Here is a 57671-nt window from a genome sequence, read left to right on the forward strand (position 1 = left end):
TGGTGGATGTAGCTCAGTGGTAGAGCCCCGGATTGTGGCTCCGGTGGTCGTGGGTTCGATCCCCATCATCCACCCCATTCCTTGATTCTTCAGTTCGACCTACCTCTGGCTCGACCTTCACGAGTTTGGCCTTCCTGGCCTGGTCTTCAGGCAGCATCTATCAGAATCGATATTCAGCGCACGGTTTGCAGCACGCGGTCGCCCAGGCGTCGGCGTTTTTGGCGTGGATGCGTCGCCGACCCTTGCAATCTCTCGCGTCGCCCCCATTTCTCTGGCCATGGCGCTTGCCAGTGCCGGGCGGGATTCATAAAATCCCCCCTTTGAAATTCCATTCACGCAACACAATGCCCCCAGTCGGTAGAGGACATTTCATGCAAGTTTCCGTCGATACGACCTCCCAGATCGAACGCCGCATCACGGTTCAAGTACCGGCCGCCGAGATCGATGAGGCCGTCAACGCCCGTCTCAAGGATGCCGCCAAGAACGTTCGTATGGACGGTTTTCGTCGGGGCAGGGTGCCGATGTCGGTGATTCGTCAGCGCTACGGCAGTGACGTGCGCAACGAGGTGGTGGGCGAGGTGATGCGTGAGCGCTACGTGCGCGCCATCTCCGAGAACGAGCTCAACCCGGCCGGCTTCCCGCAGATCGAGCCTACCGTCAACGAGGCGGGCAAGGACCTGGAGTTCGTGGCGACCTTGGAGGTCTACCCGGAGGTCGAGTTGGCCCCCATCGAGGGTACCGAGGTCGAGCGTCCCGTGGTCGAGGTGACCGAGGCCGATGTCGACGAGATGATCGACACCCTGCGCAAGCAGAACGCTGCCTGGGAAGCGGTCGAGCGTGCCGCCGAGGATGGCGACCAGCTGACCATCGACTTCCAGGGCTTCCTGGGCGATGAGCCCTTCGAGGGCGGCAGCGCCGAGGGTCACGACCTGGTGATCGGTTCCGGCAGCTTCATCCCCGGTTTCGAGGAGCAGCTCATCGGTGCCCAGGCCGGCGAAGAGAAGGAGATCAAGGTCACCTTCCCCGAGGACTACCAGGCCGAGAACCTGGCCGGCCAGGAAGCGACCTTCAAGGTCAAGGTCCACGCGGTGAAGGGTCAGGCCCTGCCCGAGATCGATGCCGAGTTCGTCACGAAGTTCGGCGTCGAGGACGGCGATCTCGACAAGTTCCGGTCCGAGGTCAAGAAGAACATGACCCGCGAGGCCAGCCAGGCTGTCGACAACCGCGTCAAGCAGCAGGTGCTCGGCGCGCTGCAGAAGGCCAACGAGATTCCGGTGCCCCAGGCCCTGGTTCAGCAGGAGACCGACGGCCTCAAGCGTCAGGCCGCCCAGCAGTTCGGCCTGGGCGAGGACTTCGATGTCTCCCAGCTGCCCAACGAGCTGTTCGAGGAGCAGGCTCGGAGCCGCGTCGAGGTGGGCCTGCTGCTGGCCGAGGTGATCAAGTCCAACGAGCTCGAGGCCAGCGACGACGAGATCCGCGCCAAGGTCCAGGAGCTCGCCGAGCAGTACCAAGAGCCCGAGCAGGTGGTCGAGCACTATATGGGCAACGACCAGCTCAAGACCCAGGTCAAGTCCGCTATCCTTGAAGAGAAGGCCGTGGACGTGCTGCTGGCCCAGGCCACCGTCAAGGACGTCGAGATGTCCTATCAGGACGTGCTGGCCGCGGCTCAGCAGCAGGAAGAGGCCGACGAGGACGAGGACAGCGAGGAGACCGGCGAGCAAGAGCGCCAGGCCTGATCGAAGTCCCTGCGTCCCGGCCAGGGTCGGGGCGCCGTTTCACGTCGCTTCCATTCATCGTCGCTTCCAGTCATCGGATGCAAGGACAACACGCAGATGAGCAACGAGTTCGATATCCAGAATGCCGGCGGCCTGGTGCCCATGGTGGTCGAGCAGAGCGCACGCGGCGAGCGTGCCTACGACATCTATTCCCGCCTGCTCAAGGAGCGTGTGATCTTCCTGGTGGGTCCGGTGGAAGACTACATGGCCAACCTGGTGGTGGCGCAGCTGCTGTTCCTGGAGTCCGAGAACCCGGACAAGGACATCCACCTGTACATCAACTCGCCGGGTGGCTCGGTGACGGCCGGCATGTCGATCTACGACACCATGCAGTTCGTCAAGCCCGACGTCTCCACCGTGTGCATCGGTCAGGCGGCGAGCATGGGCGCGCTGCTGCTGGCCGGCGGTACGGCGGGCAAGCGTTTCTGCCTGCCCAACTCGCGGATGATGATCCACCAGCCGCTGGGCGGCTACCAGGGCCAGGCCTCGGACATCGAGATCCACACCCGTGAGATCCTCGGTATCCGCGACAAGCTCAACCGTATCCTGGCCCACCATACCGGCCAGGACATCGAGACCATCGCCCGGGATACCGACCGCGATAACTTCATGGACGGCAGCCAGGCCGCGGAGTATGGCCTGATCGACGCCGTGCTGGATAAGCGGCCCACATCCTGATAGCGTGATTTGCATTACACGCTGATTGTTCCCGGCGGCGAAGGCCGCCGTTGTGAGCTCGGTGGTGCCGGCACTGGCGGGCGCCACCAACATGAAAAGAGGTAAGCGAATGGCCGACGGCAAAGGCAAGGACGACGGTGGCAAGCTGCTCTACTGCTCGTTCTGCGGCAAGAACCAGAACGAGGTGCGCAAGCTCATTGCCGGCCCGTCCGTCTATATCTGTGATGAGTGTGTCGACCTCTGCAATGACATCATTCGCGAGGAGGTGCTCGATGCCGATGCCGAGAGCGACGATGAGCGTCTGCCGACGCCTCGCGAGATCCGTCACACCCTCGATGATTATGTGATCGGCCAGGACCGCGCCAAGATGGTGCTGTCCGTTGCCGTCTATAACCACTACAAGCGCCTGAGCTCCGACGTGAAGAAAGACGACGTCGAGCTTGGCAAGTCGAACATCCTGCTGATCGGCCCCACCGGCAGCGGCAAGACGCTGCTCGCCGAGACCATGGCGCGGCTGCTCAACGTGCCGTTCACCATCGCCGATGCCACCACGCTGACCGAAGCGGGCTATGTGGGCGAGGATGTCGAGAACATCATCCAGAAGCTGCTGCAGAAGTGCGACTACGATGTGGAGAAAGCCGAGCGCGGCATCGTCTACATCGACGAGATCGACAAGATCTCGCGCAAGTCGGACAACCCCTCCATCACCCGTGACGTCTCGGGGGAGGGCGTGCAGCAGGCGCTGCTGAAGCTGATCGAGGGCACCACCGCCTCGGTGCCGCCCCAGGGCGGGCGCAAGCATCCGCAGCAGGAGTTCCTGCAGGTTCACACCGGCAATATCCTGTTCATCGTCGGCGGCGCCTTCGCCGGCCTCGACAAGGTGATCCGCGACCGCGCCGAGAAGGGCGGTATCGGCTTCAATGCCGAGGTCAAGAGCAAGGATGACAGCAAGCCGGTGGGCGATATCCTGGCCACCGTGGAACCCGAGGACCTGGTCAAGTTCGGCCTGATTCCGGAGTTCGTCGGTCGTCTGCCGGTCATCGCGACGCTGACCGAGCTGACCGAGGATGCGCTGATCGAGATCCTCACCGAGCCCAAGAACTCGCTGATCAAGCAGTACGCCAAGCTGTTCGAGATGGAGAACGTGGCGCTGGAGTTCCGCGATGACGCCCTGCGGGCGGTGGCCGGCAAGGCCATGGCTCGCAAGACCGGCGCCCGCGGGCTGCGCTCCATCCTCGAATCGGTGCTGCTCGACACCATGTACGAGATCCCCTCGCTCGAGGGTGTCAGCAAGGTGGTGATCGACGCCTCGGTGATCAGCGGCGATAGCGAGCCGCTATTGATCTACTCGCAGCAGCAGGACGCCGCCAGCGACGGTACCGACGGCTGAACGATCGGGGCTTACCCCCCACGGGAGCACCCTGTCTCCATCGCCGGCCCGGCCGGCTGGAGTCGCGGATGCTCCCGTTTTTTTATGCGCCGGCTCCTGCCTTGCAAAGTCACCCGGTCGCCCCCATTCCATGGGGCATCCCTTCGATTTCCTTGAGGTACGTCTGCGATGCAGCAGAACGCTGAACAGACCCTGAGTCTGCCCCTTTTGCCGCTGCGGGATGTGGTCGTCTACCCGCAGATGGTCATTCCCCTGTTCGTGGGTCGCGAGAAGTCGATCCAGGCGCTGGACGCCGCCATGAGCGCCGACAAGCGCGTGCTGCTGGTCGCCCAGCGCGAGGCCAGCAAGGATGACCCCGACACCGATGATCTCTTCGCCATCGGCACCGTGGCCGAGATCATGCAGCTGCTCAAGCTGCCCGACGGCACCGTCAAGGTGCTGATCGAGGGCGTGTCGCGCGCCGATGTCGGCGAGCTTCAGGCCGGCGAGGACTACACCCGCGCCGAGGCGCTGCTGCGTGAGAGCGTGCCGCTCACCGAGCGCGAGCAGGAGGCGCTGGTGCGCGTGCTGCTCAACCAATTCGAGCAGTACGTCAAGATGTCCAAGAAGGTGCCCAACGAGGTGCTCAACTCGCTCTCCGGCATCGAGGACCCCAGCCGTCTGGTGGATACCATCTGCGCGCACCTGTCGCTGAAGATCGACGACAAGCAGCAGCTGCTGGAGATGGATAGGGTCCGCGACCGCATCGAGCACCTGATGGCGCTGATCGAGTCCGAGATCGACCTGCTGCAGGTGGAGAAGTCCCAGCGCGAGTACTATCTCAACGAGCAGATGAAGGCCATCCAGAAGGAGATGGGCGAGCTCGAGAACGTGCCCAACGAGGCCGAGAAGTACGAGCAGGCCATCGAGGAATCCGGCATGCCCAAGGAGGCCCGTGACAAGGCCGTCCAGGAGCTGGGCAAGCTGAAGATGATGTCGCCCAACTCCGCCGAGGCGACGGTGGTGCGCTCCTACCTGGACTGGCTGGTGTCGGTGCCGTGGAAGAAGCGTACCCGGGTCAAGCATGACCTGGTTCACGCCCAGAAGGTGCTCGACGAGGACCACTATGGCCTGGACGAGGTCAAGGCGCGCATCCTTGAGTACCTGGCGGTGCACAAGCGGGTCAAGAAACTCAAGGGCCCGGTGCTCTGCCTGGTGGGCCCGCCCGGCGTGGGCAAGACCTCGCTGGGCAAGTCCATCGCCCGCGCTACCAACCGCAAGTACGTGCGCCTGGCGCTGGGCGGGGTGCGTGACGAATCCGAGATCCGCGGCCACCGGCGCACCTATATCGGCTCGCTGCCGGGCAAGATCGTGCAGCGCATGTCCCGCGCCGGGGTCAGGAACCCGCTGTTCCTGCTCGACGAGGTCGACAAGATCGGCATGGATCATCGCGGCGATCCGGCATCGGCGCTGCTCGAGGTGCTCGATCCCGAGCAGAACGACACCTTCAGCGACCACTACCTGGAGCTGGACTACGACCTCTCCGAGACGCTGTTCATCTGTACCGCCAACTCCATGAACATCCCCGGGCCGCTGCTCGACCGCATGGAGGTGATCCGCCTGCCCGGCTACACCGAGGACGAGAAGCTGGCCATCGCCAAGCGCTACCTGGTGCCCAAGCAGCTCAAGGCCAATGGCTTCAAGGAGGAGGAGCTGGCGTTCTCCGACGAGGCGCTGCTCGAGTTGATCCGCTACTATAGCCGCGAGGCCGGGGTGCGTGAGCTGGAGCGCCAGATCGCCAAGGTGTGTCGCAAGGTGCTGCGCGTGCGCCTCGAGAAGGAGAGCCAGGAGGGTGCCCAGGCACCCATGCTGCTGGCCGCCGCGGATATCGAGGAGTATGCTGGGGTCCGCCGTTACAGCTACGGGCTGGCCGATCAGGAGGATCAGGTCGGCCGCGTGACCGGGTTGGCCTGGACCTCGGTGGGTGGCGAGCTGCTCAATATCGAGTCGGTGGTGACCCCGGGCAAGGGGCGCATCAACAAGACCGGCTCGCTGGGCGACGTGATGAAGGAGTCGGTTAGCGCCGCCCACACCGTGGTTCGCGCGCGGGCGCTCTCCCTGGGCATCGATCCCGAGCGCTTCGAGAAGGAAGACCTGCATATCCACGTGCCCGAGGGCGCGACGCCCAAGGACGGTCCCAGCGCCGGTGTCGCCATGGTCACCGCCATGGTCTCCGCCTACACCGGCCGGCCGGTTCGCTGCGATGTGGCCATGACCGGCGAGGTCAACCTGCGCGGCGAAGTGATGCCCATCGGTGGCCTGAAGGAGAAATTGCTGGCCGCCAGGCGCGGTGGTATAAAGACCGTGCTGGTACCCGAGGAAAACCGCCGGGACCTCAAGGAGGTGCCGGATAATATCAAGGAGGCTCTCGATATCAGGCCGGTACGCTGGATCGACGAGGTGCTTGAGGTGGCATTAGCTAAAAGGAATGAGGAATCCGAAGGGGAATCCCGTTCCGAAGAAGCCGCTTCATCACAGTCAATGATCAGCACGCATTGAGGTCAATTTCCCCACCATTATTCAGCTAAAAGCCCGATATGGTGGGGCTCTGCCCCGAATGTTGCTTGACAGCGCTTTCTCCGTATTGCTATAAATTACCCTATGCTGTGATCGTGCTTGTCGGTTGAAACACCGGTTCGATTGGAGCCAATTTCCGAAAAAGTCAAGGGGTGAAGTGTGAACAAGTCTGAGCTGATCGAAGCCATCGCCGCGTCTGCCGATATTCCCAAGGCATCCGCCGCGCGTGCCCTGGATGCCATGGTGGATTCCGTGACCGATAGCCTCAAGAAAGGCGACAGTGTCTCCCTCGTCGGTTTCGGTACCTTCCAGGTGAAGGAGCGTGCCGCTCGCACCGGTCGCAACCCCCAGACCGGTCAGCCGATCGAGATCAAGGCGGCCAAGGTGCCCGGTTTCAAGGCCGGCAAGGCGCTGAAGGATTCCGTCAACTGATCCTGCGTCAACCTGGAGATGCGCGCCGCCCGCGCCGCTGATGGTTGACCGCCGATGGTTGATTGATACAGGCGCATCGCCCCCGGCGGTGCGCCTGTCTTCGTTTTACTGACACCCGATTCCCTAGCCATCCATTTCGAGGCAACACTTCCGAGGCCAGCATGCTGCAGAGTATTCGAGACCGCTCCCGAAGCTGGGGAGCCAAGATCATCGTCGGGGCAGTGGTCGTGACCATGGCGCTGTTCGGCGTCGAGTCGCTGGTGGGCCTGTTCGGCAACAGCGGTGACGAGGTCGCCGAGGTCAACGGCGAACCGATCATGCGCCAGGAGCTCGAGCTGTCCGTCCAGCGGGCCATCCGCAGCGGCCAGGTCCCGCCGGAGCAGGAGCGCGCGCTGCGTGGCCAGATGCTCGACACGCTGATCACCGACAAGGTGCTGAGCCAGTATGCCGAGGAGGGCGGCCTGCACCTCTCCGAGGAGCAGCTCGACCAGATCATCGTCTCGCTGCCCGAGTTCCAGGATCAGGAGGGACGCTTCGACAGCGAGCTGTTCCGCAACCGCCTGGCCAGTGCCGGCTATACGCCGGTGGGCTTTCGCGACCAGCTGCGCCGCGACATGAAGCAGCAGCAGCTGCAGCAGGGGCTGGCATTCAGCGACTTTACCCTGGAGAGCGAAGAGCAGCGCCTGGCCGAACTGCAGCGCCAGACGCGCACCTTCCGCCACGCGGCCCTGGATGCCGGATCGCTGGAGGAGGAGATCGTCCCCTCCGAGGCGGCCATCGAGGCGTACTACGCCGATCACCGGGACGACTTCCGCCGGCCCGAGCAGGTGCGCCTGAACTACGTGGTGCTCGATCGCCAGGCGATGGCCGAACAGGCGGAGGTCGACGAGCAGGCGCTGCGCGACGCCTGGCGCGAGCAGACCGCCGATGCCGATCGCCGGCTCTCGCACATCATGCTGAGCTTCGGCGGCGAGCGCACCCGTGAGGAGGCGATGGCCGAGTTGGAGGAGGTCCAGGCTCGCCTCGCCGAGGGTGAGTCCTTCGCCGACCTGGCCGCCCGGGTGTCCGATGACACCGTCTCCGCCGAGCAGGGGGGTGACCTGGGTGTGGTCAGTCGCGGCTTCTTCGGCGAGGCCTTCGACGAGGCCGCCTTCTCGCTGGGTGAGGGGGAAGTTTCGGAGATCGTCGAGACCGACAACGGCCTGCACCTGCTGACCGTGACCGAGCTGGAGCGCCCGTCGTTCGAGTCCATGCGTGATGACCTGCGCCGTGAGCTGGCCCTGAGCCGGGTTTCCGGGGAGTTCAACGAGAAGGCCCAGCAGCTGATCGACGAGAGCTTCGCCGCCGATGACCTGCAGGGCGTCGCCGAGGATCTCGGGCTCGAGCTTCAGACCAGCGACTGGGTCTCCCGCGATGACGCCGAGGGCGTGCTCTCCGAGCCGGGCGTGATGACCCAGGCGTTCAGCGGCGACGTGCTCGAGGAGGGCTACAACAGCGAGGTGATCGAGCTGGATAACGATCGCCGCCTGGTGCTGCGCGTGGCCGAGCATCGCGAGGCGACCACGCTGCCGCTGGTCGATGTGCGTGACAAGGTGGCCGCCGAGGTCGCCCAAACGCTGCGTCGCGACGCGCTGCGTACCCGGGCCGATGAGCTCGTTGCCGCCCTGCGCGACGGTGAGTCGGTGGGCCTCGATTGGCAGCAGGCCGAGGAGGTCAGCCGTCAGCAGAGCCAGGGCCTGTCGCGCACGCTGGTGGACGCGGCCTTCCGGCTGCCGGCCCCCGAGGGTGATGCCCCGACCTATGGCGCGGTGGTCGATGGCGATCGCGCCGTGATCATCGCCCTTCAGTCGGTCGGCGAAGGCGAGGTGGACGAAGAGGTCGAGCAGTTCGTCTCCTCCATGGCCGAACGCCTGCGTGCCCAGGCCGCCATCCAGGGGCTCATCGAGCACCTGCGCAGCGAGGCGGAGATCAAGCGGTGAGGGATATCCCCGTCCACCTGATCACCGGCTTTCTGGGCAGCGGCAAGAGCACGCTCATCCACCACCTGATCGAGCAGAAGCCGCCCGGGGAGCGCTGGGCGGTGCTGATCAACGAGTTCGGCCAGGTGGGCATCGACCAGGCGATGTTCGAGTCCCGGGACGATCTGGTGGTCAAGGGGCTTCCCGGAGGCTGCCTCTGCTGCCAGCTGGCCTTCGTGATGCAGGCGACCCTGGTCAACCTGCTGCATCGCCACCGCCCCGACCGGCTGATCATCGAGCCTTCGGGGCTGGGGCATCCGGCGGGGCTGCTGGAGGTGTTGCGCGGCGAGGCCTTCGCCGAGGTCCTCGACGTGCGTAGCGTCGTGGCACTACTCGATCCTCGCCGCCTGGACGACCCTCGGGCCCGGGAACACGAGACCTTCCGCGACCAGCTCGCCATGGCCGATGGCGTGGCCTTGACCATGACCGACCTGGCCACGCCGGCCCAGCTGGCCGCGGCGAGGGAATGGCTGGAGCGGCTGTGGCCGCCCAAGGGCTGGATCCTCGAGGCACCCGGCGGCGAGCTGCCCCTGGCGAGGCTGACGGTGGGCGAGCGAGGGGTGACACCCCGGGCGGAGGCCGACAGCGCTGCCCATCGGCACCTCAGGCAGGCGGCGGACGACTCTCGCGGCATGAGGGGCGTGGTGCTGGAGGAGTTTGTCGAAGCGCTGCCCGAGCCGGGCAGGCCCCGGCGGGAGAGCGGTAGCGCCCTGGGCCACGGGACCCTGGGCTGGCGGTGGCATCCGCAGGACGTCTTCGATCTGGATCGCCTGGGGGAGCGACTGGGCGGGCTGCCGGGTCCCCTCAGGGTCAAGGGGGTCTTTCACACCGACGCCGGCTGGAAACTCTACAATCGTGCCGCGGGGGCGGTCAGCCTGACCGATAGCGCCTGGCGGCGTGACTCACGCCTCGAGATCATCGGTGAGGCGGGGAGCCTGCCCGATCCCGAGGCGCTGGAGGTGCTGTTGCAGGGCTGTCTTACTGGCTCAGCGGAATCTCCCTGAGCCGCAGCGCACCGCCGTCGACCACGATCTCCCACCCCTTGCCGGGCTGCCAATCACCGAGCACGATGCGCTGTGCGCGCTGGCCGTCGACCTCGAGCTCATGCACCGCCGGGCGGTGAGTGTGGCCGTGGATCAGCGTCGTGACGCCGTGCGCGGCCATCACCTTGACCACCTCCTCGGGCGTCACGTCCATGATGTCCTCGGCCTTGTTGGAGTTGGCCTCACCGGACTGGGCGCGCAGCTGGCTGGCCAGGGCGACGCGCTGGTCGATGGGCATCGCCAGCACCTGCTGCTGCCACAGCGGATGGCGGGCCTGGGCGCGGAAGGCCTGGTAGGCCTCGTCCCGCGTGCACAGGCTGTCGCCATGCATCAGCAGCACCGGCTGGCCGCCGAGCTCGACCACGCTGGGATCCTCCAGCAGGGTGGCGCCGGCCTCGCGGGCGAAGCGCTCACCCAGCAGGAAGTCGCGGTTGCCATGCATCAGGAAGATCGCGGTGCCGTCCTCGGCCAGGCGCTTGAGCGCACGCGCGATACGCGCCGCCAGGTCGGCATTGCCGGTGGGGTCGGCGCCGGCGAGGTCCAGCAGGTCGTCGCCGATCCAGGCCTCGAAGAAGTCGCCGAGGATATACAGGGCATCGCTGCCGCAGGCGCGCTCCTCCAGCCAACGCAGGAAGCCCTCGGTGATCTCGGGGGCGCCGGGGTGCAGGTGCAGGTCGGAAATCAGCAGGGTGCGCATCACTCGCCCTTGACGTAGGCCTTTTCGATGATCACATCCTGGGCCGGCACGTCGGCGTGCATGCCGCGGCGGGTGGTCTCGACGTTCTTGATCTTCTCGACCACGTCCATGCCGTCGACCACGCGCCCGAACACGCAGTAGCCCCAGCCCTGAATGGACTTGCCGCTGTGGTTGAGGAAGGTGTTGTCGGCGACGTTGATGAAGAACTGGGCGGTGGCGGAGTGCGGGTCCTGGGTGCGGGCCATGGCCAGGGTGCCGATCTCGTTGGCCAGGCCGTTGTCGGCTTCGTTCTCGATCGGGTCGCGGGTCGGCTTCTGGTTGAAGTTCTCGTCGAAGCCGCCGCCCTGGACCATGAAGCCCTCGATCACGCGGTGGAAGAGAGTGCCGTCGTAGAAGCCGTCGCGCACATACTGTTCGAAGTTGGCAGCGGTCTTGGGGGCCTTCTCGTGGTCGAGCTCGACGCTGATGTCGCCGTAGGTGGTCTGCAGAACGATCATGGGTAAGTTCCTGTGTGATAAAGGGGCTTCGCCTTGGCGTTGCCCATGGACGTGGCGCTATAATAACGGTTTTGCTTCCATGCGCGAAGCGAGCGTGGGGCTGACCAAGGCTATTTGCCGATGGTGGCATCGCTCGGGGCTGATCCGGGGGCAGGCCTTCGAGGAGGCGCTGTGAACCCCTCCCTGGGCGCTACCGACGCCATCCCTGGCGTAGGACCTCCTCTTCGCCCTGCCCCCGGCGCCCCTCACCGAGGCGGCACCGCTTGCGCCGTCAGGCCCGCACTTTCAACCAGAGGCTGTTTTTCTCGACATGTCCACCGAAACCACCAGCGCCCCGAATTTCATCCGCAACCAGATTCGCGAGGAGCTCGAGGCCGGGCGTACCGGCAAGATCGTGACCCGCTTCCCGCCGGAGCCCAACGGCTTCCTGCATATCGGGCACGCCAAGTCGATCTGTCTCAACTTCGGGCTGGCCGAGCAGTTCGGTGGCGACTGTCATCTGCGTTTCGATGACACCAATCCGGCCAAGGAAGAGCAGGCCTATATCGACGCCATCAAGGCGGATGTCCGCTGGCTGGGCTTCGAGTGGGCGGGGGCGGTGCGCTTCGCCTCCGACTACTTCGACCAGCTCTACGCCTGGGCCCAGCACCTGATCCGCGAGGGCAAGGCCTATGTCGATGATCTCTCGCCGGACGAGATTCGCGAATACCGCGGCACCCTGACCGAGCCCGGGCGCCCGAGCCCCTACCGCGAGCGCAGCCCCGAGGAGAACCTCGACCTGCTGGAGCGCATGCGCACCGGCGAGTTTGCCGAGGGCGAGAAGGTGCTGCGGGCGAAGATCGACATGGCCTCGCCCAATATCAACCTGCGCGACCCGATCCTCTACCGCATTCGCCATGCCAGCCACCACCAGACCGGTGACAAGTGGAAGATCTACCCCTCCTACGACTTCACCCATGGCCAGTCCGACGCCATCGAGGGGATCACCCACTCCGTCTGCACCCTGGAGTTCGAGGATCACCGCCCGCTCTACGAGTGGTTCCTCGACAACCTGCCGGTGCCGGCCAAGCCGCGCCAGATCGAGTTCGCGCGGCTGAACATGAACTACACCCTGACCTCCAAGCGCAAGCTCAAGCTGCTGGTGGACCAGGGCATCGTCGATGGCTGGGACGATCCGCGCCTGCCGACCATCTCCGGGATGCGGCGCCGCGGCTATACGCCGGCCTCGATCCGCAAGTTCTGCGAGATGATCGGGGTGACCCGCGCCGACGGCGGCCTGGTGGATATCGCCATGCTCTACCATGCCATCCGCGCCGACCTCGAGGACAATGCGCCGCGGGCCATGGCCGTGCTCAAGCCGCTCAAGGTGGTGCTGACCAACGTCCCGGAAGGCCACGAGGAGACCTATGAGGTGCCTGGCCACCCGGCGCGGGAGGATATGCCGGTGCGCCAGGTGCCCTTCACCCGCGAGCTCTATATCGATCAGGACGACTTCATGGAGGAGCCGCCCAAGAAGTTCTTCCGCCTGGCGCCGGGCAAGGAGGTGCGGCTGCGCAACTCCTACGTGATCCGCTGTGACGAGGTGATCAAGGACGACGCCGGCGAGATCAGCGAACTGCGCTGTTCGGTGGACTTCGACACCCTCGGCAAGAACCCGGAAGGGCGCAAGGTCAAGGGCGTGATTCACTGGGTCAGCGCCGAGCACGGCGTGCCCATGGAGGTGCGCCTCTACGATAACCTCTTCCTCGAGGAGCAGCCGGACAAGGACAAGGATGCCGACTTCCTGGAGCACCTCAACCCCGAGTCGCTGGTGGTCTGCCAGGCCGTGGGTGAGCCCGGCCTCGCCGGGGTCGACGCCGAGAGCCGCTTCCAGTTCGAGCGCGTGGGTTACTTCTGCGCCGACCGGCATGCCGCCGCCGAGGGCCGGCTGGTGTTCAACCGCACCGTGAGCCTCAAGGACAGCTGGGCCAAGGCCCAGAAGAAAGAGGTTCAGAAGCAGGAAGCCCAGAAGAACGTCCAGGACAAGCAGAAGGGCTGATATGCAGATCTACAATACGCTGACCCGTCGCAAGGAAGCCTTCACGCCCATCGAGCCGGGCAAGGTGCGCATGTACGTGTGCGGCATGACCGTCTACGACTACTGCCACCTGGGTCATGCCCGGGTGATGGTGGCCTTCGACGTCATCACTCGCTATCTGCACCACCGCGGCTATGACGTCACCTATGTGCGCAACGTCACCGATATCGACGACAAGATCCTGCGCCGGGCCGACGAGAACGGCGAGACGATCGCCTCGCTCACCGAGCGCATGATCGAGGCGATGCATCAGGATGAGGCCCGCCTCGGCGTGCTACCCCCGGATCACGAGCCCCGGGCGACCCGGCATATCGATGACATCCTCGCCATGATCGAGACCCTGATCGACAAGGGGTACGCCTATGCGGCGGATAACGGTGACGTCTACTACCGGGTGCGCCGCTTCGAGGGCTACGGCAAGCTCAACAACCGCGACCTCGACGAGATGCGCTCGGGGGCGCGGGTGGAGGTGGACGAGCACAAGGAGGATCCGCTCGACTTCGTGCTCTGGAAGGCTGCCAAGCCCGGCGAGGCGAGCTGGCCCTCGCCCTGGGGCGAGGGGCGCCCCGGCTGGCATATCGAGTGCTCGGCGATGTCGAAGTGCTGCCTGGGCGAGACCTTCGATATCCACGGCGGCGGGCCAGACCTGACCTTCCCGCACCACGAGAACGAGATCGCCCAGTCCGAGGCGGCCAACGGCAAGCCCTTCGTCAACACCTGGATGCACGCCGGGGCGGTGCGCGTGAATCACGAGAAGATGTCCAAGTCGCTGGGCAACTTCTTCACCATCCGCGAGGTGCTCGAGCACCATGACCCGGAGGTGGTGCGCTATCTGCTGGTGGCCAGCCACTACCGCAGCGCCATCAACTATGCGCCGGAGTCCCTGGCCGACGCCCGCAAGTCCCTGGAACGCTTCTATAACGCCCTTGAAGGGCTGGCCCTGGAGGGCGTGTCGGCAGCGGAAGGCGAGGCGTCATCGGCGTTCGAGGCGCGCTTTACCGCCGCAATGGATGACGACTTCAACACCGCCGAGGCGCTCTCGGTGCTCTTCGACCTGGCCCGGGAGCTCAATCGGGCGAAGAAGGAGGCGCCGGAGAGGGCGCCGGCCCTGGCCGCCGAGCTCAGGCGCCTGGGTAACATCCTGGGACTGCTGCAGCAGGACCCGGCGACCTTCCTCAAGGCGGGTGCCGCTGAGCTGCCGCTCTCCGAGGCTGAGATCCAGGCGAAGATCGACGAGCGCGCCGCGGCCAAGAAGGCGAAAGACTTCGCCGCCGCCGATGGCATCCGCGACGAGCTCGCCGCCCTGGGCATCATCCTCAAGGACTCACGGGAAGGCACCAGCTGGGTGTTCGAGAAGCCTGAGGCCGAGGAATAGGGCAGGCCCCTTGCGCTGAACGCCTCGCTCCAGAAAGCCTGCCACAGAAAACCAGCACGCCCGGCCCCCTGAGCTTCATCCACAGGGGAGTTGGGCGTTGTGGTCTTCGAGGTGGAGGGCCGGCGTACTATCCTGTCAGAAGAGCGCGGTTGGCTTTCTGGAGAGCATCCAGGTGCTGCGCTATTTCCCGACGTACTCCTGCACTGATGCCCAGCCCCCTGGCCTCCTCATCCCATGCGTTGATCGCCGTCACTACCTCCTCGATGACTTGCCGAGCCTCGCTCCAGCGTGTGAAGCCGGCCTGGTCGGCTAGTGCCTGAACGACCTTTAACGGCGGGTTCTTGCCGTGTCCCTTGAAGGCGGTGGCGTGCTCGCCGTAAGGGCCCGGGCTGAATGTCATGTCATAGGCGGGGGAGAGGCGCCATTGGCCGTCATCCTGCAGGAGAAAGGTCCAGTTCTTGCTGTGATCGTCCTGGTTGCAGGCGAAGAGGTTGAAGATCGCCCGCCGAAACAGTGCTCTGCCGACGGCGGGCCTGCCACAGAGGACCTGGCCGGCCTTGATGAGGTCTTCGTAATCGAGTGATGGAAGGCGGAAGTCGGCGTCCAGTAGTCCGCAGGCACTGCTCATGTGATAGCGCCCCTGCAGGCTGCAGTCGAAGCGCCTCAAGGCCAGCCAGGCCAGCGCCGGAGAATCTGCTGGTGGCGTAATGAGCTGCCACTCTGGCGTTTCGATTCCAGCGCGTTTGGCCAGGGTCAAGTAGGCCGCTTCGCAGAGCCCTTCTTCATGCCCCAGCGGCAGTGCGCTGGAGGTGAACTTGACCAGCCAGGGCTCCAGTTCCGGGCGAGGGCGTGTGCTGGCCCGGTCGGTGGTGCCTGGCGAGAGGTAGACCTGCACCTTGGGACGGGCCCCGCCCGAGCTGCCTGCCTGGGCGAGGGTGGCGAGCACGTCATCGGTCTGGCCTTCGAACAGTCGTCGGGCCTGCTCACCCAGCTCGCCCAGGCGGCTCCAGTGGTCGGCTTCACCCGCAGCGACAAGCTCGGAAGCTGGGTGGTAGCTGATCGCCCCCATGCCGTGCTCGCCGACAAAGGCCAGCCGGTCCATGGCTGTCACCGCATGGGGTGGAATGCCGTGTTGCCGAAACAGCCGGTCCATCAGCATCAGGCCCCAGCCGTCTGGCAGCGAATCGGCGAACAGACCATGGAGTCCCTGGTGGGGAGAGGGCGGGGCCGCATGCAGGCGCGTGTCGAAAGAGAGCTGGAACGGCGACAGGCTGTGATGCTCGCGGCAGTAGACATCGTCGTACTGGAAGAAGACACCCTGGCGGTTCTGGGCGAGTCGGCCGACACGCACCTGACGGCCATCGCTGAGTCGACGGCGGACGTCCAGCTGCCGGACGGGAGCAAAATCACTCATCACGCAGCACCTCTTCGATGCTGCCAGGCATGTCCGGCCTCGGGGTCGTCAGCTCCGCTATAGGCTCCAGGCGATCCACACTCTGCCAAAGTAGCAGGAACTGTCGAAGTGAGATCTGGCCGGTCGTCTCGAACCGCTTGATCGTGGGAGCCGGCACGCCGCTACGCTCGGCTAGAGCGTCTCGCGACAGCTTCAGCTCTCGTCGGCGTTGTCGAACCGTTTTCGCCAGGTCGTGCTGGACATCGCTGGCGGTAAGTAGCGTGAGTCGCATGGCGCCTTTTATGTAGATATTATGATGTCTATAAACAATTAAACCGCATAATTATGGATAATATAGTATCCAATTTTTGCTTAATCAACTCATCGTGGCCTGTTTCTGGATGTTTATTTTCCGATAGGGATAATAGCCGAGCAGATACCCTTGTTGCCTTTGACATCCTCCCCCTCCCACAGCTCTTCATGTCGCGGTCGATGCCCCGGGTGCCGCGGCCCGGGCAATCCCAGGTGCGGACATTCAGCGGCATCGCGTCGGTGATGCCAGGGCAGTCGTTGCGACAGGGCCTGTGCGATAAACTGCGCAGTCCTTTGTCCCCATGGCATTTCTGAGCAGCATCACGCCCATGGGGAGCCTGGAAAGCGAAGCCACTCAACAGAGCGATGAAATTACCGAGTAAACGGGAGCCCGCTTGGACTACACCCCCTTCAGCTATGTCACCGCGGAGAAGGCCGAGCTCTATCGCCGGGTGATGCGCGCCTTCGTGGAGGCGAAGTCGCATTTTCTGGTGCACCTGCGCCCCGAGGATGTGCAGCAGCAGACAGGTGAACCGGAGCTTGTCACCGTGCAGGCGGCCCTGACCCAGCTGGTGGCCTGGGGCAACCTGGACGCCGAACGTGACAATGCCCGGGTGACCAGTGTCGAGGACTACTATCGCGCCCTCTACGTCTACCAGATCACCCGTCAGGGCGAGGCCGTAGAGGCGGCCCTGGCGACCTTCGAACAGGAGCTGGGGCGCCGTGGTGCCCTGCAGAGCGTGGCGCTGGAGGATATCCGTACTCGCCTGCGCGCCCTGTTGACCCTGGCACAAAGCGAGTCGCCTTCGGCTACTGAGAGTCAGCTGTTATTGCGCGACCTGGCTGGGGTCTTCGCCGACCTGGCCGAGAACGCCCGGGCCTTCATGACCGGCCTGAACCGCACCCTGGAGGGGCAGGGCAGCGATGCCGACGCCTTCCTGCTCTACAAGGAGCGGGTGATCGGCTACATCGAGCGCTTCCTGGGTGACCTGACCACCGCTTCCGGCGAGATTGCCGAGCTGATCCGCGCGCTGGATGGCGACGGCGACGCCGAAGCTCCCGTGGCGCGACTGCTGCGCCAGGCTGCCGAGCGCGAGCTCCTCGACCTGGCGCCCGGAGAATCTCCCGATGATGATGAGCGTGCCCGAGCCTTCGCCGAGGCTTGGCGGCGTTGGCACGGACACTGGGAGGGCTTGCGCGCCTGGTTCCTCGACCAGCCGGGGCGTCAGGCCCAGGCCCGCCTGCTGCGCAGCAGTGCCCGTCGTGCGGTGACCCAACTGCTGGAGATGGTCGGCCGGCTTAACGAGCGGCGCATGGCGCGCAGTGATCGATCCGCGGATTTTCGCACCCTGGCACGCTGGTTCCTTGAGTGTGATGGCGACGGCGATGCGCATCGCCTGTGGCGAACTGCCTTCGGCCTGACGCCGGCCCGCCATCTGGTGATCGACGCCGAAACCGCCGAGGCGTGGCAACAGACGCCGGTGCCGGCCAGTACGCCCTGGGCGGAGGCCCCGGGCATGCAGGTGCAGGCGCGGCTGCGCGCCACCGGCAGCTACCAGAAGCCTGGGGCGCCGCCCAAGCTGCGCAGCCGTGCGCGAGAGCGGGAATTGCTGGCCCGTCAGTTGGCTGAGGAAGCCAGTGCGGCACGTGCCGCTCGGCGCCAGCTGGTGGAGCGGCGTGCCGAACGCCTCTCGGAGCTCGGCGAGCTGGACGATGGCGCCTTTCGCCTGCTGCTCAATCTGCTCGGCGATGCCCTGGCGGCGAGTTCTGGCGATGATTCCCCGGTGACGACGACCACCGGCGACGGTAGCCTGCGCATCACCCTGGCGCCGCTGGGGCCCGAGACCGCCGCGACCCTGCACACGGCAGCCGGCGTACTCCGTGGCCGCGACTATCGCCTGGAGATCGTCGATCTGGAGGAGGACGCATGGAGGAGCTGAGCGATGCCCTGACGCGGCAACGCCAGGAGGAGCAGCGCCGTGCCTTGCGTGCGCTGCTGGCGAGGCCACTGATCCGCAGCGATGAGAGCGCCTTCCCCCTGATTCGCCGCCACGCGGCCAGCCTGCGCGACTGGCTGGCCCGGGAAACCGGCTGGCACCTGCAGAGCGAGCGTGACTTCGTTCGCCTACACAAACGCCCTGCCGACCTCGTCGATACCACCCGCCCTGCCACGATAGGGCGCGGCACCCAGCGCAAGACCCTCAACCGCCGCCGCTATGCGCTGTTCTGCCTGCTGCTGGCGGATCTCGAGCGCGGCGATGCCCAGATCACTCTGGGCCGCCTGGGAGAGGGGCTGGGTCAGGCGGTCGATGATCCTGTCCTGGCCGAGCGCGGCCTGGCCTTCTCCCTGGACCATCAGGAGGCGCGCCGCGACCTGGTGGTCGTCGTGCGCCTGCTGATGGAACTCGGGGTGCTGCTGCGCGTGGCCGGCGATGAGGAGCAGTTCCTGCGTCGTGGCCTGGAGGGAGACGTGCTCTATGACGTGGACCGGCGACTGCTGGCCGCGCTGCTGGTCTCCGCCCGAGGCCCTTCCCTGGTGGCCATGAACGGTGCCGATGCCGAGCTCGACCTGGAGGCACGCCTGCGTGCCCTGAGCGAGACCTTCGTGCCGGATACCCCCGATGGGCGCAATCGCGAGCTGCGTCACCGCCTGGCACGCCGGCTGCTGGACGACCCGGTGGTCTATCTGGAGTCCCTCGACGAAGAGGAGGCTGCCTATCTGGCCAATCAACGCGGGCCCATGCTGCGTCGCCTGCAGCAGGCCACGGGACTGGTCGCCGAGGTGCGCGCCGAAGGGCTGGCACTGGTGGATCCTGAGGGCGAGCTCACCGATGAGAAGATGCCGGCGGAGGGCACCGAGGGACACCTGGCGTTGCTGATGGCCGAGCGCCTGGCCGAGGGCGGCCCCGCCGAGGGTGGCCCCGAGGGCGTTACCCTGGAGGAGGCGGAGTCCTGGATCCTTCAGTGGCAGACCGACTACCGACGCTACTGGCGCAAGTCCGCCTGCGAGCCGGGGGCCGCCCACGGCCTGGCACGGCAGGCACTGGCCCGTCTCGCGGCGTTGGGCCTGGTCCGGCGCCAGGCCCAGCATGAAGGCGGCCGCATCCTGCCGCTGCCGGCGCTGGGGCGCTTCCGGGTTCGTTCGCCGACACTGCCGGATGCCCCTGATACCCCTCGAGATGCCCAATCCGATCTGTCCGAGTCCGACACCGATGAGCGAACTTCCTGAACCCCAGAGCACCCGCTGGCAACCCCTGCGCTGTGGCCTGGTGGAGATCTTCTACTACGACGAGGAGGTCTTTCACTTCCACGACGGGCGGCTACTGCTGCGCGGCAACAACGGTACCGGCAAGTCCAAGGTGATGGCGCTGACCCTGCCGTTTCTGCTCGATGGCCAGCTGCTTCCTTCTCGGGTGGAGCCCGATGGCGACAGCGCCAAGCGCATGGAGTGGAACCTGTTGGTGGGCGAGTATCAGGAACGCCTGGGCTACACCTGGCTTGAGTTCGGACGCCTGGGGGATGATGGGCCCGAGATCTTCACCGTGGGCTGTGGGCTCAAGGCAGTAGCTGGGAGGCCGGTGCGCTCCTGGTTCTTCACCACCCCCCAACGCGTCGGGCGTGATCTCTTCCTGATCGATAGCGGGAGAAGCGTGAGTCGTGAGCGTCTCGGCCAGGCGCTGGGCGGCGTGGGGCAGCTGTATGATCGTGCCGCGGACTATCGGCGCGCCATCGATGAACGGCTCTTTCGTCTGGGGGAGCAGCGCTACGGGGCGCTGCTCGATCTGCTGCTGCAGCTGCGCCAACCCCAGCTGGCCAAGAAGCCCGATCCCAATCGCCTCTCCCAGGCCCTCAGCGACGCCTTGCCGCCACTCGGACGAGGCCTGATCGGCGAGGTGGCCGAGGCCTATCGCAGCCTGGATGTCTACCGCGAGGAGATACAGGGGCTGGAGGAGACGGCCCGTGCGGTGGAGGCCTTCCTGGGTCACTACCGCCACTATGCCGGTATCGCGGTGCGCCGCCGTGCCGACTTCCTGACCGCTGCCCACGCCGAATATGAGAGGGTGCGCCTGCAGTTGGGCCGCGATCGCCAGGCCCATGAGGAGGCGCGGGAGAGTCGCGAGGCGCTGGGTGAGTCCCGCGAACTCCTCGCCGAGCAGCAGCGGGAGCTGGCGGCACGCCAACGCACCCTGGAGGCCAGCGACGCCATGCGCTCGGCGGAGGCGCTGCGCAATGCCGACGAGTTGGCGCGTCAGCGCCGCACTCGCGCCGATGAGGAAGGCCGGCGGCTGGGCCGGGAACGCGAGGGTGGCCGGCGGGCCGAGGCCCGCTTGCTGGAGGCCGAAGCGTCCCTGGAGAACGGCGTCGCCAAGCTGGAGGCGCGCCGCGATGAGAGTGCGGCACTGGCCGATGCGGCGGGTGTGGGCGGCGACCATCGTCGAGAAATCGCCACGCGGTTATCCGTGGAAACGGGCGAGCAGGTGCCTCCCGATACCCGGGGTGTGGAGTCGCTGCAGCAGGCGCTGCGGGACCTGCATCGTCGTCGCGAGGAGGGCGTGACACACCTCAACCGCCGCCTCGATGAGGTCGACAAGGCCGAGCGGGCCTTCCACCGGGTGGAGGATGAGGCGCGTCGGGAGGAGGAGACCCTGGCGAGTCGCGAGGAAGAGTGCCAGGACGCGACCAGCGCTCGTGCCGAAGCCGCCGAGTCCCTTCAGACAACTTGGCGGGAACACCTTGCCGCCCTCGAGGAGCTGGCACCCCAGGACCCCGAGGCGCTGCTCGCCGAGCTCGCACCCTGGTGCGATCACCTGAGCGGTGATGACCCCGCCGAGTCAGGGCTCTCCATGGCGCGGGATGCCCGGCGCGAGGCGCTGGGCCAGCAACGGCATACGCTGGAACAGCGGCATCGAGAGCTGGGCGTCGAACGCGCTGAACTCGAGGCGGAACATCAGCGTCTGGCAGCGGGGGAGTCACGGGAGCCGCCGGCGCCTCATACCCGACGCGAGGGCAGCCGTGAGGCTCGTCCCGGCGCCCCGCTCTGGCAACTGGTGGACTTTCAGACAGGCCTCGAGGCGAGACAGCGTGCCGGGCTGGAGGCGGCCCTGGAGGCCTCGGGGGTGCTGGATGCCTGGGTGCTGCCGGATGGCGAGCTGCTCGCCCCCGACACCTGGGACACCCTGCTCACGCCACTCGCCGATGGCGCCATGCGACCGGGGGAGGAGAGCCTGGCCTCCGCCCTCTGCCCCGACCTTCCCGAGCACTCTCCGGTGAGCCTGGCGGTGGTCGAGACGCTGCTGGCCGGCATCGGCCTGGGCGTCTCCGAGGCCTTTGCCTGGGTGAGTCACGAAGGTGCCTGGCGGCTGGGTCCGCTCGGTGGGCAGTGGGGCAAGGACGAGGCGGTCTATATCGGCCACGCCGCCCGGGAGGCGGCACGTCGGCGCCGGATGGCAGAGATTGCCCACGCCCTGGAGGGGCTGGCCATAGAGGTCGCCGAGATCGCCGCCGAGCTCGAGCATCTCGATGCGTGTCTCGAGGTCGTCGACCAGGAGTGGCAGCGGCGTCCCAGTGCCCAGGCACTGCGTGATGCCCACGCCGCCGAGGCGGCAGCGAGGCGCGCTCGGGATACGCAAGCCGAGCGTCTGGAGCACGCCCAGGCCAGGCGGGAAGAGGCGCGCGAGGAGCTGGAGGCCCAGCGCGGCGAGCTGTATCTCGCCGCCGAGGATCTGCGTCTTCCGGCCGAGCGCGAGCCCCTGGCCCGCCTTCAGGCCGCGCTCAATGACTACCGGCTCGCCATCAGCGAACTGCTGCAGGCCATCACGTCCTGGCAGCAGGCCAGGCTCCGTTGTGACGAGCTGCAGGAAGAGCACCAGCTGGCTCGTGAGGCGTTGGCCCAGGCCGAACGGGACCACGCCGAGGCCGAAGAGCAGGCGCGTGAGGCGGAGGTGCGCCGGGATACCCTGCGCGACACCATGGGGGCCGAGGTGCAGGAGCTGGAGCGCCAACTGGCGGCCATTCAGGAGCGCAGCGAGGCATTGGCCACCGAGCAGCGTGAGCTCGCCTCACGCTACGAGGGCCTGCTCGGCGAGGTGGCGCGTCTCGCCGAGAAAGTGACCCAGGGCGAACAGCGATTGGGCGAACTGGACGAACGTCGGGCAGAGAGGATCGCCGACTTCCGGTCCCTGGTGGAGGAGGGGCTGTTGCGGGTGGCCGCCCCGCAGCGCTTCATGGACCAGGAGGTCCCCACCTCCTGGGCGGCGGATCCCGCCGTGCGCCTGGCTCGGGCCGCCGCCCAGGCCACCGCCGGCATCGATGCCGACGACGAGAGCTGGCGTAGCCACCAGGGGCACCTATACGAGCATATTAAGGTGCTGGGTGATGTCATGTCTCGTGGTGGGCACAACTGCGAAGCGGAAAGTCAGGATGACCTGATTTTAGTGCGCATCCTCTTCCAGGGGCGTCGCCAGGACCCCGATGCCCTGCATCGCCAGCTCAACGAGGAGATCAGCCAGCGCCAGGCGCTGCTCAATGCCCGGGAGCGGGAGCTGCTCGAGAACTACCTGATCGACGAGGTGGCAAGCCACATCCAGGAGCGCATCACCGACACCGAGCGTCACGTACGCGAGATGAACAGCGAGCTGGAGAGCCGACCTACCAGTACCGGTATGCGGTTGCGCATCCGCTGGCAGCCGCTTAGCGAGGGGCAGAGCGCCGGGGGCATGACGGCCCCGGCGGGGCTGGAGGATGTCTGCCAGCGGCTGCGGCGTCAGGCCCTGGACGCCTGGTCGGCGGAGGATCGCGAGGTGGTGGGCGACTTCCTGCGCCGGCGCATCGAGGAGGCACGGTCCAGCGACGAGGGTGGCGCCCTGCAGGAGATCCTCGAGCGTGCCTTGGACTACCGCTTTTGGCATCGTTTCGTGGTGGAGCGTCATCAGAACGGCCAGTGGCGCCCCGCCTATGGCCCGGCCTCCGGAGGCGAGCGCGCCCTGGTGATCACCCTGCCGCTGTTCGCCGCCGCGGCCAGCCACTATGGCAGCGCCCATGAGCATGCACCGCGCCTGGTGATGCTCGACGAAGTGTTTGCGGGGATCGACGACGACGCCCGGGCCAAGAGCATGGGGCTGCTGGCCCAGTTCGACCTCGACGCCGTGATGACCTCAGAGCGAGAGTGGGGTTGCTACCCCGATGTGCCGGGGCTCGCCATCGCCCAGCTGGTGCGTCGCGAAGGGGTCGATGCCGTGCATGTCACCCGTTGGAAATGGGACGGCAAGCGCCGGACGAGAGACGCAGTACCCGTCAGTCAGGCGCCGCAAGAGGTTGCGGAACCGGCGGAGACGTCAGCGCCGGGCGGGATGGACAGCCTGTTCTAGCGATACTATTCGCACTGGGCCAGCGTCGGCGCATGTTACGCTGAGTCTTGTGGCGCTTCGGGAGGGGAAAATGGCCAAGCGTAAACTGCCCATCGGCATCCAGACCTTTGCCGATATCGTCAGCGGTGAATACTACTACGTCGACAAGACGCTGCATGTGCATCGCCTGGTGGAGCAGGGTAAGTACTTCTTCCTGTCCCGCCCCCGGCGCTTCGGCAAGAGTCTGCTGCTCGATACGATGAAGTCGCTGTTCGAAGGTCGCGAGACGTTGTTCCGAGGCCTCTATATCCACGACAAATGGGATTGGCAGGTCGCCTATCCGGTCATTCGCATCAGCTTCGCCGATGGGGTGATGCGTTCGCGTGACGATCTCGACAAGCGAATCCGTTACCAGCTTCGCCATAACCGGGAACGCCTTGGGCTTGCCGATACTCGGGCCGAGGATATTCCCGGCGAATTCGCCGATCTGATCGCTCAGGCCCATGAGTGCCATGGTCAGCGTGCCGTGGTGCTGGTCGACGAGTATGACAAGCCGATTCTCGATAATATCACCGACCCCGAACGGGCCCGCGAGCTGCGCGAGGGCCTGAAGAATCTCTACAGCGTGCTCAAGGATGCCGACCCTCGCCTGCAGTTCTGCTTCCTGACCGGGGTCTCCAAGTTCAGCAAGGTCAGCCTGTTTTCAGGCCTCAACAACCTGAACGACATCACTCTCGATGCCGAACATGTCACGATTTGCGGCTACACCGATCGTGACGTCGACAGCATTTTTGCCGACCAGCTGGGCGGATTGGATCGCCATGAGATCCGCCGCTGGTACAACGGTTACCGCTGGGGAGGGGCTGAAACGACAAGCGTCTACAATCCCTTTGACCTGCTGCTCTTGTTCGATAAACGCAAGTTTTCCCCCTACTGGTTCGAATCTGCCACGCCAACCTTCTTGGTCAAGGTGCTGGCCGAGCGCAGCGTCTACACCCCGGCCTTGACCGAGTGGCAGAGTCGTCCGGCACTGCTTAACCGCTTCGATGTGGATCAGATCAGCACCGAGGCGCTGCTGTTCCAGACGGGTTACCTGACCTTGACCGGTGTCGAGGAGGAGATCTCCAACAAGCCGATCTATCGGCTGGGATTTCCCAACTATGAGGTGGAGAGCAGCCTCAACGAGGCGATGTTGCCGGCGCTGGGGTTGGATGACGATATCCTCGATGAGTTGATTCTGCGGCTGCCTAAGCTGCTGAAAGAGGCCGACATGGAGGGTCTGGAGACGTACTTCAAGGCGCTCTATGCTGGCTTGCCCCACGACTGGTATCGCAACAATCCCATCGCCCGTTACGAAGGCCACTACGCCAGCGTCTTCTACAGCCACTTTGCGGCGCTGGGGCTGAGAGTAACGGTAGAGGATGCCACCCACCGTGGGCGTGTCGATATGACCGTCGATTTCGCAGGACGGCTCTTTCTCTTCGAGTTCAAGGTGGTGGAGCAGCTTCCCGAAGGCAACGCGTTGCAGCAGCTCAAGACGAAGGGTTATGCCGACAAGTACCGCGCGGCGGGCAAGCCGATCCATCTCATCGGCGTCGAGTTCTCACGCGAGCAACGCCAGATCGTGGCCGTCGAGTGGGAGACGGTGGCGGCATGACCGATGACGTCGACCATCCCCGCCTGCGGCGGCTGCTGGGCGGCCCCGAGCTTGCCCGCCTGCGCCAGCGCCTGAGAGGCAAGCTGCTGCGCGATGGTGGTGGCCGCCTGACCATGAGCCAGGCCAGTGATCTCGAGCGCGCCACTGTGGAGCGCCTGGTGGGGCGGCCTCCGCGCCAGGGCAAGTCACTGAGCGTGGAGCTCGAGGTCCTCTCCCATGCGCTGGCGCGGGCCGGTGTGTCGACAGATCTGCAAAGCGCCCTGGAGGCGCTGGATGGTCCGTTGGTCGATCGCAGAACCGTTCGCGAGGAGGCACGACGGCGCTGGGACGAGCTCCTGGACGCTTATCGTCCCGAGGCCGAGCGGCTGGGGGCCAGCGGCTGGCTTGCGGACCTGCGCCGGGGCGGCCAGCTCAAGCGCCTGGCCGGTGGCAGTGAAGAGCGGGGCGCTCGCCTACTCGAACAGGCACTCTCGGTACTCGAGCGTCTGCCGGCACAGGGGTTGACGCTGAGTACCCTGGCCGCCGAGTGTCTGGGAGATGCCCACGCCCTGGATGCCGGCCAGCCAGTATCGGCACTGGTACGCCGCGCCCTGGCCCGCTACTGGCGCGGCGGGGTGGCATTGGAGCATCCTGATGAACGCTCGACCTGGGCCCATGCCGGGGTCCTGCTGGGCGGTGATATCACCAGTGCCGTACTGACACTGCGTCTGCCGGTGCGGGGCGAGAGTGACGCTGATGCGGCGCTTGGGCACTACCATCGGCTTGCCGAGCCTACCTGGCTTACTTTGCGCCAACTGTTGCGGCGTCCGCCCGAGTGGGACGTGGCGGGGCATAGGGTCTTCGTTTGCGAGAACCCGGCGGTGCTGGCCGAGGCCGCCGAACGGTTGGGGACTGGGTGCGCCCCGCTTGTGACCACCTGGGGGCGCCCCGGCGCCGCCGTGCTCACTCTGCTCGAACAGCTGGAGGCCGTCGGCGCCGTGTTGCATTATCACGGCGACTTCGACTGGCCGGGTATCAGCATCGCCAATGCCTTGCTTGCGCGCTTCGCCATGCGACCCTGGCGCATGGCAGCAGAGGATCTGAAGTCCCACGCCCATCTCGAGGGCAAGCCGCTGGAGGGCAGGGCCCAGGAGGCAGCCTGGGACCCCCAACTGCGCGCCGCTCTGGAAAGGCGAGGCCGAGCATTGCATGAGGAGCAGCTCATCGAGACCCTGCTGCACGATCTCCGGCTGCCGCCGGAACGTCAGTTGTCGGGATAGGGCGGCAGTGGTATCTGCCGTGGCCAGTCGTCGGCGACCAGGAAGAGACGGTGCCAGCCGGCGTCGGGGTGCCAGAGGGCGATCTGCACCGGGGCGGCCGGGATCCGGAAGTGGTCGACCAGCTGGGCCTCCAGGTCGCGCAGCCTCAGCAGGTACTCGGGCCGGGGCAGGGCGAGCCAGTGGGGCTTGTGGAGCCAGGCGCCATGGGTGCCGGGGGGAAGTGTGTCGAGGAAGCGGTTCCAGTCTCGCCACGCGAGCCAGTGGCCGCGCAGGTGATCGGGGGTGGCCTCCCGTGGCGGCGGCAAGGGCTGTTGCCAGGGAGCGAAGAGCACGCCGGGGATGGCCACCTGGCGCTCCAGGCTCGCCAGCCCGTCGGCCCCATGGCGGTGCGATCCCAGCTTGGCCCTGATGGCGTTCCGTGTCTCCGGCAGGTCGGTCAGGCGCAGCTGATGGCGGTGCAGGTGCTCGCGCTTGCCGGCCAGGCTGTCGGCGCCCCCGGGGCCGATCCAGCGCGCCTGGCTGTCGGGTTCGCCCGGCCCCTCCGCCAGGCCCAGGTAGAACTTGATGGCCACCTCCAGGTGGATGATCGCCTCGTCCCGGGTCTCACGATAGAGCAAGTCCAGCTCACCAAGGGTCAGCTTGCCGCTCATGATGCGCAGGTTGTGGGCGAGAAGCTCGGTGCCCGGCGCCCAGGCCAGCAGGAACTGCCATAGCCGCTCGTGGTAGAGCCCCATGCGGCCCATTAGCGAGTTGCCGATGTAGCGCTCCAGCGGCTGCGGCCAGGCCTCGAGGGTATCCAGCCAGCGGGCGGCACGCTCGTCATCGGCCAGCCCCAGGGTGGCGCGCCCGGGTCGCCCCGTCCAGGGCAGGCGGATCAGGTCCGGCGCCAGCAGCACCCAGGCCAGGTCGCGCACCAGCGGGTGATGGCAGCGGTCCAGCAGGGGCAGGGCGTCGGTGGGCATGGCGGCATCCTGTGCGTTGGCGGTGGAACACTGCAGGTATTCCCATGTTTCCTTATACTCAGCCTACATCCATGACCCGCCAGGTGGTATTCCGCCATGCGACATCCCCTGCTTTGCCTCACCGCTTTCGCCGCCGCCATCTCGCTTGGCGCCTCGCCCCTGCATGCCCAGGAGCCGGTCACGGTCTCCTCCAAGATCGATACCGAGGGCTCGGTGCTGGGCGAGCTGATCATCCAGCGCCTCGAGGCGGGCGGCGTCGAGGTCGAGGAGCGCCTGCAGCTGGGCGCCACCAGCATCGTGCGTGAGGCGCTGCTGGCCGGCGAGATCGATCTCTACCCCGAGTACACCGGCAACGGCGCCTTCTTCTTCGACATGACCGACAGCGACGTCTGGCACGATGCCCAGGCCGCCTATGAGACGGTCCGTGAGCGGGACGCCGAGAACGGCCTGACGTGGCTGGCGCCGGCCTCGGCCAACAACACCTGGGCGATCAGCGTGCGTGGCGAGCTGGCCCGGGAACATGAGCTGGCCACCCTTGCGGACCTGGCGGCCTTCCTCGACCAGGGCGGGGAGCTCAAGCTGGCCGCCAGCGCCGAGTTCGTCGAGTCCGAGCAGGCCCTGCCGGCCTTCCAGCAGGCCTATGGCTTCGAATTGGACGATGATCAGCTGCTGGTGCTCTCCGGCGGCAACACGGCCTCCACCATGCGCGCGGCCGCCCAGCAGACCAGCGGCGTGAACGCCGCCATGACCTATGGCACCGACGGCGGCCTCAAGGCGCTGGATCTGGTGGTGCTGGAGGATACCCTGGGCGTGCAGCCGGTCTACCAGCCGGCGCCGGTGGTGCGTAGCGAGGTGCTGGAGGCCTGGCCGGAGATCGAGAACCTGCTGGCGCCGGTCTTCGCGGCCCTGGATCTGGATACTCTGCAGCGGCTCAACGGCGATGTCGCGGTGAACGGTCGCCCCCCGGCCGACGTGGCCGCCGACTTCCTGTCCAGCCTGGAGGAGTAAGCGGGTGCCGCGCAGGGACCCGCCCATCAACCGGGTGGTACTCACGCTTGCGTTGGTCGCGCTGGTGACCTGGCTCTCGCTCCCCCTGGGGAGTATCGCCCCCAACCGCATCGTGCCCGGTACCGCCTACACCATCGCCGCGGCCATCGGCTGGCCGCTGGCGCTGGTGAGCTGCCTGCCGCTGCTGGGCCTGCTGGCGCTGGCCTGGCGGCCCGGCAGGCTCGGCTATCCTCTGGCGCTGGGCCTGACCCTGTTGCTGCTGCTGGCACTGCCGGCCTGGCTGGCGCTGATGGCGGTACGGCACCTCGACCCCGAGCTGCCCCAGGCGCGGCTGGGTATCGGCGCGGCCTGGTGGCTTGCGCTGTTCTGGCTCTCGCTGTTGCTGATCGAGCTGCGGAGTCGCCTGGCGCTTGCCGGCTGGCGGCTGGCACTGTTGATGTTGCCGGTGGCGGTCGGCTGGTGGGTGGCGGCCGGTTGGCTCGAGCCGCTGGCGCTGTGGCAGGAGCTCTCGGGCCGCCGCGGTGCCTTCCTCGAGGCGGTGGTCGACCACCTGCTGCTGGTGGGCGGTGCCGTGGGGTCGAGCCTGGTGGTGGGGGCGGCGATCGCCCTGGCCATGCGCCAGAATCCGCGCATCGAGCGTCTCGGCTTCGCGCTCCTCAACTTCCTGCAGACCATTCCCAGCCTGGCGCTGTTCGGCCTGCTGCTGGCGCCCCTGGCCTGGCTCGCCTCTCGGTTCGAGTGGCTCGCCGGCTTGGGGGTGAGCGGCATCGGCTGGGCACCGGCCTTCCTGGCCCTGCTCGGTTATAGCCTGTTGCCCATGGTGCGCAACACCTTCGTCGCCCTCTCCGAGGTGGACCCCGGCGTGCTGGAGGCGGCGCGTGGCATGGGCATGAGCCGTGGTCAGGTGTTTCGCCAGGTGCGCCTGCCGCTGGCCCTGCCGGTGGTGCTCGAGGGGGTGCGCATCACCACCGTCCAGGCGATCGGCCTGACCGCCGTGGCGGCGCTGATCGGCGCCGGGGGCCTTGGTACCTTCATCTTCCAGGGACTCGGGCAGGCGGCCATGGACCTGGTGCTGCTCGGCGCCCTGCCGATACTCGCCATGGCGCTGGCCGCCGATGCCCTGCTGGGTGCCCTGACGCGGCGCCTCGATCACCGCACCGACCTGGCCGCAGGAGCCGCCCCATGATCGAACTCAAGAGCGTCACCAAGCGGTTCGGTGGCGAGACGGCGGTGGACGCCATCTCGTTGACGGTGAATCGCGGCGAGCTGTGCGCCCTGGTGGGCACCTCGGGCTGCGGCAAGTCCACCACCCTGCGCATGATCAACCGCCTGATCGAGCACGATGGCGGCGAGATCCATATCGATGGGCGCCCCATCCGCGAATTCGACGGGCGGATCCTGCGCCGGCGGATCGGCTATGCCATCCAGAGTACCGGCCTCTTCCCCCACTGGAGCGTGGCCCGCAATATCGGCCTGGTGCCGCGGCTGCTCAAGTGGCCGGCGGCTCGGGTCGGCGAGCGTGTCGAGGAGCTGATGGCGCTGCTCGGCCTGCCGGTCGAGCAGTTCGCTGACAAGTACCCGTCCCAGCTCTCCGGTGGCCAGGCCCAGCGCGTGGGGGTGGCCAGGGCGCTGGCGGCGGATCCCGATATCCTGTTGATGGACGAGCCCTTCGGCGCCCTGGACCCGATCACCCGAGAGGGGCTGCAGGGCGAGTTGCGCGACCTGCAGTCACGGCTGCAGAAGACCATCGTCTTCGTCACCCACGACATGGATGAGGCCCTGGCGCTGGCCGACCGCCTGGTGGTGATGAATGCCGGACGCATCGTCCAGCAGGGCAGGCCCCTCGAGTTGCTGCGGGCCCCGGCCGACGACTTCGTGGCGTCGCTGCTGGGGGGCGACGATCGCGGTCTCAAGGAGGCCGCCATCACTCGGGTGGCCGAGCGCATGCAACCGCTCTCGCTGCGTCTGCTGCCCCAGGCCCGGGTGCATCGCGACGCCACCCTGCGCCAGGCCCTGGCGGTGATGTTCCGCGAGCATGCCGACAGGCTGGCGGTGATCGACGACGAGGCGCTGCCGGTCGGGGAGCTCTCGCTACGGCGTATCGTCGGGGCGGGTCGCGAGGGAGGCAGTGACACGTGAGCATGGCCCTCCTGACACGCTGGTCCGCGCCGCTGGTCTGGCTCGGCCTGCTGCTGGCCCTGGCAGTGGGGGGCGAATGGCTCGAGCCGCTGCTGCGCTGGAGCGAGCCGGAGGCGCGCCGGGTGCTCTACCCTCAGGCCGACCTGCTGACTTTGCTGTTGCGCCACGTCCAGGTGGTGGCCATCGCCTCGGGCCTGGCGGTGGTGATCGGGGTGGGGGCGGCGATCCTGGTCACGCGGCCGGGAGGGCGCGACTTCCTGCCCCTGGTGGCGCAGTTTGCCTCCATGGGGCAGACCTTCCCGCCGGTGGCGGTGCTGGCCCTGGCGGTGCCGGTGCTGGGCTTCGGCACCTGGCCGATCATCGTGGCGCTACTGCTATACGGGCTGCTGCCCATCGTGCGCAACACCCTGGCCGGGCTCGAGGGGCTCGACCCCGCGATCGAGGAGGCCGCCCGCGGCATGGGCATGGGCGGCGGCCAGCGGCTGTGGCAGGTGGAGCTGCCCCTCGCGGCACCGATCATCCTCGCCGGCATCCGCACCTCGGTCACCGTGAACATCGCCACGGCGGCGCTGGGGGCCACCGTGGGGGCGAGCAACCTCGGCGCGCCCATCATCGCCGGCATCGTCAACGGCAATACCGCCTATATCCTGCAGGGCGCGGTGCTGATCGGCCTGCTGGCGCTGGCGGTAGATAGCCTCTTCTCCCGGTTGTTGCCCGCAAGGCAGTAAGAACGTCTGTTGATATCGACCAAAGGTGGAGGCCTTTCGGCTGTCGATAATCGTCAGTTTACGTTAACGTCATCTCGGGTTGCGTTGACCCCTCGGGAGCGATCCTCCTGGCAAGGGGCGAGACAAGCGACAACACTGCCCTCAAAAGGGGTAGAGGATGCCAAGATGACAACGACACAAGATATCCATTCGCCGCAGTTCCTGAGTGGCGATGAGTTCTCCATTCCCACCTTCCGCCTGCTCAAGCAGGACGGCAGCCTGTATGACGGCGCCGAGGCGCCGGAGCTCTCCCGCGAGCAGGCGCTGAAGATCTACCACACCATGGTGGCCACCCGGGTGCTCGACGAGCGCATGATGGCGGCCCAGCGCCAGGGCCGGCTCTCATTCTATATGCAGTGCACCGGCGAGGAGGCCGCGGTGATCGGTGCCACGGCGGCGCTCGACGATGCCGACATGATCATGGCCCAGTACCGCGAGCAGGGCGCCCTGGTTTATCGCGGCTTCAGCTACGACGAGTTCATGAACCAGCTGTTCGGCAACGAGCTCGACTACGGCAAGGGCCGTCAGATGCCGATCCACTATGGCTCGCGCAAGCTGCACTACATGACGATCTCCTCGCCGCTGGCCACCCAGATCCCCCAGGCCGCCGGCTACGCCTACGGCCAGAAACTCGCCGGCGAGGGCCACTGCACCCTGTGCTTCTTCGGCGAGGGCGCCGCCTCGGAGGGCGACTTCCACGCCGCCCTGAACATGGCGGCGGTGCACGAGGTGCCGGTGATCTTCTTCTGCCGCAACAACGGCTACGCGATCTCCACCCCCTCCATCGAGCAGTTCGCCGCCGACGGCGTGGCGCCGCGGGCCTTCGGCTACCGCATGCACGTGATCCGCGTCGACGGCAACGACATCCTGGCGGTGCTTTCGGCGACCCGCGAGGCGCGGCGCATCGCCGTGGAGCACAACAAGCCGGTGCTGATCGAGGCGATGAGCTACCGCCTGGCGGCCCACTCCTCCTCGGACGACCCCTCGGGCTATCGCTCGAAGAAGGAGGAAGAGGCGTGGCGCGAGAAGGATCCCATCCTGCGCATGCAGCACTGGCTGACCGAGCAGGGCTGGTGGAACGACGACGAGGAGAAGGCGTTGCAGGAGTCGCTGCGCCGCGAGGTGCTCGAGACCATGAAGCGTGCCGAGAAGCGCCCGCCGCCTCCGCTGGACAGCCTGGTCAGCGATGTCTACGCCGACGTCACCCCGGCGCTGCAGCGCCAGCTCGACCGTCTCAAGACCCATATCCGTCAGTATCCGGAGAGCTATCCGAAGGGGGCACGCTCCCTGGACCCGGACGTTAAGGTCCGCGAGGACGCCAGCCAGGGAGGGGAGTGAGATGCCGACCATGAACATGCTGCAGGCGATCAACAACGCCCTGGATATCGCCATGGCCGAGGACGACAAGGTGCTCTGCTTCGGCGAGGACGTCGGCATCTTCGGCGGCGTCTTCCGCGCCACCAGTCACCTGCAGGAGAAGTACGGCCGCACGCGCTGCTTCAACACGCCGCTGGTGGAGCAGGGGATCCTCGGCTTCGCCAACGGCCTGGCCGCCCAGGGCTCGGTGCCGGTGGCGGAGATCCAGTTCGCCGACTACATCTTTCCGGCCTTCGACCAGATCGTCAACGAGACGGCCAAGTTCCGCTACCGCTCCGGCGACCTGTTCAATGTCGGTGGCCTGACCATCCGTGCCCCCTACGGTGGCGGCATCTCCGGCGGTCTCTACCACTCCCAGTCGCCGGAGGCCTACTTCGCCCATACGCCGGGACTCAAGATCGCGGTGCCGCGCAATCCCTACCAGGCCAAGGGGCTGCTGCTGGCGGCGATCCGCGACCCGGATCCGGTGCTGTTCTTCGAGCCCAAGCGGCTCTACCGCGCTTCCACCGGCGAGGTGCCCGAGGAGGATTACCAGCTGCCCATCGGCGAGGCGGAGGTGACCCGCGAGGGCACCGACGTCACCGTGCTCGGCTGGGGCGCGCAGATGGAGGTGATCGACCGCGCCGTGGAGCTGGCCGAGAAGGAGGGCATCTCCTGCGAGGTGATCGACCTGCGCTCGATCCTGCCCTGGGACGAGGAGAGCGTGGTGGAGTCGGTGCTCAAGACCGGCCGGCTGGTGATTACCCACGAGGCGCCGCTGACCGGTGGCTTCGCCGGCGAGATCGCCGCCACCGTCCAGGAGCGCTGCTTCCTCTACCTGGAGTCGCCCATCGCCCGGGTGACCGGCCTGGATACCCCCTTCCCGCTGACGCTGGAGAAGGAGTACCTGCCGGACCACCTCAAGGTGTTCGAAGCGATCAGGGCCAGCGTGGCCTTCTGATCCGATATCGGAAGCGACCAGTCGAGGAGACGACGAGATGAGCGATTTCATGCTGCCCGATATCGGCGAAGGTATCGTGGAGTGCGAGGTAGTGGAGTGGCGCGTGGCCGAGGGCGACGCGATCGAGGAGGACCAGCCGGTGGTCGAGGTGATGACCGACAAGGCGCTGGTCGAGATCACCGCGCCGGAGGCGGGACGCATCACCCGGCTGCATGTGGCGAAGGGCGACACGGCCCGCGTGCATGCGCCGCTGTTTGCCTATGAGGCCGAGGGTGAGACAACGACCGAGGCGGCTGCCGAGACGTCGGCCAGTGTCGCGGAGGAAGCGGCCGCGCCTGAGCCCTCGTCTGCGCCGGCAGCCACCGGAGGCAAGACCAAGGACTTTATCCTGCCCGATGTGGGGGAGGGGATCGTCGAGTGCGAGGTGGTCGAATGGCGGGTCCAGGAAGGCGAGACCATCGCCGAGGACCAGCCGGTGGTCGACGTGATGACCGACAAGGCGCTGGTGGAGATCACCGCTCCCGAGGCGGGAGTGGTCAGCAAGCTGCATGTCGCCCAGGGCGATATCGCCCGGGTCCATGCGCCGCTCTACGCCTACCGCCCGGAGCATGTCGACGGCGAGGGTGGCGAGGTTTCCACTGCCGCCGAGCCTGAACCGCGGCCTGTGACCCGAAGTGTATCGTCCGACGATGGTGACGATGCGCGGGAACCAGAGCCTGGCCGCGGCCCCTACGGGCGGATCCCCGCGGCGCCGGCGGTCCGTCGGCTGCTGCGTGAGCATGGTCTCTCACTGGAAGCGGTGCCCGGCAGCGGCAAGCAGGGGCGCGTGCTCAAGGAGGATGTGCTGCGCTATCTCGAGAAGGGCAAGCTCGAGAAGGGCGAGCTCGAGAAGGGCAAGCTCGAGCAGGGCAAGGCGAGCGCCGCCGGCGAGAAGGCGACGGCCGCTTCCTCGACGCCTCCCACCCAGGGAGAGCCCCGGGTGGAGCCGCTGCGCGGGGTGCGCGCGGTGATGGCCAGACGCATGGTGGAGTCGGCCACCACCATTCCCCACTTCCAGTATGGTGAGGAGATCGATGTCACCGAGCTGCTGGCGCTGCGTGAACGGCTCAAGCCCCTGGCCGAGGCCGAGGGCGTGCGCCTGACGCTGATGCCCTTCTTCATGAAGGCCATGGCGCTGGCGGTGCGCGAGGCGCCGATCCTCAATGCGCGCCTCAACGAGGCGGTTGATGAGATCCACTACCTGCCCTCGGTCAATGTCGGCATGGCGGTGGACAGCCGCGCCGGGCTGCTGGTGCCCAACGTCAAGGGCGTGGAGCGCCTCTCGCTGCTCGGCATCGCCGCCGAGGTGGCGCGGCTTACCGAGGCGGCGCGCTCGGGCAAGGTGGCCCAGGAGGACCTGCGGGAGGGCACCATCAGCATCTCCAATATCGGCGCCCTGGGCGGTACCTATGCGGCCCCCATCATCAACGCCCCGGAGCTGGCCATCGTCGCCATCGGCAAGACCCAGTGGCTGCCGCGCTTCGATGCCGAGGACCGGGTGGTCAAGCGGGCGATCATGACGGTGACCTGGGCGGGCGATCATCGGGTCATCGACGGCGGCACCATCGCGCGCTTCTGCAATGCCTGGAAGGGTTACCTCGAAGCTCCCGAGAGCATGTTGCTGCATCTTGCCTGATCCTATCGGGACAGTCCCCGGCGGTGGTGCCGCCGCCGGCAGCGCACTCCGTGGTGGGCAGGGTGGCATGGCCGGGGACTGTCCCTGATGGCCCGAGTGGTGAACAGGAGATACCTTCATGCCCCAGGCGCCCCTGCAGCAGTTCTATATCCCCGAGGAGCAGTCGGTCTACCTGCTCAGCCAGGATGACGCCCGCAAGCTCAAGGCGTGGGTGGCGCTCTGCCAGGAGCAGCTGGAGCAGCTCGGCTATCGGGATATCGAGCTGGTCGGCAAGGGCGCCTACGGTTTCGTCTTCGCCGGCGTCACCGCCCTGGGGGACCAGTACGTCTTCAAGTTCACCCGGGTCAACCTGCCCCAGCATCTGCAGGATCGCCTCGAGGAGGAGGCCTTCATGCTGGAGCAGGTCGAGCATCCGCGGGTGCCACGGCTGATCGCCTATCAGCGGGTGCGCCACCAGTCGATCCTGGTGATGGAGCGCGCCCCGGGGCACAACCTCGAGGAGGTCTCCCTGCGCGAGGGGCGGCTGGCGCCGCGGCTGATCGTGCGCATCGCCGACCAGCTCGCCGATATCCTGCGCGCCCTGCGGCGCGAGGCGGGCCCCGCCGGGAAGCCCATCGTGCATGGCGATATCAAGCCCTCCAACCTGGTCTACGATGCCCGCGACGAGACCATCGCCCTGATCGACTGGGGCTCGTCGGTATTCGCCCAGCTCGACGCCAACCAGCAGTTCGTGGCCGCCAACGTCATGGAGCTGATGTCCGACAACCTGCAGCAGACCAACGCCCGGCTGGGAGATGTCTACTTCATCGGCGAGGAACAGCTGAACGGGGCGCTCTCCTCGCCACGCTTCGACGAGCAGGGCGCCGCCGGCACCCTCTATGCGCTGGCCTCGGCGCAATCCTGTCGCTTCGGCTATCACGCCATTCCGGCCACCTCGCTGGGGCTGCCGGTGGAGTTCGCGCGCATGCTCGATGGCATGCTGGACCCCGACCCGCGCCTGCGCGCGAAGGCCGGCGACCACTTCATCCGCGAGATGCCACGCCTGGCGCGCACCGTGATGATCGACCTGCCCGAGGCGGCCGAGGTGGCGCTGGTGCCGGTGTGGGCGCGCCCCGCCAGCCGCGAGATCGACACCGTGGTCTACAGCTCGCGCAAGGCCTTCCTGCGCGAGGAGGGCGCCCCGGAGACTCTCAACGACGTCAATGACGTGCAGCTCGATCGCTACTACAAGAACTTCATGCAGGGCATGGGGGAGACCGAGAAGGCCTTCCTCGCCGCGGTGAGTCGCCTCGGCCGCTATCCGGTGGTCGGGGGGCTGGCGGTGCGCTGGGAGAGCGACGGGGTGTATATCGATACCACCCTGAACCTGCATGATCCGGCGCTGAAGCCGGCCTTCATCGCCGCGGTCAACAACATGGTCAACCTGGCCCGGGCCATCTACCGCCGGGGGATCTTCAAGAGCTGCCTGTTCAATGCCCGGGATACGCTGCACCTGGAGCGTGAGGGGCCGGAGCAGCCGTTCGTGATCGAGCCGGGGATGCGGCTGCACTACGAGGTCAGCGCGGTGCCGGAGCTGGAGGATCGGGCGCGCCTGCACAGCTACTTCGAGGATGGCCCCGACCCCGAGGAGTTCCTGGTGCTGCCCGAGGCGATCATCGCCTCCCTGGAGGCCCTCAATGACATCCACCACACCGGCATGATCATCTTCGAGGCGCTGCCGGCGCATCTCAAGATCCACAGCTACTATCGCCTGCTGGATCCCTCCCGGGAGGCCGAGTTCCGCACCCGGCTGGAGGAGATCCTCGCCGCCGTGGGGCTGATCGAGGGGCTCGGCGTCTCCGGCTTCATGAAGATGCCCTACAAGGACACCCGCTTCTTCCCGCATGTGGAGCGCCAGCCGGAGCGGTTCTACCCGCGCAACCCGCGCCTGGCGGCCGAGCTGTCGGCTTCCCGGGAAAGCGGGTAGCATCGGGCGTCGTTTCCGCGCCTGTCACAGGGAGGTGATGCTGCCCATGCTGTTCAAGCTGCTGGCCACCGCCGGCATCGTGATACTGGTCGCCCTGGCGGTGGCCCGGGTGGGGCCGCGCCTGGGCGGCATCCTGGCCGGCACCCCGGTGATCCTGGGGCCCGGTTACTTCTTCATGCTGCGCGAGCAGGCTCCGGCCTTCGTGCAGGAGGCGGTGCTCTCGACGCTGCATGCGCTGGTGGCGACCCTGCTGTTCACGGTCTGCTTCGTGATGACCGCCGCCCGGCTGTCGGCGCTCAGGAGCCTGGGGTTGGCCAGCCTGCTGTGGGTGCCGGCGGCGCTTGCCTTCACGCGACTGCCGGGCGGCCTTGTGGGTGCCCTCGCCGCCTATCTGGTGGTGCTGGTGGTGGCCGAAGGCATCAACCGCTGGCTGCGCCTGGGCCAGCCGGTGGTGGTGGCGAGCTCGGGGTGGCTGGACCTGCTGCTGCGGGGGCTGCTGGCCGGTGGGCTGGTGAGCCTGGCCACGACCCTCGCCGCCCGGGCGGGACCGGGGTTTTCCGGGATCATCCTGGGCTTTCCCGCCGGCATCCTGACCATCGCCTGGGCACTGCATGAGCGCTATGGGGCGGAGGTGGCGCGCATGACCGTGAGCATGACCCAGCGGGGCATGCTCAGTCTGCTGGCCTTCTGTGCGGTGAGCTATCTCGGCGTGGGACGGATGCCCGGGATGCTGGTGTTCTCGCTCTCCCTGGCGGCCTCCATGACCACCAGCTCCCTGCTCTTCATGTTCAGCCTGTGGCGGGCGCGGCGGCTCTACGCCCGCGAGGCGGGCTGAGCCCGCCTGATACGAACTACAGCGAGGCCGCGGCCCGGGCGGCCTGGTCATAGAGACCCGACATTGCCCGCAGCATGCCGGCCAGGCGGCTGGTTTCCTCGGGTTCGATGCCCAGCGACGAGAGCGACTCGATCAGGCAGTCCTCGCGAATCTCGGCGTAGCGCTGGCAGGTGCCGCGCCCGGCATCGGTGGTCCTGAAGAAGGTCTCCTTGCCGTGCTTCTCGCCGTGGACCAGGTCCAGCTTGGCGAGCTTCTTCAGCGCGTAGGTCACGGTATGGCTGTCCTCGACGTTGAGCACCAGGCAGATGTCGGAGAGCCGCTTGGCCCGCTCGCGGTGGTTGACGCTGTGCAGCACCAGCACGTCCAGCGGGCCCAGCTCCGGATAGCCGGCCGCGGTCATGCAGCGCACCATCCAGCGGGTGAAGGCATGGGAGGCGATGATCAACCCGAACTCGAATTCCGACTGCTCCTGGGCCCGATGAGAGAGGTGTTCCGAAGAGACGATCGGGCCGCGAGAGGTCCGCTCGCTTGTCATATGAGGCTCCTGTTCCATGCCCGTTTTCATGCCCGTTTTCATGCCTAGTTGCCCATGGCCTGGGGCAGCCAGGTGGCGATGCCCGGGAAGAGACTGATCAGCACCACGCCTAGCATCATCAGGAAGAAGAACGGCATGGCGGCCCAGGCGATCGACAGGATATTGCGCCCCGTCATGCCCTGCAACACGAAGAGGTTGAAGCCCACCGGCGGGGTGATCTGCGACATCTCCACCACGATCACCAGGTAGATGCCGAACCAGATCAGGTCGATGCCGGCGGCCTCGACCATGGGCAGCATGATGGAGGTGGTCAGCACCACCACCGAGATGCCGTCAAGGAAGCAGCCCAGCAGGATGAACAGGACGGTCAGTGCGGCGAGCAGCATCACCGGCGAGAGGCCCATGGTGCCGATCCAGGCAGCGAGGTCACTGGGCAGGCCGGTGAAGCCCATGGCGGCGGTGAGGAAGGCGGCGCCAGCCAGGATGAAGGCGATCATGGTCGAGGTGCGTACCGCCCCGAGCAGGGCATCGCGGAACACTCCGCGGTTCATGGTGCCCTGGGTACTGGCCAGCAGCAGCGAGAGAACGACACCCACGGCCGCCGCCTCGGTGGGCGAGGCCAGGCCGGCATAGATCGAGCCGATGACCCCGACGATCAAGGCCAGCAAGGGGATCAGGCGACGTGATCGGCGCAGCTTCTCGCCCAGTGGCAGGCCCGCCTCGGCAGGGGGAACCTTGTCCGGGTTGCGCCAGGACCACAGCATCAGGTAGCCGGCAAACAGCGAGATCAGCAGCAGGCCGGGGAAGATGCCGGCCATGAAGAGTCGGGCGATGGACTGGTCGGTGGCCACGCCGTAGACGATCAGGATGATCGAGGGCGGGATCAGCAGGCCGAGGGTCGCCGAACCGGCCAGGGTGCCGATGATCAGCTGTTCGTCGTAGCCGCGGCGGGTGAGTTCGGGAATGGTCATCTTGCCCATGGTGGCACAGGTTGCCGCCGAGGAGCCCGAGACGGCGGCGAACAGGCCACAGCCGACCACGTTGGTGTGCAGCAGGCGACCGGGGATGCGCTGCATCCAGGGCGAGAGGCCGGTGAACATGTCGTCCGCCAGGCGCGAGCGGAAGAGGATCTCGCCCATCCAGATGAACATCGGCAGGGCGGTGAGCTCCCAGCTGTAGCTCTCGCCCCAGACGTTGGTGGCGAGCACATCGCCGGTGGGCACCGACGTAAACTGCGAGAGTCCCAGCCAGCCCAGGGCGAGCAGCGAGAAGGCCACCCAGACACCGCTGCCGAGCAGCAGCAGCAAGACCCCGAAGAGCACGGTCATCATCACAAGCATGGTAGTTCTCCCGGGCTCATTCCTGGCCGCTGTCGTCGATGGTGAAGGTGGAGGGGCGGGTCACGGCGGTGATCAGGGTGGCAAACCAGGCCTCAGCCAGCGCCAGGCAGAACAGCACGATGCCGGTGAGCATGGCCGTCTGGGGAATCCACAGCGGGATGCTCAGCAGGCCGTAGGAGGTTTCGTTGAAGGCGATGGTGTCGTCGAGCAGCCAGTAGAGGTACCAGCCCAGATACAGGCACAGCACCAGGGCGATGGAGAGACAGAATACCTCGACGAAGGCGCGTGGCGTGGCGGGGAGACGCCCGACCAGCAGGGTCACGCGGATATGACCACCGTTGACGAAGGTGTAGGCGAGTCCCAGGAAGCTGGCGCCGACCAGCAGGAATCCGGAGATCTCCGAGAGGCCGGGAATCGCCAGGCCGATGCGGTCGCCGCCGATCCCGGTGGCGATGCGATCGATGATTCGGCCGAGGATCTGGGCGGTGATCAGGGCGCAGATCAGGCAGAGACTGAGGGCGGCCAGGTAGCCGCCGAGGTTATAAAGGGGGCGTAGTCGATAGGTCATGGGTGGCATCCCGTGGAGAGTTCAGCCGTGAAAAGCTCAGGATCGCCCCGGTCGATGGCCGGGGCGGTCGAGTTCGGATCACTCCTGGGCGCTTTGATAAGCCTCGAGGATCGCCTGGCCCTGATCGCCGGCACGCTCGGCCCACTCTTCGGTCATGGTCGCGCCGATCTCCTTGAGCAGTTCGGCGAGCTCAGGCGTCGGCTCGCTGACCTCGATGCCGTTCTCCTCGAGCACCGCGAGGGCCTCATCGGTCTCCTGGCGGCTCATCTCCCAGCCGCGTGTCTCGGCCTCGGCGGCGGCCTGGAGCACGGCCTCCTGGGTGGCCTCGTCGAGACGCGAGAAGGCCTGCTCGCTGACGACCACCATGTTCTTGGGCAGCCACAGCTGGGCATGGTTGAAGTGGCTCAGGTAGTCCCAGGCCTTGGTGTCGGCGCCGGTGGCCGGCGAGGTGATCATGGCGCCCACCCGGCCGGTGCTGAAGGCGGTGGGAATGTCCGGTACCTCGACCTGGGTCGGCACCGCCCCGACCAGCTGGGCGATGCGCTCGCTGGCGGTGTTGTAGGCGCGCATGCTCAGGTTCTTGAGGTCATCACCGGACTCGATGGCCTGGTTGGTGTAGATGCCCTGGGGCGGCCAGGGCACGGCGAAGAGCAGGCGCAGTCGTTGTTCGGCAAGCTCCTCGGCGATGACCTCCCGTGAGGCCTCCCACAGGGACTCGGCATCCTCGTAGCTGGAGGCCAGGTAGGGGACCGAGTCGACCTCGAAGATCGCGTTCTCGTTGGCCAGGCGGGACATGATCAGCTCGCCGATGGGCACGATGCCGCGACGCACCGAGTTCTTGATCTCGGCATGGCCGATCAGCGAGCCGTTGGAGTGCACGGTGATATCCAGCTCGCCATCGGTGGCCTCGCGCACGTCCTCGGTGAACTCGCGGATGTTGACGGTGTGGAAGGTCATGTCGCCGTAGGGCGTAGGCATGTCCCACTCGGTGGCGGCCTGGGCGCCGGTGCCCAGGGTGGCCAGGCCGAGGCCCAGGGCGGTGGCGGTGGCGAGGTGGGTAAGTCGCGATTGGCTGACTGTCATCTGAGAATCCTCGTAGGCAAGGTGTTGTTGTGTGGTGTGGCAGGATGGGGCACATGCGTCGGTGCCACCGACTACGCTTCTAGAGTGTAGTGGGTGAGTGAGTGGGAGGTTAGGCGTTCGCCGTTTGAATGGTCAACGATACATAGACGAATGGACGATGTTTTGTCGTAAAAACGTTGATAAATTATTATCAAAGTCCAGAAGAGGAGAGCCCGATGCCGCCACGTCCCTTGCTGCTCAATGCCGACATGGGCGAGAGCTTCGGCCCCTGGGTGATGGGAATGGATCACGAAGTGATGCCTCACGTCGACCTGGCCAACGTGGCCTGCGGCTTTCACGCCTCGGATCCCGACGTGATCCGCATGACGGTGCGCCTGGCCGCCAAGCATGGGGTACGGATAGGCGCCCATCCCGCCTACCCGGACATGGTGGGCTTCGGCCGCCGCTCCATGGCCTGTTCGGCGGAGGAGGTGGAGAACCTGGTGCTCTATCAGCTGGGGGCGCTCTACGGGCTGTGTCGTGCCGAGGGCGTGTCGGTGAACTACGTGAAGCCCCATGGCGCCCTCTACAATGACATGGCCCGCGACCCCGAGATCATGGGAGCGGTGATGAAGGCGATACTCGCCTTCGACCCAGGCCTGCCGCTGATGACCATGGCAACCCGGGATACCGGTGCGGTGCGTGAGCTGGCCGATGAGCAGGGCGTCACCCTGTGGTTCGAGGCCTTCGCCGACCGCGCCTACGACAGCGAGGGCCGGCTGGTCTCCCGCCGCGAGCTGGGAGCGGTACACCACGACCCCGAGGTGATCGTCGATCAGGCGGTACGCATCGCCAGCGGCAAGCCGCTTGTCGCCAGCGACGGCAGCGACCTGATACTGGCGGCCGATACCCTCTGTGTGCATGGCGACAACCCCGAGTCCATCGCCGCGGTGAAGGCGATCCGCGAGGCCCTGCGCCGGCTCGGAGCCGAGGCATGAGCCGAGCAATGAACTGTAAGGAACGACTGCCCCGTATCGAGTCGGCCGGCCTGGATGGCTGGATGGTGCGGCTCTTCGCGCGCATCGATGAGCAGAACCTGGCCTGGCTGGGGGCGCTGGCACGCCGCTGCGAGGCCGAGTTCGGCGAGGCGCTGATCGATCTGGTACCGTCCTATACTACCCTGCTGGTGGTATTCGACCCCCTCAGGCTCTCTCCTGTATCGGTCAGGCATCGTCTCGTGGTGCTGTTGGCGGATCTCGAGCCGGAGGAGGAGGCCGTTGCCGGCGAGGTCCGTGAATTGCCCACCTGGTATGACCCCAGCGTGGGGCCGGATCTCGAGCGCGTCGCTCGGCATACGGGCATGAGCGTGGAGGAGGTGATCGCCCGCCATGCCGGCCGGGAGTATCGCGTCTTCGCCCTGGGGTTCGCGCCCGGCTTCGCCTTCATGGGGCTGCTCGATGAGAGCCTCGAGGTGCCGAGGCTGGAGACGCCGCGCAAGAGGGTGCCGGTCAACAGCGTGGCCATCGCCGGCCGGCAGACCGCCGCCTATCCGGCGGTGTCCCCGGGGGGCTGGAACCTGCTGGGGCGCACCACGGCACGCCTGTTCGATCGCGATCGCGACGGTTTCAGCCTGCTCAGGGTGGGCGACCGGGTGCGCTTCGTGCCGTTGGCGCGTGCTGCGTTCGAGCGCCAGGGCGGCGATGCGACGCCGGCGGAGAATCACGCATGAATCAATATACCGTTATCGGGTTTCGCGTCGAACGTGCCGGCCCCCTCGCTCTGTTGCAGGATGCCGGCCGGTTCGGCGTGCGCCGCCTGGGCGTGACCCAGGGCGGGCCGGCCGACCTGCACGGTTGGGCCTGGGCCAATCGCCTGGTCGACAACGCCTGGGGGAATCCGGCGCTGGAGATCACCTTCGGTGGTCTCCAGCTGGTCGCCGAGCGCGACCTGACCATCGCGGTGGCCGGGGCCGACCTGGGGGCCACCCTGGAGGGGAGTCCGCTGCCCCTGTGGCAGCCGATAAGCCTGCGGGAGGGCGAGACCCTGGTATTCGGCACGCCGCGTAACGGCCTGAGGGCCTATCTGGCCGTGGCGGGGGGCTTCCAGGCCGAACCGGTGCTGGGCAGCGTGAGCTGTGTGGTGCGCGAGGGGCTGGGCGGCTTCGATGGACGCGGCGGCAAGCTGGGCGATGGCGACCGCCTGGCGGTGACCGCCGATGCTGGTCGGCGCGTGCAGGAAAAGGGGGTACCCGCGGCGGAATGCCCGGACTATACCTCGCCGGCAACGCTGGCGTTGCTGCCGGGTGCCCAGGTGGCGGATTTTACCGGTGACAGCCTGTTCGCCGCTTTCAACCGCCCCTGGAAGGTGGATGATCGCGCCGATCGCATGGGCGTGCGCCTTACCGGGCCGCGGCTCGTGTGTCGTATCGGTTCGTTGATCTCGGAGGGGATCGGGTTGGGAGCGGTGCAGGTGCCCCCCGACGGGCAGCCGATCGCGCTGCTCAACGACCGCCAGACCATCGGCGGCTACCCGCGATTGGGGGCGTTGACGCCACTTGCTGCCTCGCTCCTGGCCCAGTGCCTGCCGGGCCAGGAGGTGCGCCTGGCCGCCACCACGCTGGAGCGCGCGCTTTCCGGGCAACGCCGCTTCCGCGACGCCGTGGCCGGCTGAACGCCCTCAGGCGCCCAGGCCGCTCTCACGCAGCAGCTGGTCGATGCTGGTGGGCGCCCGGGAAGCCTGGCCTCCCTCCATCAGCAGCTCGGCCTCGAGTGCCGCGACGCCGCTTTCCAGGCAGCGTTCGATGAGCAGGGTCTTGTTCAGGCCGGTGGTCTGGACGAGGTGCTCGAGACGTTCATCCAGTTCACGCGGAAGTCGCAGTAGATGAGGCATGTCACGTTCTCCATTATTAGAGGCTTGCCGTGTTACCCGACATTGGCCATCCTTGCAGGCCTTCATGTCGTTACCATGACAGATTTTAAGGAGTGTGGCACCGGGACGACCCGGCTTGCCTTCCACCCTGCGGGGACAGCCTCGCCAACAAGGGATGAACGACCATGGGAATGGCCTGGACGCTACTGGTCCTGGCGGGGCTGCTGGAGGTGGCCTGGGCATTAGGGCTCAAGGCCTCGGAAGGTTTTACCCGGTTGTGGCCAAGCCTGTTTACCGTGACCACGATGCTGGTGAGTTTCTATCTGCTGGCCCAGGCCATGAAGGCACTGCCGGTGGGCACTGCCTATGCGGTGTGGGTGGGCATCGGGGCAGTAGGCACGGTGCTGCTCGGTATCCTGATCTACGGTGACAGCGCCTCTCCGCTGCGCCTGGCCAGCCTCGCGCTGGTGCTGGTGGGGCTGGTGGGCCTCAAGCTGGCAGGGTGATGATGAGTAGGGATCAGGTCAGCCCCTGATGGCGCATCGCCTCGGTGATGATCGGCACCGGTGTCATCAGGTGTTCGCGCATCATCTCGGTGGCGCGTTCGATATCCCGGGCCAGGATTACCTCGACCAGATCAGTGTGCTCCTGGTGCTTGCGGGCCAGCGCCGCCTCGGAGAGCACCGTCTCGCGCAGCCAGAGATGGCGATAGCGTTCGACCTGGTCGAACAGGCTCTCGCGGATCTGCAGCAGGTGCGGTGACTGACAGCCGCTGACGATGGCGGTATGGAAGGCCTGGTGGCGAGTATCCCAGACGTCGAGCAGCTCGTCGGCGGAGTTCAGCTTCATGACCTTGGAGAGGGTGTGGGCCCGGGCCAGAATCTCCGCTTCCCAGCTGTCGTCGCCGCGCTCGATGGCGAGCCGGAGCAATAGCCCCTCGATCTGGGCCCGGGCGTCGTAGAGGTCGGCCAGCTCGGCCAGCGACATCGGCGCCACCCGGAAGCCGCGCTGGCTGATGGCCACCACCAGGCGCTCGGCCACCAGCTGGGAGAGCGCCTCGCGCAGGGGGCCGACCCCCAGGTCGTAGCGCTCCTTGAGGCGGCTCATCAGCAGCTTCTCGCCGGGCTTGAAGACGTTGCGGATGATGTCCCGCTTCAGGCGGTGATAGGCGCTGATGCCGAGGTTCTCGCGGGTCGCCGCGTTGTCGAGAGTCGAAGAGTCCATGCTGTCGTCATTTTGTCCATGTGCCTGACATGATAGCCGAATATCGCTATCCAGGTTTAGCCCCATCTCAGCTGACAGCGTCGTCTGCCGGGCTTGGCTTGAGCGCCTGCCAGGCGGCATAGGTGCTGAGGAATACCCGGCCGGTCAGGTCATCCAGGAAGTCGCTGCGCTTCAGGCGGTCCATCACCGGGCCCTTGACCTCGGCCAGGTGCAGCGTGACCTCCGCCTCGCGCAGGCGTTCGTTGATGGCGTCCAGGCTCTCCAGCGCCGAGGCATCGATCAGGTTGACCGCCGAGCAGATCAGCACCACGTGTTCCAGGCCGGGCTGGCGGGCCACCATGTGCAGCACCGTGTCCTCGAGGTAGCGGGCATTAGCGAAATAGAGGCTCTCGTCGATGCGCAGGAAGGCGACATCGGTCAGCGTCTCGACCTCGTGGCGTCCGGTGCTTCTGAAGTGCTCGGTGTCGGGAATCCGACCCACCACGGCGCTGTGGGGACGGCTGGTGCGATACAGGAAGAGGCCGATGGAGAGCACCACGCCTGAGATGATGCCGGCCTCTACCCCCTCCACCAGGGTCAGCAGGATGGTCACCGCCATGGCCGAGAAGTCACTGCGCGAGTAGCGCCAGGTCTGGCGAATCAGCGGGATATCGACCAGGGTGAGGATCGCCACGGTGATGGTGGCGGCCAGGGTGGCGATGGGCAGGTGGTGCAGCAGCGGAGTAAACAGCAGCGTCACCAGGCCGATGCCCAGGGCGGCGAAGAGCCCGGCCAGCGGCGTCTGGGCACCCGCCTCGTCGTTGATCACGGTGCGCGAGAGACCGCCGGTGACCGGCATGCCGGCGGTGAAGGCCGCGGCCAGGTTGGCACCGCCCAGCCCGACCAGCTCCTGGTTGGGGGAGATGCGCTGGCGGCGCTTGGCGGCGAGCATCTGGGCCATGGAGATCGACTCCACGAAGCCCACCACGCTGATCAGCAGTGCCGGAATCAGCAGCGCGCGCCACAGCGTCAGGTCCATGCTCGGCAGGGTCAGCGGCGGCAGCCCGGCGGGAATGGCGCCGACCACGGCGACGCCGCGTTCGGCGAGCCTCAGGTGCCAGCTGAGCAGGGTGGTGGCGAGCACCGCCAGCACCGGGCCGCTGCGCGCCACCAGGCCGGCGGTGGAGGCGGCGAGGCCGAGTTTCGTCAGCACGCGGCTGGCATGGCGGCGACTGACGATCAGGAAGAGCAGGGTGCCCAGGCCCATCGCCAGCGTGGGCCAGTGCAGGCGATGGAGCTGGCCGGCGAGGCTGGTCAGCAGGTCGAGGGCGTTGTAGCCGCTGGCCGAGATGCCTGCCAGATGGGCCATCTGGCTGATGGCGATCAGCAGGGCCGACGAGGAGAGGAAGCCGGCGATCACCGGGTGGCTCAGGAAGTTGGCGAAGAAGCCCAGGCGCAGCAGGCCCATGGCGACCAGCATCGCGCCGGAGAGCAACGACAGCACCAGCGCCGCCTGCAGGTAGGCCTCACTGCCCGGCGTGGCCACATTGGCGAGCGCCGCGCCGGTCATCAGCGCGATGATCGCCACGGGGCCGATCGCCAGGGTGCGGCTGGTGCCGAGCAGGGCGTAGAGCACCGCCGGCAGCAGGCTGGCGTAGAGCCCCACCACGGCGGGCAGCCCGGCGAGCAGCGCATAGGCCAGCGACTGGGGGATCACCATCACGGTGACGATAACCCCCGCCAGCAGGTCGGCGCCCAGCAGGCGTCGGTTGTAGTGGGGCAGCCAGGTCAGTACCGGCAGATAGCGCTTGAGCATCCTGTCCCTGATCGGCTTGGAGGAATAAGCCATTAGCCTAAACGATATTAGTGCTCGCGTTCAGGGTTGGTTAGCATCGAGTGAAACAGGCCTGCCGGCCAGGCCTGTGCAGGCCACGACAAACCCCTGACAAGATACCCACCACACGCAAGGACACGCCATGCAACGCGAGACCATCGCCCTCCATCACGGCTATGCCCCCGACGACCAGCACGCGGTGGCGGTGCCGATCCACCAGACCACCTCCTTTGCCTTCGACAGCGCCCAGCACGCCGCGGACCTCTTCGACCTCAAGGTCGAGGGCAACATCTACTCGCGGATCATGAACCCCACCTGCGCCGTGCTCGAGCAGCGCGTGGCGGCGCTGGAGGGCGGCATCGCCGGCCTGGCAATGGCCTCGGGCATGGCGGCGATCACCGCTGCCATTCAGACCATCGCCGAGGCGGGCGACAATATCGTCTCCATCAGCGAGCTCTACGGCGGCACCTACAACCTCTTCGCCCACACCCTGCCGCGCCAGGGCATCGAGGTGCGCTTCGCCGACAAGGACGACCTGGCCGGCCTCGAGGGGCTGATCGACGAGCGCACCAAGGCGGTGTTCTGCGAGAGTGTCGGCAACCCCTCCGGCGGCGTGGTGGACATGCAGGCCCTGGCCGAGGTGGCCCATCGCCACGGCGTGCCGGTGATCGTCGACAACACGGTCCCCACCCCCTTCCTGTGGCGCCCCATCGAGCACGGTGCGGACATCGTGATCCACTCGGCCACCAAGTACATCGGCGGGCATGGCACCACCGTGGGTGGGGTCATCGTCGACTCCGGCAAGTTTCCCTGGGCCGAGCACGCCGCGCGCTTCCCGCTGCTCAACGAGCCGGACGTCTCCTATCACGGCGTCTGCTATACCCGCGACCTGGGCGAGGCGGCCTTCATCGGGCGGGCCCGGGTGGTGCCACTGCGCAACATGGGGGCGGCGCTCTCCGCCCAGGCGGCCTGGCAGCTGCTGCAGGGCCTCGAGACCCTGGGGCTGCGCATCGAGCGCATCTGCGAAAACACCCAGCGCATCGCCGAGTACCTGCAGGGCCACGACGCCGTGACCTGGGTCCACTACGCCGGCCTCGAGAGCCACAAGGACCACGCCCTGGCGCAGACGTACATGGGCGGGCGCGCCTCGGGGATCCTCAGCTTCGGCATCAAGGGCGGCCGCGAGGCCGGTGCACGCTTCTACGATGCCCTGGGCCTGGTGCTGCGCCTGGTCAATATCGGTGACGCCAAGACCTGCTCGTCGATCCCCGCCGCCACCACCCACCGCCAGCTCAACGACGAGGAGCTGGTCAGGGCGGGCGTGACGCCGGACATGGTGCGTCTCTCCATCGGCATAGAGCATGTCGACGACATCATCGCCGACCTGGACCAGGCGCTGGCGGCCAGCCAGGCCTGAGAGCCCCTTTAGGACCGATGCTCCAATGGCTGCAGTAGGAGGGATGCTCCGCATCGCGACGGGAGGGCGAAGCCCTCCCATGCAGTTTATTGCCTTGCCGGCTTCGGGACCTCACGCGGACGGCTCTGCCATGCCGACCAGGAGTAGAGGGCCAGACCCGTCCAGATCATCACGAAGGTGGCCAGCTGGACGCCGGAGAGCGGCTCGCCGAACACCAGCAGGGCAATCAGGAACTGGATGGTGGGGTTGAGGTACATCAGGAAGCCCAGGGTCGCCAGGCGCAGGCGCCGGGCGGCCCCGGCGAAGGCGAGCAGCGGCAGGGCGGTGATCACCCCGCTGGCGATCAGCAGCAGGGTGGTACGCGAGTCGGCCAGGAAATGCGAGAGCTCGACCTGGGTCAGCCAACCCAGGGCCATCAGGCTCAGCGGCAGCAGCAGCAGGGTCTCCACGAACAGCCCCGACAGGCCGTCCAGGGGCACCTGCTTGCGCAGCAGGCCGTAGGTGCCGAAGGAGAAGGCCAGCGCCAGGCTGATCCACGGGAGCTCGCCCAGCATCACCAGCTGCAGGACGATCGCCAGCGCGGCCAGCGCCACCGCCACCGCCTGCAGGCGGTGCATCGTCTCGCGCAGCACCAGCATGCCCAGGGCCACGTTGACCAGCGGGGTCATGAAGTAGCCGAGACTGGCCTGGAGCACATGGCGGGTCTCCACCGAGTAGATATAGAGCCCCCAGTTGAAGGCGATCAGCAGCGCACACCCCAGCACCCGTCCCAGGCGCCGCGGCTGGCCCAGGGCCTCGCGGATCGGTGCCCAGCGCCCGAGCAGGGTCACCAAGCCGACCAGGAACAGGCACGACCAGAGCACCCGGTGGATCAGGATCTCGAAGGCGGGCACTCCGTCGAAGAGCGCGAAGAAAAGCGGGAAGCAGCCCCACATGGTGTAGGCGGCCAGCCCGAACATGACGCCCTGGCGGGCTTCCGTGTCGGCGGTGGGCGTGGTGGTCATCTTGGGCCTCGTTGGGGATCAGGCTGCCAACTTAGCAGCCTATGGGGTGCCATTCCACGGCGCCGGCTGACGCTGGTCGCTACTCTGGGGTAGTCTGGGCGCCATTATCGTCACCGCAGAGGGCAAAACCGATGAGCGAGCTGAGAACGACCCTGGTGCAGTGTGACCTGCGCTGGGAGGATCCGGCGGCCAACTGCCGGATGCTGGAGGAGACCCTGGGCGACCTCGGCGGCGAGCACACCGACCTGATCGTGCTGCCGGAGATGTTCGCCACCGGCTTCACCATGAACTCCCGGGAGATGGCCGAGCCCATGGAGGAGAGCCCCACCGTGGCCTGGCTGCGCGAGCAGGCCTGGCAGCGGGGCTGCGTGGTCACCGGTAGCGTGGCGATCGTCGAGCATGGCGACTACTTCAATCGCCTGGTGTGGGCGAGGCCGGATGGCTCCTGCGCCACCTACGACAAGCGCCACCTGTTCCGCATGGCCGGTGAGCACGAGCGCTACGCCATGGGCCACGAGCGGGTGATCGTCGAGCTCAAGGGGTTCCGCATCCTGTTAAGCGTCTGCTATGACCTGCGCTTCCCGGTGTGGCTGCGTCAGCAGCCCGGCCCGGGCGAGCACTTCGAGTACGACGCCCTGCTGTGCGTGGCCAACTGGCCGGCGCCGCGTCGCCACCCGTGGCGTGTCCTGCTGCAGGCCCGGGCCATCGAGAACCTGTGCCCGGTGATCGGCGTGAATCGCGTCGGCGAGGACGCCAAGGGGCTGCCCTATGCCGGCGACTCCATGCTGATCGACGTCAAGGGCGAGGCGCTGATCGACGAGCCCGAGGGCGTTGCCTTCATCAAGACCGCCAGCCTCTCCCTGGAGGAGCTGCGGGCGTTTCGCGACAAGTTTCCCGCCTGGCGCGATGCCGACCACTTCTCGCTTTCCGACGGGGTGGGTAGCTGATGCGCCTCGATCGTTTCCTGAGTGAATCCACCGAGCTCACCCGCAGCCTGGCCAAGAAGGCGATGCATCGCGGCGAGGTCTCCATCGACGGCGAGGTCATCAAGAACCCGGCCACCCAGGTGGGCGAGGCCAGCCGGGTGACCTGGAACGGCGAGCCGCTTGCCCTGGTGGGGCTGCGCTATGTGATGCTGCACAAGCCGGGTGGGGTGGAGTGCACCGCACGGCGCACCCTCTATCCGCGGGCCATCGACCTGATCGAGCTGCCCATGCTCGAGCGCCTGCAGACGGTGGGGCGCCTGGATGTGGACACCACCGGCCTGGTGCTGCTCACCGACGACGGCCAGTGGTCGCATCGGGTCACCTCGCCCAAGCGTCGCTGTGGCAAGGTCTACCGGGTCACCCTGGCCGAGCCGCTCGAGGGGGCCGCTCTCGATGACGCCATCGCCCGCTTCGCCGAGGGGCTACTGCTCGACGGCGAGGAGAAACCCACCCGCCCCGCCGAGCTCGCCATGCGCGAGCCGACCATCGCCGAGCTGACCCTCTTCGAGGGCAAGTATCACCAGGTGAAGCGCATGTTCGCGGCCATCGGCCACCATGTGGTCGCCCTGCACCGCGAATCCATCGGTCCGCTCTCCCTGGACGAGCTGCCCGAGGGGGAGTGGCGCGAGCTGAGCGAGGAGGAGGTGGCCGCCTTCTAGCCGGCGGCGGCCGGCGGCAGGGTCTCGGTGGTTCGCGCCGACCAGGTGGCGCTGCGATTGCGCCCCTGGTGCTTGGCCTGGTAGAGCGCCTTGTCGGCGAGCCCCAGCAGGGCGATGGGTTCCCGGGCATGACAGGGATAGGTCGCCACGCCGCATGACAGCGTGATGCCGGGCAGGGCGATATCCCCATGGCTCAGCACCAGCTCCTTGGCCCGCGCGACCAGCTCCCGGGCGCGGGCCTCGGCGCGCTCGGTAGTCGCACCGGGCAGCAGCGCCACGAACTCCTCGCCGCCCAGCCGGCACACCACGTCGGCATTGCGGAAGTGGTCATGAAGCAGCTCGGCCACCGCCATCAGCACGCTGTCCCCCGCCTCGTGACCGTACTGGTCGTTGATCTGCTTGAAGTGGTCCAGGTCGATCATGATCAGCGACAGCGGCGCCCCGTCGCGGTCGGCGCGGCTCGCCTCGTGCTGCATCAGCTCGTCGAAGTAGCGGCGATTCTTGAGCCCGGTGAGCGGGTCCTCGTAGGAGAAGCCCTCGAGCTTGCGCACCAGGCAGTCGAGCTCGGCGGTGCGCTCGCGGACCTGCTCCTCCAGGCGCCGATTGAGGCGCGACAGCTGGCGCTGGGTGCGGCGATAGTGCCACAGCGATACCCCGACGATGGCCAGCGAGAAGGCCAGCAGGCCCAGGCTGACCGGCACCTTGCGCCAGGCTACCAGGCCATGGGCGACCGCCATGTCGGCCAGCAGCAGCAGGGCGATCAGCGCGAAGCTGCCGATGATCCAGCGCTGCTCGCCATTCAGGCGGCCCAGCCGCCAACCGGCCAGCACCAGCATCAGGGGCAGGGTGATTGCCAGCAGCAGGTCGAAGGGAGGGAAGGTCGCGGCGATGCTGACGCGCCCGGTGAGGATCAGGCCCAGGGCGCCCGCGAGATAGGCCAGGTGCAGCCGCCATACCCCCTGCATCCAGCGCCGTGGCCATCCCTCCAGCCAGTGGGCCAGCAGCAGGCCCATCGCCACCGGCAGGGTGAAGTAGCCGGCGGCGGCGATGCCGTCCCAGAGCAGCGGCCGGTTGAGCATCAGCTGGCTGAACTGGGTCTCGGCCAGGATCATGGCACCGGCGGCCAGCGAGAAGAGGGCCACGGCGGCGAGACTCTGGCGCTGGGCACCGGTGGCGGCGAAGCCCCCGGCCAGTAGCGCCAGGAGCAGCGAGACGCCGGCTATCACCACGTCGTCCCAGGCACGCTGCACGATCATGGTCAGGGCGTCGAGGCGATCCATCAGCTTGACCTCGCCCCACAGGCCGATATCGGCGTAGTCGGAGAAGACCCTGACATGTAGCGTCTTGCCGGCGAAGTCCTCCGGCAGCTCGATCAGGTGCCAGGGCCAGCCGGCGAAGCGTCCGCGGCCCTGGTCATCGAACTCGCCATACTGGTAGAGCGGCTCCCCGTCGAGGTAGAACTGGGCGATCAGGTCGATGCTGTAGATATAGATCACCGGGTCGCGCCACTCTCCCTCGGGAAGCACCGTGCGCAACCACAGGTGCTCGTGGCCGGCTCGGCCCGGGGGGTTGGACGGGAAGTCGATGGCACGCCAATCGCCGCCGCCGGCGTCATCGAGCCAGGCGGGGGTGCCCGAGGCATCCCGGGGAGAGTCTCCCCAGCGCCACTCCCAGCCGGTCAAGTCCCTGGGCGGCGCCGTGGCGGCAAGCAGTGCCTCGCACAGCAGCAGGCTCAGCAGTAAAGTGCCAGCAAGAATCGCGCGGCGCATCGCAGCCCCATCGGTGTGAAGAGTGCGCCGAGTATAGGCCAGGGCGCGGGCCGCGGCCCTGTTCAAATGGAGGGGGCCATCAACGCATGCCGGGTGCCAGGCCGGCGGCCTTGACCAGCGCCCGGGTATAGTCGCTTCGCGGGTTGGCCAGCACCGCGAGGCACTCTCCCTCCTCGATCAACTCGCCCTCCTTGAGCACCATGATGCGATGCGCCATGGCGCGCACCACGGCGAGGTCGTGACTGATGAAGAGGTAGCTCATGCCGCGGCGCGCCTGGAGGTCGCGCAGCAGGGAGACCAGCTGCTTCTGCACGGTGCGGTCGAGCGCCGAGGTGGGCTCGTCGAGCACCAGCAGGGCGGGTTCGAGGATGATCGCCCGAGCCACGGCGATGCGCTGGCGCTGACCGCCGGAGAACTCGTGGGGATAGCGGTCGGCGCAGTCGGCCGGCAGACCCACCTCGCGCAGGGTATCGGCCACCCGGCGGCGGACCTCGGATTCCGCCAGCTCGGGGTGGTGGAAGCGCAGCCCCTCGCTGACGATCTCGGCGACCGGCAGGCGGGGGGAGAGCGAGCCATAGGGGTCCTGGAAGACGATCTGCACGCGCTGGCGCATGCGCCGCAGGGCACCGCCCGACAGGGTGTCCAGGCGGGTATCGTCGAGGTGTATCTCGCCGTGGCTCTCCACCAGGCGCAGCAGCGCCATGGCAAGCGTCGTCTTGCCGGAACCGGACTCGCCGACGATGCCCAGCGTCTCGCCACGGCCGAGGGTAAGCGACAACGGCCGGACCGCCTCGAAGGCGGGCGGGCGCGGCATGAAGAGCTTCTTGGGGCGCTGGAAGCGCACGCCCAGGCCGTCGGCGCGCAGCAGCGATTGCCCCGCGACTGACGGCACGGGACGGCCCTCGGGCTCGGCCGCCAGCAGGGTGCGGGTGTAGGCGCTCTGGGGCGAGGCGAACACACGCTCCACCGGCCCCGTCTCCTGCTCGCGTCCCTGGAAGAGCACGCAGACCCGGTCGGCGTGGCGGCGCACCAGGTTGAGGTCGTGGGTGATGAACAGCATGCCCATGCCGTGGCGGTCACGCAGCTCGGCGAGCAGGGCGAGGATCTCCTGCTGCACGGTGACGTCCAGCGCCGTGGTCGGCTCGTCGGCGATCAGCAGCTCCGGGTCATTGGCGATGGCCATGGCGATCATCACCCGCTGGCGCTGTCCGCCGGAGAGCTGGTGGGGCCAGGCGTCGACCAGCTCCTCGGCGCGCGGCAGCTTCACCTGGGTCAGCAGTTCGATGACTCGCGCACGCGCCGCGCGCCCGGAGAGTCCCCGGTGCAGGCGCAGGGTCTCGCCGATCTGCTTGCCCACGGTATGCAGGGGGTTGAGCGAGGTCATCGGTTCCTGGAACACGAAGCCCACCCGGCCGCCGCGCAGGCCCTGCCAGTCACGGTGGCGCAGGCGCGCCAGGTCGGTGTCGACCAGGGTTCGCCCGCCGCTGACGCTGGCATTGCCCGGCAGCAGGTTCATGGCGCCCAGCGCCGACACCGATTTGCCGGAGCCGGACTCGCCCACCAGGGCCAGGGTCTCGCCGCGTCCGACGCTGAGGCTGAGCCGGTCGACCACGGTGACGCCGTCGAAGGCGACGGAGAACTCCTCGAGACGCAGCAGATCAGGCATCGGCGGGGCTCCTCTCGGCGGCTGTGGCCGGGGTGGCATGCTGGATATGGCGGGGGTCGAAGGCGTCGCGCAGCCCCTCGCCGATGAACACCAGCAGCGACAGCATCAGCGACAGGCTGACGAAGGCGGTGATGCCGAGCCAGGGGGCATGCAGGTTGTTCTTGCCCTGGGCGACCAGTTCGCCCAGCGACGGCGAGCCCGGCGGCAGCCCGAAGCCCAGGAAGTCCAGGGCGGTGAGGGTGGTGATCGCGCCGGTAAACAGGAAGGGGATGAAGGTCAGGGTGGCGACCATGGCGTTGGGCAGCACGTGGCGCCACATGATCAGCCGCGGGGTCAGCCCCATGGCGCGGGCGGCGCGCACGTACTCCAGGTTGCGGGCGCGCAGGAACTCGGCGCGCACCACGTCGACCAGGCCCAGCCAGGAGAACAGCAGCATGATCCCCAGCAGCCACCAGAAGCCGGGCTGCACGAAGCTGGCCAGGATGATCAGCAGGAAGAGCACCGGCAGGCCCTGCCAGATCTCGGTGAAGCGCTGGCCGATCAGGTCGGTCTTGCCGCCGAAGTAGCCCTGGATGCCGCCCACCAGCACGCCCATGGCCAGCGAACCGGCGGTCAGCACCAGGGCGAAGGCGACCGACAGGCGGAAGCCGTAGATCACCCGGGCCAGCACATCGCGACCCTGGTCGTCGGTCCCCAGCCAGTGGCGGGCGTCGGGCGGCGCCGGGGAGGGGCGCATCATCTGCATGTCCAGGGTCTGGTAGGAGAACGGGACCGGAGGCCACAGCGCCCAGCCGTGCGCCTCGATCTGGGCGCGGACGAAGGGGTCGTGATAGTCGGCGGTGGTGGGCAGGAAGCCGCCGAATTCGGTCTCGGGGTAGTCCACCAGCAGCGGCACGTACCACTCGCCCTGGTACTGCATCACCAGCGGCTTGTCGTTGGCGATCAGCTCGGCGGCGAGGCTCACCACGAACAGCGCGGCGAAGATCCACAGCGAGACCCAGGCGCGACCGTTGGCGCGGAACACGCCGAAGCGGCGCCGGGTGATGGGCGAGAAGCGTTGCCCCAGGGGCGTTGCGGCATGGGTCATCGGCTCAGGACTCCCGTGTCTCGAAGTCGATGCGCGGGTCCACCCACACATAGGTCAGATCGGAGACCAGCTTCAGCAGCAGGCCGATCAGCGTGTACAGATAGAGGGTGCCGAAGATCACCGGATAGTCGCGCTGCATCACCGCCTCGAAACCGAGCAAGCCGAGCCCCTCCAGGGAGAAGATCACCTCGATCAGCAGCGAGCCGGTGAAGAAGATCGACACCAGCGCGCCGGGCAGACCGGCGATGATGATCAGCATGGCGTTGCGGAACACGTGGCCGTAGAGCACGCGCTGGTCGCTGGCGCCCTTGGCCCGGGCGGTGAGCACATACTGCTTGTGGATCTCGTCCAGGAAGCTGTTCTTGGTCAGCATGGTCAGGGTGGCGAAGCTGCCGATGGTCATGGCGATGACCGGCAGGGTGATGTGCCAGACATAGTCCTTGACCTTGCCCCAGGCCGAGAGCTCGTCGAAGTTCGGCGAGGTGAGCCCGCGCAACGGGAAGAGGTCCCAGTAACTGCCGCCGGCGAACAGCACGATCAGCAGGATCGCGAACAGGAAGCCGGGGATGGCGTAGCCGACGATCACCAGTCCCGAGGTCCAGACGTCGAAGCGCGAGCCGTGGTGCAGCGCCTTGCGGATGCCCAGCGGGATGGAGATCAGGTAGACCAGCAGGGTAGTCCAGAGCCCCAGGGACACCGAGACCGGCAGGCGTTCGATCATCAGCTCGATCACCGGTCGGTCGCGGAAGAAGCTCACGCCGAAGTCGAAGGTGGCGTAGTCGGCCAGCATGCCCAGGAAGCGCTCGTGGGCCGGCTGGTCGAAGCCGAACTGCGCCTCGAGCTGCTCGATGAAGCGCGGGTCGATGCCCCTGGCGCCGCGGGACTCATCCCGGACCACCACCTCGCCGCCGCCGGTGTCGAGGCGGGTGCTGGACATGCTGTCGACCCCCTCGAAGCGGGCCAGCATCTGGTCGATGGGCCCGCCGGGGGCGGCCTGGACGATGATGAAGTTGAGCAGCATGATCCCCAGCAGGGTGGGGATCATCAGCAGCAGGCGACGCAGGACATAGCGGCTCACGTTCGCGGCCCTCTCCGGTTGCAGATCTCGCCGACGCTCGACATGTCCCTAGCCTCCCCGCTGACGACGTTCGATGATCGCCGCACGCTCGGGGTCCACCCACCAGGCCTCGAGGTCCATGCCGTATTCGGGAGATGGCTCGGGCCAGCCGAACTTGTCCCATACCGCGATCCGCGTTTCGCCCGAATGGTAGTGGGGAATGACGATGAAGCGATGGCGCAGCACGCGGTCCAGGGCACGGGTGAGGGTGTTGAGCGACTCGCGGCTGTCGGCGCGGATCAGGCGGTCGACCAGGTCGTCCACCACCGGGTCGGCCAGGCCCATCAGGTTGCGGCTCTGGGGAACCTCGGCGTAGTCGCTGGTCCAGAACTCGCGTTGCTCGTTGCCGGGGTTGTTGGATTGCGGGAACTGTCCCACCACC

At 67.1% G+C, this 57671-nt stretch carries 48 protein-coding genes and 1 tRNA gene (1 of these 49 running past the window's edge); 31 read left to right on the forward strand and 18 right to left on the reverse strand.

From position 1 onward, the window contains the following. Positions 1-2: 2 nt before the first annotated feature. From RAN53_RS14230 to RAN53_RS14265, 8 genes are all read left to right on the forward strand, one after another. Positions 3-77: transfer RNA gene (locus RAN53_RS14230), tRNA-His, on the forward strand. 294 nt (positions 78-371) lie between these two features. Further along, a complete protein-coding gene (gene tig / locus RAN53_RS14235) occupies positions 372-1736 on the forward strand; it encodes a trigger factor (protein ID WP_305797460.1) in 1365 nt (454 codons plus the stop codon). A gap of 96 nt (positions 1737-1832) precedes the next feature. Then, positions 1833-2453: an ATP-dependent Clp endopeptidase proteolytic subunit ClpP gene (gene clpP / locus RAN53_RS14240; protein WP_282040106.1), complete on the forward strand. Its 621-nt coding sequence runs from the start codon at positions 1833-1835 to the stop codon at positions 2451-2453. Between the two features lie 109 nt (positions 2454-2562). Continuing rightward, on the forward strand, positions 2563-3843 hold the full coding sequence (clpX, locus tag RAN53_RS14245; RefSeq protein WP_305797461.1) for an ATP-dependent Clp protease ATP-binding subunit ClpX: 1281 nt from the start codon (positions 2563-2565) through the stop codon (positions 3841-3843). Between the two features lie 168 nt (positions 3844-4011). Further along, positions 4012-6381, forward strand: coding sequence for an endopeptidase La (lon, locus tag RAN53_RS14250; RefSeq protein ID WP_305797462.1), 2370 nt, complete (start codon positions 4012-4014; stop codon positions 6379-6381). Between the two features lie 177 nt (positions 6382-6558). Next, complete coding sequence (locus RAN53_RS14255) at positions 6559-6831, forward strand: HU family DNA-binding protein (RefSeq protein WP_305797463.1); 273 nt, start codon at positions 6559-6561, stop codon at positions 6829-6831. Positions 6832-6992: 161 nt separating this feature from the next. Then, entirely contained in the window at positions 6993-8810 is a 1818-nt protein-coding gene (locus RAN53_RS14260) for a SurA N-terminal domain-containing protein (protein WP_305797464.1), read from the forward strand. After that, positions 8807-9853: a CobW family GTP-binding protein gene (locus tag RAN53_RS14265; protein WP_305797465.1), complete on the forward strand. Its 1047-nt coding sequence runs from the start codon at positions 8807-8809 to the stop codon at positions 9851-9853. The genes RAN53_RS14260 and RAN53_RS14265 overlap by 4 nt, the downstream gene beginning before the upstream one ends. On the opposite strand, the gene RAN53_RS14270 is transcribed toward RAN53_RS14265, so the two are convergent. Then, on the reverse strand, positions 9828-10589 hold the full coding sequence (locus RAN53_RS14270) for a UDP-2,3-diacylglucosamine diphosphatase (protein WP_305797466.1): 762 nt from the start codon (positions 10587-10589) through the stop codon (positions 9828-9830). The genes RAN53_RS14265 and RAN53_RS14270 overlap by 26 nt on opposite strands. Next, entirely contained in the window at positions 10589-11086 is a 498-nt protein-coding gene (locus RAN53_RS14275) for a peptidylprolyl isomerase (protein WP_305797467.1), read from the reverse strand. The genes RAN53_RS14270 and RAN53_RS14275 overlap by 1 nt, the downstream gene beginning before the upstream one ends. Before the next feature lie 310 nt (positions 11087-11396). Here RAN53_RS14275 and RAN53_RS14280 point away from each other — a divergent pair, with 310 nt between their 5' ends. Together RAN53_RS14280 and cysS are read left to right on the forward strand one after the other, a co-directional pair. Further along, complete coding sequence (locus tag RAN53_RS14280; RefSeq protein WP_305797468.1) at positions 11397-13124, forward strand: glutamine--tRNA ligase/YqeY domain fusion protein; 1728 nt, start codon at positions 11397-11399, stop codon at positions 13122-13124. Between the two features lies 1 nt (position 13125). Then, positions 13126-14538: a cysteine--tRNA ligase gene (cysS, locus tag RAN53_RS14285; protein ID WP_305797469.1), complete on the forward strand. Its 1413-nt coding sequence runs from the start codon at positions 13126-13128 to the stop codon at positions 14536-14538. Between the two features lie 127 nt (positions 14539-14665). Here the strand turns inward: cysS and RAN53_RS14290 are convergent, their stop codons facing one another. Next, positions 14666-15952 (reverse strand): type II toxin-antitoxin system HipA family toxin, encoded by a 1287-nt coding sequence (locus RAN53_RS14290; protein WP_305797470.1) that lies wholly within the window; start codon positions 15950-15952, stop codon positions 14666-14668. Further along, the gene (locus tag RAN53_RS14295) at positions 15945-16223 is read right to left on the reverse strand and encodes a helix-turn-helix domain-containing protein (protein WP_305797471.1); all 279 of its coding nucleotides are present in this window, start codon (positions 16221-16223) and stop codon (positions 15945-15947) included. Before RAN53_RS14295 ends, RAN53_RS14290 begins: the two co-directional genes overlap by 8 nt. 415 nt (positions 16224-16638) lie before the next feature. On the opposite strand from RAN53_RS14295, the gene RAN53_RS14300 reads away from it, so the two are divergent. The 5 genes from RAN53_RS14300 to RAN53_RS14320 all read left to right on the forward strand — a co-directional run bounded on the left by RAN53_RS14300 (position 16639) and on the right by RAN53_RS14320 (position 26505). Further along, a complete protein-coding gene (locus RAN53_RS14300; protein WP_305797472.1) occupies positions 16639-18183 on the forward strand; it encodes a TIGR02677 family protein in 1545 nt (514 codons plus the stop codon). Further along, entirely contained in the window at positions 18171-19472 is a 1302-nt protein-coding gene (locus tag RAN53_RS14305) for a TIGR02678 family protein (RefSeq protein ID WP_305797473.1), read from the forward strand. The genes RAN53_RS14300 and RAN53_RS14305 overlap by 13 nt, the downstream gene beginning before the upstream one ends. Next, positions 19456-23610: a TIGR02680 family protein gene (locus RAN53_RS14310; protein WP_305797474.1), complete on the forward strand. Its 4155-nt coding sequence runs from the start codon at positions 19456-19458 to the stop codon at positions 23608-23610. Before RAN53_RS14305 ends, RAN53_RS14310 begins: the two co-directional genes overlap by 17 nt. A 70-nt stretch (positions 23611-23680) precedes the next feature. Next, positions 23681-25246, forward strand: coding sequence for an ATP-binding protein (locus tag RAN53_RS14315; RefSeq protein WP_305797554.1), 1566 nt, complete (start codon positions 23681-23683; stop codon positions 25244-25246). Next, positions 25243-26505, forward strand: coding sequence for a TIGR02679 family protein (locus RAN53_RS14320; RefSeq protein ID WP_305797475.1), 1263 nt, complete (start codon positions 25243-25245; stop codon positions 26503-26505). The genes RAN53_RS14315 and RAN53_RS14320 overlap by 4 nt, the downstream gene beginning before the upstream one ends. Here RAN53_RS14320 and RAN53_RS14325 read toward each other — a convergent pair. After that, a complete protein-coding gene (locus RAN53_RS14325) occupies positions 26490-27467 on the reverse strand; it encodes a DUF1853 family protein (protein WP_305797476.1) in 978 nt (325 codons plus the stop codon). The genes RAN53_RS14320 and RAN53_RS14325 overlap by 16 nt on opposite strands. A 96-nt stretch (positions 27468-27563) precedes the next feature. Here RAN53_RS14325 and RAN53_RS14330 point away from each other — a divergent pair, with 96 nt between their 5' ends. The 9 genes from RAN53_RS14330 (at position 27564) to RAN53_RS14370 (ending at position 38174) form a co-directional block, all read left to right on the forward strand. Continuing rightward, on the forward strand, positions 27564-28475 hold the full coding sequence (locus tag RAN53_RS14330) for an ABC transporter substrate-binding protein (protein ID WP_305797477.1): 912 nt from the start codon (positions 27564-27566) through the stop codon (positions 28473-28475). Positions 28476-28479: 4 nt separating this feature from the next. After that, positions 28480-29661, forward strand: coding sequence for an ABC transporter permease (locus RAN53_RS14335; RefSeq protein ID WP_305797478.1), 1182 nt, complete (start codon positions 28480-28482; stop codon positions 29659-29661). Then, on the forward strand, positions 29658-30614 hold the full coding sequence (locus tag RAN53_RS14340; RefSeq protein ID WP_305797479.1) for an ABC transporter ATP-binding protein: 957 nt from the start codon (positions 29658-29660) through the stop codon (positions 30612-30614). The genes RAN53_RS14335 and RAN53_RS14340 overlap by 4 nt, the downstream gene beginning before the upstream one ends. A gap of 2 nt (positions 30615-30616) precedes the next feature. Then, on the forward strand, positions 30617-31342 hold the full coding sequence (locus RAN53_RS14345; protein ID WP_305797555.1) for an ABC transporter permease: 726 nt from the start codon (positions 30617-30619) through the stop codon (positions 31340-31342). A gap of 165 nt (positions 31343-31507) precedes the next feature. Further along, positions 31508-32719, forward strand: a complete 1212-nt coding sequence (locus RAN53_RS14350) for a thiamine pyrophosphate-dependent dehydrogenase E1 component subunit alpha (RefSeq protein ID WP_305797480.1) — start codon at positions 31508-31510, stop codon at positions 32717-32719. Position 32720: 1 nt separating this feature from the next. Continuing rightward, a complete protein-coding gene (locus tag RAN53_RS14355) occupies positions 32721-33698 on the forward strand; it encodes an alpha-ketoacid dehydrogenase subunit beta (RefSeq protein ID WP_305797481.1) in 978 nt (325 codons plus the stop codon). A 37-nt stretch (positions 33699-33735) separates the two neighbouring features. After that, positions 33736-35373, forward strand: a complete 1638-nt coding sequence (locus RAN53_RS14360) for a dihydrolipoyllysine-residue acetyltransferase (RefSeq protein ID WP_305797482.1) — start codon at positions 33736-33738, stop codon at positions 35371-35373. Between the two features lie 118 nt (positions 35374-35491). Further along, positions 35492-37339, forward strand: coding sequence for a protein kinase domain-containing protein (locus tag RAN53_RS14365; protein ID WP_305797483.1), 1848 nt, complete (start codon positions 35492-35494; stop codon positions 37337-37339). A 46-nt stretch (positions 37340-37385) separates the two neighbouring features. Further along, a complete protein-coding gene (locus tag RAN53_RS14370; RefSeq protein ID WP_305797484.1) occupies positions 37386-38174 on the forward strand; it encodes a hypothetical protein in 789 nt (262 codons plus the stop codon). A 16-nt stretch (positions 38175-38190) separates the two neighbouring features. Here the strand turns inward: RAN53_RS14370 and RAN53_RS14375 are convergent, their stop codons facing one another. The 4 genes from RAN53_RS14375 to RAN53_RS14390 form a co-directional block, all read right to left on the reverse strand. Then, complete coding sequence (locus RAN53_RS14375) at positions 38191-38709, reverse strand: winged helix DNA-binding protein (protein WP_305797485.1); 519 nt, start codon at positions 38707-38709, stop codon at positions 38191-38193. Between the two features lie 44 nt (positions 38710-38753). Next, positions 38754-40049, reverse strand: a complete 1296-nt coding sequence (locus tag RAN53_RS14380; protein ID WP_305797486.1) for a TRAP transporter large permease — start codon at positions 40047-40049, stop codon at positions 38754-38756. Between the two features lie 16 nt (positions 40050-40065). Continuing rightward, entirely contained in the window at positions 40066-40617 is a 552-nt protein-coding gene (locus RAN53_RS14385; RefSeq protein WP_305797487.1) for a TRAP transporter small permease, read from the reverse strand. Positions 40618-40695: 78 nt separating this feature from the next. Next, complete coding sequence (locus tag RAN53_RS14390) at positions 40696-41700, reverse strand: TRAP transporter substrate-binding protein (protein ID WP_305797488.1); 1005 nt, start codon at positions 41698-41700, stop codon at positions 40696-40698. A gap of 215 nt (positions 41701-41915) precedes the next feature. On the opposite strand from RAN53_RS14390, the gene RAN53_RS14395 reads away from it, so the two are divergent. From RAN53_RS14395 to RAN53_RS14405, 3 genes are read left to right on the forward strand one after another with little or no spacing between them, the layout of a single operon-like run. After that, a complete protein-coding gene (locus tag RAN53_RS14395) occupies positions 41916-42677 on the forward strand; it encodes a 5-oxoprolinase subunit PxpA (protein ID WP_305797489.1) in 762 nt (253 codons plus the stop codon). Positions 42678-42685: 8 nt separating this feature from the next. Beyond that, the gene (gene pxpB / locus RAN53_RS14400) at positions 42686-43408 is read left to right on the forward strand and encodes a 5-oxoprolinase subunit PxpB (RefSeq protein ID WP_305797490.1); all 723 of its coding nucleotides are present in this window, start codon (positions 42686-42688) and stop codon (positions 43406-43408) included. After that, positions 43405-44349, forward strand: coding sequence for a biotin-dependent carboxyltransferase family protein (locus tag RAN53_RS14405; protein ID WP_305797491.1), 945 nt, complete (start codon positions 43405-43407; stop codon positions 44347-44349). Before pxpB ends, RAN53_RS14405 begins: the two co-directional genes overlap by 4 nt. A gap of 6 nt (positions 44350-44355) precedes the next feature. On the opposite strand, the gene RAN53_RS14410 is transcribed toward RAN53_RS14405, so the two are convergent. Next, on the reverse strand, positions 44356-44568 hold the full coding sequence (locus RAN53_RS14410) for a hypothetical protein (protein WP_305797492.1): 213 nt from the start codon (positions 44566-44568) through the stop codon (positions 44356-44358). Between the two features lie 170 nt (positions 44569-44738). Here RAN53_RS14410 and sugE point away from each other — a divergent pair, with 170 nt between their 5' ends. Beyond that, positions 44739-45053: a quaternary ammonium compound efflux SMR transporter SugE gene (gene sugE, locus RAN53_RS14415; protein ID WP_161432065.1), complete on the forward strand. Its 315-nt coding sequence runs from the start codon at positions 44739-44741 to the stop codon at positions 45051-45053. Between the two features lie 13 nt (positions 45054-45066). On the opposite strand, the gene csiR is transcribed toward sugE, so the two are convergent. Then, positions 45067-45771 (reverse strand): DNA-binding transcriptional regulator CsiR, encoded by a 705-nt coding sequence (csiR, locus tag RAN53_RS14420; protein ID WP_305797493.1) that lies wholly within the window; start codon positions 45769-45771, stop codon positions 45067-45069. Positions 45772-45838: 67 nt separating this feature from the next. Next, entirely contained in the window at positions 45839-47566 is a 1728-nt protein-coding gene (locus RAN53_RS14425) for a SulP family inorganic anion transporter (RefSeq protein WP_305797494.1), read from the reverse strand. Between the two features lie 160 nt (positions 47567-47726). On the opposite strand from RAN53_RS14425, the gene RAN53_RS14430 reads away from it, so the two are divergent. Next, positions 47727-49001 (forward strand): O-acetylhomoserine aminocarboxypropyltransferase/cysteine synthase family protein, encoded by a 1275-nt coding sequence (locus tag RAN53_RS14430; RefSeq protein ID WP_305797495.1) that lies wholly within the window; start codon positions 47727-47729, stop codon positions 48999-49001. Positions 49002-49087: 86 nt separating this feature from the next. Here the strand turns inward: RAN53_RS14430 and rarD are convergent, their stop codons facing one another. Further along, complete coding sequence (gene rarD, locus RAN53_RS14435; RefSeq protein WP_305797496.1) at positions 49088-50005, reverse strand: EamA family transporter RarD; 918 nt, start codon at positions 50003-50005, stop codon at positions 49088-49090. Between the two features lie 131 nt (positions 50006-50136). Here rarD and RAN53_RS14440 point away from each other — a divergent pair, with 131 nt between their 5' ends. Together RAN53_RS14440 and RAN53_RS14445 are read left to right on the forward strand one after the other, a co-directional pair. Beyond that, the gene (locus RAN53_RS14440) at positions 50137-50952 is read left to right on the forward strand and encodes an amidohydrolase (RefSeq protein WP_305797497.1); all 816 of its coding nucleotides are present in this window, start codon (positions 50137-50139) and stop codon (positions 50950-50952) included. After that, positions 50952-51650: a pseudouridine synthase gene (locus RAN53_RS14445; protein ID WP_305797498.1), complete on the forward strand. Its 699-nt coding sequence runs from the start codon at positions 50952-50954 to the stop codon at positions 51648-51650. Before RAN53_RS14440 ends, RAN53_RS14445 begins: the two co-directional genes overlap by 1 nt. Here the strand turns inward: RAN53_RS14445 and RAN53_RS14450 are convergent. From RAN53_RS14450 to RAN53_RS14470, 5 genes are all read right to left on the reverse strand, one after another. Continuing rightward, positions 51647-53419 carry a sensor domain-containing diguanylate cyclase gene (locus RAN53_RS14450; protein WP_305797499.1) on the reverse strand — a complete coding sequence of 591 codons (1773 nt, stop codon included), beginning with the start codon at positions 53417-53419 and terminating at the stop codon, positions 51647-51649. The genes RAN53_RS14445 and RAN53_RS14450 overlap by 4 nt on opposite strands. A gap of 79 nt (positions 53420-53498) precedes the next feature. After that, entirely contained in the window at positions 53499-55085 is a 1587-nt protein-coding gene (locus RAN53_RS14455; protein ID WP_305797500.1) for an ABC transporter ATP-binding protein, read from the reverse strand. Next, the gene (locus RAN53_RS14460; RefSeq protein WP_305797501.1) at positions 55078-56172 is read right to left on the reverse strand and encodes an ABC transporter permease; all 1095 of its coding nucleotides are present in this window, start codon (positions 56170-56172) and stop codon (positions 55078-55080) included. The genes RAN53_RS14455 and RAN53_RS14460 overlap by 8 nt, the downstream gene beginning before the upstream one ends. A 4-nt stretch (positions 56173-56176) precedes the next feature. Then, positions 56177-57250 carry a microcin C ABC transporter permease YejB gene (locus tag RAN53_RS14465; RefSeq protein ID WP_305797502.1) on the reverse strand — a complete coding sequence of 358 codons (1074 nt, stop codon included), beginning with the start codon at positions 57248-57250 and terminating at the stop codon, positions 56177-56179. A 48-nt stretch (positions 57251-57298) separates the two neighbouring features. Further along, positions 57299-57671 carry the end of an extracellular solute-binding protein gene (locus RAN53_RS14470; RefSeq protein ID WP_305797503.1) on the reverse strand. Its footprint extends 1556 nt past the window's final position, so the window shows 373 of its 1929 coding nt (coding positions 1557-1929); its start codon lies beyond the right edge, outside the window; its stop codon occupies positions 57299-57301.

The sequence above is a fragment of the Halomonas sp. SSL-5 genome (genome assembly GCF_030708455.1).
Classification (GTDB): domain Bacteria; phylum Pseudomonadota; class Gammaproteobacteria; order Pseudomonadales; family Halomonadaceae; genus Halomonas.

Excerpts from the sequence above, each read along its gene's own strand:
- RAN53_RS14280 (WP_305797468.1), top strand. The coding sequence starts at position 11,397 with ATGTCCACCGAAACCACCAGCGCCCCGAATTTCATCCGCAACCAGATT.
- RAN53_RS14290 (WP_305797470.1), bottom strand. The coding sequence starts at position 15,952 with ATGAGTGATTTTGCTCCCGTCCGGCAGCTGGACGTCCGCCGTCGACTC.
- RAN53_RS14380 (WP_305797486.1), bottom strand. The coding sequence starts at position 40,049 with ATGCTTGTGATGATGACCGTGCTCTTCGGGGTCTTGCTGCTGCTGCTC.
- RAN53_RS14425 (WP_305797494.1), bottom strand. The coding sequence starts at position 47,566 with ATGCTCAAGCGCTATCTGCCGGTACTGACCTGGCTGCCCCACTACAAC.
- RAN53_RS14455 (WP_305797500.1), bottom strand. The coding sequence starts at position 55,085 with ATGCCTGATCTGCTGCGTCTCGAGGAGTTCTCCGTCGCCTTCGACGGC.
- RAN53_RS14365 (WP_305797483.1), top strand. The coding sequence starts at position 35,492 with ATGCCCCAGGCGCCCCTGCAGCAGTTCTATATCCCCGAGGAGCAGTCG.
- RAN53_RS14390 (WP_305797488.1), bottom strand. The coding sequence starts at position 41,700 with ATGACAGTCAGCCAATCGCGACTTACCCACCTCGCCACCGCCACCGCC.
- cysS (WP_305797469.1), top strand. The coding sequence starts at position 13,126 with ATGCAGATCTACAATACGCTGACCCGTCGCAAGGAAGCCTTCACGCCC.
- sugE (WP_161432065.1), top strand. The coding sequence starts at position 44,739 with ATGGCCTGGACGCTACTGGTCCTGGCGGGGCTGCTGGAGGTGGCCTGG.
- RAN53_RS14345 (WP_305797555.1), top strand. The coding sequence starts at position 30,617 with ATGGCCCTCCTGACACGCTGGTCCGCGCCGCTGGTCTGGCTCGGCCTG.
- RAN53_RS14340 (WP_305797479.1), top strand. The coding sequence starts at position 29,658 with ATGATCGAACTCAAGAGCGTCACCAAGCGGTTCGGTGGCGAGACGGCG.
- RAN53_RS14310 (WP_305797474.1), top strand. The coding sequence starts at position 19,456 with ATGAGCGAACTTCCTGAACCCCAGAGCACCCGCTGGCAACCCCTGCGC.
- RAN53_RS14320 (WP_305797475.1), top strand. The coding sequence starts at position 25,243 with ATGACCGATGACGTCGACCATCCCCGCCTGCGGCGGCTGCTGGGCGGC.
- RAN53_RS14295 (WP_305797471.1), bottom strand. The coding sequence starts at position 16,223 with ATGCGACTCACGCTACTTACCGCCAGCGATGTCCAGCACGACCTGGCG.
- RAN53_RS14410 (WP_305797492.1), bottom strand. The coding sequence starts at position 44,568 with ATGCCTCATCTACTGCGACTTCCGCGTGAACTGGATGAACGTCTCGAG.
- clpX (WP_305797461.1), top strand. The coding sequence starts at position 2,563 with ATGGCCGACGGCAAAGGCAAGGACGACGGTGGCAAGCTGCTCTACTGC.
- RAN53_RS14405 (WP_305797491.1), top strand. The coding sequence starts at position 43,405 with ATGAATCAATATACCGTTATCGGGTTTCGCGTCGAACGTGCCGGCCCC.
- RAN53_RS14305 (WP_305797473.1), top strand. The coding sequence starts at position 18,171 with ATGGAGGAGCTGAGCGATGCCCTGACGCGGCAACGCCAGGAGGAGCAG.
- RAN53_RS14325 (WP_305797476.1), bottom strand. The coding sequence starts at position 27,467 with ATGCCCACCGACGCCCTGCCCCTGCTGGACCGCTGCCATCACCCGCTG.
- RAN53_RS14450 (WP_305797499.1), bottom strand. The coding sequence starts at position 53,419 with ATGCGCCGCGCGATTCTTGCTGGCACTTTACTGCTGAGCCTGCTGCTG.
- RAN53_RS14385 (WP_305797487.1), bottom strand. The coding sequence starts at position 40,617 with ATGACCTATCGACTACGCCCCCTTTATAACCTCGGCGGCTACCTGGCC.
- RAN53_RS14440 (WP_305797497.1), top strand. The coding sequence starts at position 50,137 with ATGAGCGAGCTGAGAACGACCCTGGTGCAGTGTGACCTGCGCTGGGAG.
- RAN53_RS14395 (WP_305797489.1), top strand. The coding sequence starts at position 41,916 with ATGCCGCCACGTCCCTTGCTGCTCAATGCCGACATGGGCGAGAGCTTC.
- RAN53_RS14370 (WP_305797484.1), top strand. The coding sequence starts at position 37,386 with ATGCTGTTCAAGCTGCTGGCCACCGCCGGCATCGTGATACTGGTCGCC.
- RAN53_RS14260 (WP_305797464.1), top strand. The coding sequence starts at position 6,993 with ATGCTGCAGAGTATTCGAGACCGCTCCCGAAGCTGGGGAGCCAAGATC.
- lon (WP_305797462.1), top strand. The coding sequence starts at position 4,012 with ATGCAGCAGAACGCTGAACAGACCCTGAGTCTGCCCCTTTTGCCGCTG.
- rarD (WP_305797496.1), bottom strand. The coding sequence starts at position 50,005 with ATGACCACCACGCCCACCGCCGACACGGAAGCCCGCCAGGGCGTCATG.
- RAN53_RS14360 (WP_305797482.1), top strand. The coding sequence starts at position 33,736 with ATGAGCGATTTCATGCTGCCCGATATCGGCGAAGGTATCGTGGAGTGC.
- RAN53_RS14315 (WP_305797554.1), top strand. The coding sequence starts at position 23,681 with ATGGCCAAGCGTAAACTGCCCATCGGCATCCAGACCTTTGCCGATATC.
- RAN53_RS14330 (WP_305797477.1), top strand. The coding sequence starts at position 27,564 with ATGCGACATCCCCTGCTTTGCCTCACCGCTTTCGCCGCCGCCATCTCG.
- RAN53_RS14460 (WP_305797501.1), bottom strand. The coding sequence starts at position 56,172 with ATGACCCATGCCGCAACGCCCCTGGGGCAACGCTTCTCGCCCATCACC.
- csiR (WP_305797493.1), bottom strand. The coding sequence starts at position 45,771 with ATGGACTCTTCGACTCTCGACAACGCGGCGACCCGCGAGAACCTCGGC.
- RAN53_RS14430 (WP_305797495.1), top strand. The coding sequence starts at position 47,727 with ATGCAACGCGAGACCATCGCCCTCCATCACGGCTATGCCCCCGACGAC.
- RAN53_RS14355 (WP_305797481.1), top strand. The coding sequence starts at position 32,721 with ATGCCGACCATGAACATGCTGCAGGCGATCAACAACGCCCTGGATATC.
- RAN53_RS14275 (WP_305797467.1), bottom strand. The coding sequence starts at position 11,086 with ATGATCGTTCTGCAGACCACCTACGGCGACATCAGCGTCGAGCTCGAC.
- RAN53_RS14375 (WP_305797485.1), bottom strand. The coding sequence starts at position 38,709 with ATGACAAGCGAGCGGACCTCTCGCGGCCCGATCGTCTCTTCGGAACAC.
- pxpB (WP_305797490.1), top strand. The coding sequence starts at position 42,686 with ATGAACTGTAAGGAACGACTGCCCCGTATCGAGTCGGCCGGCCTGGAT.
- RAN53_RS14445 (WP_305797498.1), top strand. The coding sequence starts at position 50,952 with ATGCGCCTCGATCGTTTCCTGAGTGAATCCACCGAGCTCACCCGCAGC.
- tig (WP_305797460.1), top strand. The coding sequence starts at position 372 with ATGCAAGTTTCCGTCGATACGACCTCCCAGATCGAACGCCGCATCACG.
- RAN53_RS14270 (WP_305797466.1), bottom strand. The coding sequence starts at position 10,589 with ATGCGCACCCTGCTGATTTCCGACCTGCACCTGCACCCCGGCGCCCCC.
- RAN53_RS14350 (WP_305797480.1), top strand. The coding sequence starts at position 31,508 with ATGACAACGACACAAGATATCCATTCGCCGCAGTTCCTGAGTGGCGAT.
- clpP (WP_282040106.1), top strand. The coding sequence starts at position 1,833 with ATGAGCAACGAGTTCGATATCCAGAATGCCGGCGGCCTGGTGCCCATG.